53 protein-coding genes and 1 riboswitch (2 of these 54 running past the window's edge) are annotated in these 56490 nt (G+C 62.8%); of the genes, 14 read left to right on the top strand and 39 right to left on the bottom strand.

All coding sequences use genetic code 11. The annotated features are described in order from the left end of the window. The 6 genes from IGW03_RS12260 to IGW03_RS12285 form a co-directional block, all read right to left on the bottom strand. Positions 1–347 carry the beginning of an ABC transporter ATP-binding protein gene (locus IGW03_RS12260; protein ID WP_194722851.1) on the bottom strand. It extends 517 nt beyond the left edge of the window, so the window shows 347 of its 864 coding nt (coding positions 1–347); its start codon is at positions 345–347; its stop codon lies beyond the left edge, outside the window. A 103-nt stretch (positions 348–450) separates the two neighbouring features. Then, the gene (locus tag IGW03_RS12265) at positions 451–1770 is read right to left on the bottom strand and encodes an ABC transporter substrate-binding protein (protein WP_194722852.1); all 1320 of its coding nucleotides are present in this window, start codon (positions 1768–1770) and stop codon (positions 451–453) included. Between the two features lie 230 nt (positions 1771–2000). Next, positions 2001–3065, bottom strand: a complete 1065-nt coding sequence (locus tag IGW03_RS12270; RefSeq protein ID WP_194722853.1) for a branched-chain amino acid ABC transporter permease — start codon at positions 3063–3065, stop codon at positions 2001–2003. A gap of 533 nt (positions 3066–3598) precedes the next feature. Continuing rightward, positions 3599–4528, bottom strand: coding sequence for a branched-chain amino acid ABC transporter permease (locus IGW03_RS12275; RefSeq protein WP_194722854.1), 930 nt, complete (start codon positions 4526–4528; stop codon positions 3599–3601). A gap of 69 nt (positions 4529–4597) precedes the next feature. Beyond that, the gene (locus IGW03_RS12280) at positions 4598–5386 is read right to left on the bottom strand and encodes an ABC transporter ATP-binding protein (protein WP_194722855.1); all 789 of its coding nucleotides are present in this window, start codon (positions 5384–5386) and stop codon (positions 4598–4600) included. Between the two features lies 1 nt (position 5387). Beyond that, positions 5388–7346: an AMP-dependent synthetase/ligase gene (locus IGW03_RS12285; protein ID WP_438943641.1), complete on the bottom strand. Its 1959-nt coding sequence runs from the start codon at positions 7344–7346 to the stop codon at positions 5388–5390. 254 nt (positions 7347–7600) lie between these two features. Between IGW03_RS12285 and IGW03_RS12290 the strand changes: the two genes are divergently transcribed. Together IGW03_RS12290 and IGW03_RS12295 are read left to right on the top strand one after the other, a co-directional pair. Next, positions 7601–8299, top strand: a complete 699-nt coding sequence (locus IGW03_RS12290) for a Crp/Fnr family transcriptional regulator (protein ID WP_228535423.1) — start codon at positions 7601–7603, stop codon at positions 8297–8299. Between the two features lie 28 nt (positions 8300–8327). After that, complete coding sequence (locus IGW03_RS12295; RefSeq protein ID WP_438943639.1) at positions 8328–9092, top strand: MgtC/SapB family protein; 765 nt, start codon at positions 8328–8330, stop codon at positions 9090–9092. Positions 9093–9173: 81 nt separating this feature from the next. Here the strand turns inward: IGW03_RS12295 and IGW03_RS12300 are convergent, their stop codons facing one another. Further along, positions 9174–9773, bottom strand: a complete 600-nt coding sequence (locus IGW03_RS12300; protein WP_194722858.1) for a type 1 glutamine amidotransferase domain-containing protein — start codon at positions 9771–9773, stop codon at positions 9174–9176. Between the two features lie 190 nt (positions 9774–9963). On the opposite strand from IGW03_RS12300, the gene IGW03_RS12305 reads away from it, so the two are divergent. Together IGW03_RS12305 and IGW03_RS12310 are read left to right on the top strand one after the other, a co-directional pair. Continuing rightward, positions 9964–10815 carry a DMT family transporter gene (locus IGW03_RS12305; protein WP_194722859.1) on the top strand — a complete coding sequence of 284 codons (852 nt, stop codon included), beginning with the start codon at positions 9964–9966 and terminating at the stop codon, positions 10813–10815. Between the two features lie 191 nt (positions 10816–11006). After that, positions 11007–11360, top strand: coding sequence for a hypothetical protein (locus IGW03_RS12310; RefSeq protein ID WP_194722860.1), 354 nt, complete (start codon positions 11007–11009; stop codon positions 11358–11360). A gap of 360 nt (positions 11361–11720) precedes the next feature. Here IGW03_RS12310 and IGW03_RS12315 read toward each other — a convergent pair whose 3' ends face one another. The 15 genes from IGW03_RS12315 to apbC form a co-directional block, all read right to left on the bottom strand. After that, positions 11721–12398 (bottom strand): energy-coupling factor ABC transporter ATP-binding protein, encoded by a 678-nt coding sequence (locus tag IGW03_RS12315; RefSeq protein ID WP_194722861.1) that lies wholly within the window; start codon positions 12396–12398, stop codon positions 11721–11723. After that, a complete protein-coding gene (locus IGW03_RS12320; RefSeq protein ID WP_194722862.1) occupies positions 12395–13102 on the bottom strand; it encodes an ABC transporter permease in 708 nt (235 codons plus the stop codon). The genes IGW03_RS12315 and IGW03_RS12320 overlap by 4 nt, the downstream gene beginning before the upstream one ends. Positions 13103–13176: 74 nt before the next feature. Then, positions 13177–14019: a formate dehydrogenase accessory sulfurtransferase FdhD gene (locus IGW03_RS12325; protein ID WP_194722863.1), complete on the bottom strand. Its 843-nt coding sequence runs from the start codon at positions 14017–14019 to the stop codon at positions 13177–13179. A 52-nt stretch (positions 14020–14071) separates the two neighbouring features. Beyond that, complete coding sequence (locus IGW03_RS12330; protein ID WP_194722864.1) at positions 14072–14512, bottom strand: hypothetical protein; 441 nt, start codon at positions 14510–14512, stop codon at positions 14072–14074. Positions 14513–14524: 12 nt separating this feature from the next. Continuing rightward, entirely contained in the window at positions 14525–15700 is a 1176-nt protein-coding gene (locus IGW03_RS12335; RefSeq protein ID WP_194722865.1) for a formate dehydrogenase subunit gamma, read from the bottom strand. 55 nt (positions 15701–15755) lie between these two features. Beyond that, on the bottom strand, positions 15756–15992 hold the full coding sequence (locus tag IGW03_RS12340) for a hypothetical protein (RefSeq protein WP_228535425.1): 237 nt from the start codon (positions 15990–15992) through the stop codon (positions 15756–15758). Beyond that, on the bottom strand, positions 15989–16618 hold the full coding sequence (gene fdh3B / locus IGW03_RS12345; protein WP_194722866.1) for a formate dehydrogenase FDH3 subunit beta: 630 nt from the start codon (positions 16616–16618) through the stop codon (positions 15989–15991). Before fdh3B ends, IGW03_RS12340 begins: the two co-directional genes overlap by 4 nt. A 12-nt stretch (positions 16619–16630) precedes the next feature. Then, positions 16631–19594, bottom strand: coding sequence for a formate dehydrogenase subunit alpha (locus IGW03_RS12350; RefSeq protein ID WP_194722867.1), 2964 nt, complete (start codon positions 19592–19594; stop codon positions 16631–16633). Positions 19595–19624: 30 nt separating this feature from the next. Then, positions 19625–19819, bottom strand: a complete 195-nt coding sequence (locus IGW03_RS12355; protein ID WP_194722868.1) for a hypothetical protein — start codon at positions 19817–19819, stop codon at positions 19625–19627. A gap of 322 nt (positions 19820–20141) precedes the next feature. Next, the gene (locus tag IGW03_RS12360) at positions 20142–21605 is read right to left on the bottom strand and encodes a hypothetical protein (protein ID WP_194722869.1); all 1464 of its coding nucleotides are present in this window, start codon (positions 21603–21605) and stop codon (positions 20142–20144) included. 154 nt (positions 21606–21759) lie between these two features. Further along, complete coding sequence (locus IGW03_RS12365; protein WP_194722870.1) at positions 21760–22374, bottom strand: TorD/DmsD family molecular chaperone; 615 nt, start codon at positions 22372–22374, stop codon at positions 21760–21762. A 43-nt stretch (positions 22375–22417) separates the two neighbouring features. Beyond that, positions 22418–24520: a 4Fe-4S binding protein gene (locus tag IGW03_RS12370; RefSeq protein ID WP_194722871.1), complete on the bottom strand. Its 2103-nt coding sequence runs from the start codon at positions 24518–24520 to the stop codon at positions 22418–22420. Further along, a complete protein-coding gene (locus IGW03_RS12375; RefSeq protein WP_228535427.1) occupies positions 24504–25082 on the bottom strand; it encodes a DUF3306 domain-containing protein in 579 nt (192 codons plus the stop codon). Before IGW03_RS12375 ends, IGW03_RS12370 begins: the two co-directional genes overlap by 17 nt. Further along, positions 25072–25593 (bottom strand): DUF3305 domain-containing protein, encoded by a 522-nt coding sequence (locus IGW03_RS38010; protein WP_228535429.1) that lies wholly within the window; start codon positions 25591–25593, stop codon positions 25072–25074. Before IGW03_RS38010 ends, IGW03_RS12375 begins: the two co-directional genes overlap by 11 nt. Positions 25594–25822: 229 nt before the next feature. Continuing rightward, the gene (gene apbC, locus IGW03_RS12380) at positions 25823–26911 is read right to left on the bottom strand and encodes an iron-sulfur cluster carrier protein ApbC (protein WP_194722873.1); all 1089 of its coding nucleotides are present in this window, start codon (positions 26909–26911) and stop codon (positions 25823–25825) included. 176 nt (positions 26912–27087) lie between these two features. Here apbC and mobA point away from each other — a divergent pair, with 176 nt between their 5' ends. From mobA to lon, 3 genes are all read left to right on the top strand, one after another. Further along, positions 27088–27687 carry a molybdenum cofactor guanylyltransferase MobA gene (gene mobA / locus IGW03_RS12385; protein WP_194722874.1) on the top strand — a complete coding sequence of 200 codons (600 nt, stop codon included), beginning with the start codon at positions 27088–27090 and terminating at the stop codon, positions 27685–27687. 64 nt (positions 27688–27751) lie between these two features. Then, entirely contained in the window at positions 27752–29029 is a 1278-nt protein-coding gene (gene moeA, locus IGW03_RS12390) for a molybdopterin molybdotransferase MoeA (protein ID WP_194722875.1), read from the top strand. Positions 29030–29222: 193 nt separating this feature from the next. Then, complete coding sequence (lon, locus tag IGW03_RS12395) at positions 29223–31592, top strand: endopeptidase La (RefSeq protein ID WP_194722991.1); 2370 nt, start codon at positions 29223–29225, stop codon at positions 31590–31592. A 294-nt stretch (positions 31593–31886) separates the two neighbouring features. Here lon and IGW03_RS12400 read toward each other — a convergent pair whose 3' ends face one another. Both IGW03_RS12400 and IGW03_RS12405 read right to left on the bottom strand, forming a co-directional pair. Further along, a complete protein-coding gene (locus IGW03_RS12400) occupies positions 31887–33062 on the bottom strand; it encodes a cytochrome P450 (RefSeq protein ID WP_194722876.1) in 1176 nt (391 codons plus the stop codon). A gap of 11 nt (positions 33063–33073) precedes the next feature. Continuing rightward, positions 33074–33589: an antibiotic biosynthesis monooxygenase family protein gene (locus IGW03_RS12405; RefSeq protein ID WP_194722877.1), complete on the bottom strand. Its 516-nt coding sequence runs from the start codon at positions 33587–33589 to the stop codon at positions 33074–33076. Between the two features lie 71 nt (positions 33590–33660). Here IGW03_RS12405 and IGW03_RS12410 point away from each other — a divergent pair, with 71 nt between their 5' ends. After that, positions 33661–34350: an ArsR/SmtB family transcription factor gene (locus IGW03_RS12410; RefSeq protein ID WP_194722878.1), complete on the top strand. Its 690-nt coding sequence runs from the start codon at positions 33661–33663 to the stop codon at positions 34348–34350. Positions 34351–34359: 9 nt separating this feature from the next. Here IGW03_RS12410 and IGW03_RS12415 read toward each other — a convergent pair whose 3' ends face one another. The 12 genes from IGW03_RS12415 to IGW03_RS12470 form a co-directional block, all read right to left on the bottom strand. Continuing rightward, positions 34360–35121 (bottom strand): phytanoyl-CoA dioxygenase family protein, encoded by a 762-nt coding sequence (locus IGW03_RS12415; RefSeq protein WP_194722879.1) that lies wholly within the window; start codon positions 35119–35121, stop codon positions 34360–34362. A 145-nt stretch (positions 35122–35266) separates the two neighbouring features. After that, positions 35267–35986, bottom strand: coding sequence for an energy transducer TonB (locus IGW03_RS12420; protein WP_194722880.1), 720 nt, complete (start codon positions 35984–35986; stop codon positions 35267–35269). 7 nt (positions 35987–35993) lie between these two features. After that, positions 35994–39365 carry a pilus assembly protein gene (locus IGW03_RS12425; protein ID WP_194722881.1) on the bottom strand — a complete coding sequence of 1124 codons (3372 nt, stop codon included), beginning with the start codon at positions 39363–39365 and terminating at the stop codon, positions 35994–35996. 43 nt (positions 39366–39408) lie between these two features. Continuing rightward, the gene (locus IGW03_RS12430) at positions 39409–40071 is read right to left on the bottom strand and encodes a pilus assembly PilX family protein (RefSeq protein WP_194722882.1); all 663 of its coding nucleotides are present in this window, start codon (positions 40069–40071) and stop codon (positions 39409–39411) included. Beyond that, the gene (locus IGW03_RS12435; protein ID WP_194722992.1) at positions 40068–41195 is read right to left on the bottom strand and encodes a PilW family protein; all 1128 of its coding nucleotides are present in this window, start codon (positions 41193–41195) and stop codon (positions 40068–40070) included. The genes IGW03_RS12430 and IGW03_RS12435 overlap by 4 nt, the downstream gene beginning before the upstream one ends. Positions 41196–41207: 12 nt before the next feature. Then, positions 41208–41642: a PilV family protein gene (locus IGW03_RS12440; RefSeq protein ID WP_194722883.1), complete on the bottom strand. Its 435-nt coding sequence runs from the start codon at positions 41640–41642 to the stop codon at positions 41208–41210. Positions 41643–41653: 11 nt separating this feature from the next. Next, the gene (locus tag IGW03_RS12445) at positions 41654–42259 is read right to left on the bottom strand and encodes a GspH/FimT family pseudopilin (RefSeq protein ID WP_194722993.1); all 606 of its coding nucleotides are present in this window, start codon (positions 42257–42259) and stop codon (positions 41654–41656) included. Next, positions 42259–42687 carry a type IV pilin protein gene (locus IGW03_RS12450; RefSeq protein ID WP_194722884.1) on the bottom strand — a complete coding sequence of 143 codons (429 nt, stop codon included), beginning with the start codon at positions 42685–42687 and terminating at the stop codon, positions 42259–42261. Before IGW03_RS12450 ends, IGW03_RS12445 begins: the two co-directional genes overlap by 1 nt. 283 nt (positions 42688–42970) lie before the next feature. Then, on the bottom strand, positions 42971–43240 hold the full coding sequence (locus tag IGW03_RS12455) for a hypothetical protein (RefSeq protein WP_194722885.1): 270 nt from the start codon (positions 43238–43240) through the stop codon (positions 42971–42973). Positions 43241–43294: 54 nt separating this feature from the next. After that, positions 43295–43391, bottom strand: a riboswitch (cyclic di-GMP riboswitch). Positions 43392–43486: 95 nt separating this feature from the next. Continuing rightward, positions 43487–44131 (bottom strand): MBL fold metallo-hydrolase, encoded by a 645-nt coding sequence (locus tag IGW03_RS12460; RefSeq protein ID WP_194722886.1) that lies wholly within the window; start codon positions 44129–44131, stop codon positions 43487–43489. A gap of 455 nt (positions 44132–44586) precedes the next feature. Then, positions 44587–46878 carry a leucine-rich repeat domain-containing protein gene (locus IGW03_RS12465; RefSeq protein WP_194722887.1) on the bottom strand — a complete coding sequence of 764 codons (2292 nt, stop codon included), beginning with the start codon at positions 46876–46878 and terminating at the stop codon, positions 44587–44589. 264 nt (positions 46879–47142) lie between these two features. Next, positions 47143–48144: a GlxA family transcriptional regulator gene (locus IGW03_RS12470; RefSeq protein WP_194722888.1), complete on the bottom strand. Its 1002-nt coding sequence runs from the start codon at positions 48142–48144 to the stop codon at positions 47143–47145. Between the two features lie 98 nt (positions 48145–48242). Between IGW03_RS12470 and IGW03_RS12475 the strand changes: the two genes are divergently transcribed. Together IGW03_RS12475 and IGW03_RS12480 are read left to right on the top strand one after the other, a co-directional pair. After that, positions 48243–48506 (top strand): tautomerase family protein, encoded by a 264-nt coding sequence (locus IGW03_RS12475; protein WP_194722889.1) that lies wholly within the window; start codon positions 48243–48245, stop codon positions 48504–48506. Next, a complete protein-coding gene (locus IGW03_RS12480) occupies positions 48503–48934 on the top strand; it encodes an MAPEG family protein (protein WP_194722890.1) in 432 nt (143 codons plus the stop codon). The genes IGW03_RS12475 and IGW03_RS12480 overlap by 4 nt, the downstream gene beginning before the upstream one ends. A 187-nt stretch (positions 48935–49121) precedes the next feature. Here the strand turns inward: IGW03_RS12480 and IGW03_RS12485 are convergent, their stop codons facing one another. Then, positions 49122–50393 carry an amidohydrolase family protein gene (locus IGW03_RS12485; RefSeq protein WP_194722891.1) on the bottom strand — a complete coding sequence of 424 codons (1272 nt, stop codon included), beginning with the start codon at positions 50391–50393 and terminating at the stop codon, positions 49122–49124. 195 nt (positions 50394–50588) lie between these two features. Between IGW03_RS12485 and IGW03_RS12490 the strand changes: the two genes are divergently transcribed. Beyond that, on the top strand, positions 50589–51497 hold the full coding sequence (locus IGW03_RS12490) for an ion transporter (protein ID WP_194722892.1): 909 nt from the start codon (positions 50589–50591) through the stop codon (positions 51495–51497). Between the two features lie 21 nt (positions 51498–51518). Here the strand turns inward: IGW03_RS12490 and IGW03_RS12495 are convergent, their stop codons facing one another. After that, entirely contained in the window at positions 51519–51839 is a 321-nt protein-coding gene (locus tag IGW03_RS12495; RefSeq protein WP_194722893.1) for a cupin domain-containing protein, read from the bottom strand. A 247-nt stretch (positions 51840–52086) separates the two neighbouring features. On the opposite strand from IGW03_RS12495, the gene IGW03_RS12500 reads away from it, so the two are divergent. The 3 genes from IGW03_RS12500 to IGW03_RS12510 all read left to right on the top strand — a co-directional run bounded on the left by IGW03_RS12500 (position 52087) and on the right by IGW03_RS12510 (position 55858). Continuing rightward, positions 52087–53211, top strand: coding sequence for a branched-chain amino acid ABC transporter substrate-binding protein (locus IGW03_RS12500; protein WP_194722894.1), 1125 nt, complete (start codon positions 52087–52089; stop codon positions 53209–53211). A gap of 186 nt (positions 53212–53397) precedes the next feature. Beyond that, the gene (locus tag IGW03_RS12505) at positions 53398–55200 is read left to right on the top strand and encodes a thiamine pyrophosphate-requiring protein (protein ID WP_194722895.1); all 1803 of its coding nucleotides are present in this window, start codon (positions 53398–53400) and stop codon (positions 55198–55200) included. Between the two features lie 52 nt (positions 55201–55252). Beyond that, the gene (locus IGW03_RS12510; protein ID WP_194722896.1) at positions 55253–55858 is read left to right on the top strand and encodes an undecaprenyl diphosphate synthase family protein; all 606 of its coding nucleotides are present in this window, start codon (positions 55253–55255) and stop codon (positions 55856–55858) included. A gap of 19 nt (positions 55859–55877) precedes the next feature. Here the strand turns inward: IGW03_RS12510 and IGW03_RS12515 are convergent, their stop codons facing one another. Further along, on the bottom strand, positions 55878–56490 hold the 3' portion of the coding sequence (locus IGW03_RS12515) for an Nramp family divalent metal transporter (protein WP_194722897.1). Its footprint extends 725 nt past the window's final position; 613 of the gene's 1338 nt are visible here — the last part of the coding sequence; its start codon lies off the right edge, out of view — the gene reads right to left on this strand; its stop codon occupies positions 55878–55880.

Here is a 56490-nt window from a genome sequence, read left to right on the forward strand (position 1 = left end):
TGCCGGCCTTCCATCACCTGCACCACGCCGCGCTGCACCAGGTCGGCGGGCGACAGGTTCTCGATGCGTTCGCCGCGCAGCTGGATCATGCCCTTGGTGACTTCGCCGCGTTCGCCGCGCAGCAGGTTCGACACCGCGCGCAGGGTCGTGGTCTTGCCGGCGCCGTTGCCGCCGAGGAGAGCGACGATGCGGCCTTCGGGCACGCTCAGCGACACGCCCTTGAGCACCAGGATCACATGGTTGTAGATGACTTCGATGCCATTGACTTCGAGCAGGTTGGCAAGCGGCGCAGCCTGGGCAGAATGAGCCGAATGGGCAGGGGCGGCAGACAGCACGGCGGAAGGCATAGGATTTCCTTGTTGCTTGTTCGTTGAACCGGTAAGAATCCCGCGGCGGCGGATCGCTCCGAATCGCCGCCGCTGGGTACATCAGCTACGCATCAGCAATCGATCAGCAGCTGCGCGGCTTGACGTTCTTCTCCTTCGCATACTTCTCCGCATACTCCTTGACCAGCGGATCGATCAGCGACTTGTCGGCCTGGTACCAGTCGGAAGTGATGTTCCACTTCTTGCCGTCCCACTGCACGATGCGCGCCCAGTCGGCGCCCATGTGGTTGGCGCAGGAAGTCTGCACCGGCCGCATGATCTCGCCGAAGCCCAGCGCCTTCAGGCGATCGGCAGTGAGGTTCAGGTTCTCGAAGCCCCAGCGCACCTGTTCCGGCGTCAGCGCCTTGCCCTTGCCGAATTTTTCCTGCGCGGTGCGGATCGCCTCGACCTGCATCATCGAGATCATCATGCCGCGGGTATGCGCCAGCGTGCCGATCTCGTTGCCGTCGGATGCGGTGCCCTGGCCCTTGTCGTAGACCATCTTCTTCAGGTCGTCATGCACCTTGTCGCGCGCGGCGCTGTTGTGGATGGTGATGGCGTTGTAGCCCTTGGCGCCGTCGCCGATATCCTTCACGTCATGGTCGGAACCGGCCCACCAGATCGCATACATCTTGTCGCGGGGAAAACCGGTAGCCTGCGCCTCGCGGATCGCCGCCGGCGTCATCACGCCCGCGCTCCAGAACAATACATAGTCGGGGCGCTGCTGGCGGATCTGCAGCCAGGTCGACTTCTGCTCCACGCCCGGCGGCGTGACCGGCAGCAGGCTCAGCGTGAAGCCGTCCTTGGCGGCGCGCTTCTGCAGCAGTGGGATCGGTTCCTTGCCGTAAGGCGAATCGTGATAGACCAGCGCGATCTTCTTGCCCTTCAGGTTGCCCTTTTCCTTCTTCAGGATATCCTGGATCATCACGTCGGCCGCGGTCCAGTAGGTGCCCAAAAGCGGGAAGTTCCATTCGAACACGGTGCCGTCGACCGACTGCGACAGGCCGTAGCCCAGCGTCTCGATCGGCATCTTGTCGGCATAGGCCTTGTCGGTCACGGCGAAGGTGATGCCGGTCGACTGCGGGTCGAAGCCGGCCGCGCCGGTGCCGCGCCCCTTCAGGCGCTCGTAGCATTCGACGCCTTTGGCTGCGTCATAGGCGGTTTCGCACTCCTCGTACGTCAGCTTCACGCCGTTGACGCCGCCGTCGCGCGCATTGATCAGTTTCAGGTAGTCCTGCTTGCCGTTGGCCCAGGGAATGCCCAGCGGCGCGAATTGTCCGGTACGGTACACCAGCAGCGGCACGAACTGCTCGGCCGTCTGCGCGTACGACAGCGACGCGGTGGTCAGCGCCGAGAAGCCGGCAACTGCAATGGCAACGGTGGCAGCGATGTTTTTCAACTTCATGTTGGTCTCCTTGTTGTTGGCGTACTTTCTGGGTACGGATGAAGCTTGTTTTAACTCCCTCCCCTTCAAGGGGAGGGCTGGGGTGGGGATGGGTTTGAATGTCCCACTGAACCCATCCCCATCCCAACCTTCCCCTTGAAGGGGAAGGGGCATTCTTTATGCTCCTTCTACCTCGCGGCTTGGAATCTGCTTCATTGCCTTAAAGAGGAAGGAGCGCTCCTTAAACTTGCTCAATGCGGGAACGGCCAAACCCGCAGCTTTTGCCGCGCGGTCTGCCACAGCCTTGCCAAACCATGCGGCTCGACGATCAGGAAAAACACGATCAGCGCGCCGAAGATCATGTGTTCCAAATGCGACGCCGTGGCGGTCGACAGCGGCAGGCCGAACCAGTGCGGCACGTAATTGAGCAGCAGCGGCAGCAGCACCATGAAGGCTGCGCCGAAGAAGCTGCCGACGATCGAACCCAGGCCGCCGATGATCACCATGAACAGCAGCTGGAAGGACTTGTCGATGGAAAACGCCGCCGGCTCCCAGGCGCCGAGGTGGATGAAGCCCCACAGCGCGCCGGCCACGCCGATGATGAAGGAACTCACCGCGAAGGCCGACAGCTTGGCAAACACCGGGCGGATGCCGATCACCGCCGCCGCCACGTCCATGTCGCGGATCGCCATCCATTCGCGGCCGATCGCGCTGCGCACCAGGTTCTTGGCCAGCAGGGCGAACACCACCACCACGCTCAGGCAGAAGACATATTTTTCCATCGGCGTGTCGAGCGTGATGCCGAGGAAGTTCAGCGTGCCGACGCTGACGGAACCGGAGGACGAGTTGTTGGTGACCCAAGCGACGCGGTTGGTGAACCAGTCGGTGAAGAACTGCGCGGCCAGCGTCGCCACCGCGAGATAGAGGCCGCGGATGCGCAGGCTGGGAATGCCGAAGAAGACGCCGAACACCGTTGCGCACAGCCCGCCGCCGATCAGCGATACCAGCAGCGGCATGCCGGGGAAGCGCGCATGCAGGTTGAAGGCCGCGTAGGCGCCGATGGCCATGAAGGCGCCGGTGCCGAGCGAGATCTGCCCGCAGTAGCCGACCAGGATGTTCAGGCCGATCGCCGCCAGCGACAGCACCAGGAAGGGGATCAGCACCGCGCGGAAAAAATAGTCGCTGGCGAAGGCCGGCAGCACGACGAAGCCGACGATGAGCAGCAGCCACATCGCAATGCGGTCCTGCGAGACCGGGAAAATCTGCTGGTCGGTGAGATAGCTGGTTTTGAACTGACCGTTTTCGCGGTAAAACATGATGCTGTCTCCAATGTGCCGAGTGGATTCCGGCGATGATTTTTATTCCTGCTGCGTGTCTGCTCCCTTCTCCCGCAAGCGGGAGAAGGGTTGGGGATGAGGGGGCTGGCGAGACCTCCTGCGGTCTTGGCAACTCCCCTCACCCCTGCCCCTCTCCCGCTTGCGGAAGAGGGGTTCTATTCTCCGTACTCAAGCTTCCGCCGGTTGGCTCCCTTCTCCCGCAGGCGGGAGAAGGGTTGGGGATGAGGGGGCTGGCGAGACCTCCTGCGGTCTTGGCAACTCCCCTCACCCCTGCCCCTCTCCCGCTTGCGGGAGAGGGGTTCTACTTTCCGTACTCAAGCTTCCGTCGCTTGGCTCCCTTCTCCCGCAAGCGGGAGAAGGGTTGGGGATGAGGGGGCTGGCGAGACCTCCTGCGGTCTTGGCTATCCCCCTCACCCCTGCCCCTCTCCCGCTTGCGGAAGAGGGGTTCTATTCTCGATATCCACGATTGCGCTGCCTTGCTCCCTTTTCCCACCTGCGGCAGCGGGGAGCACTCAAACCCGATCAATAATCTTGTCCCCGAACAGCCCCTGCGGCCTCACCAGCAGGAACCCCAGCGCCAGCACATACGCAAACCAGTTCTCGATCCCGCCCCCGAAGAACGGCCCGAGATACACCTCCGACAATTTCTCGCCCGCCCCGATGATCAGCCCGCCGATGATCGCGCCCGGCACCGAGGTCAATCCTCCGAGAATCACCACCGGCAGCGCCTTCAGCGCCACCTGCGAAATCGAGAACTGCACGCCCAGCTTCGAGCCCCAGATGATCCCCGCCACCAGCGCGACGATGCCGCCCACCGACCAGACAATCACCCAGATGCGCGACAGCGGAATGCCGATCGACTGCGCCGCCTGGTGATCATCCGCCACCGCGCGCAGCGCGCGGCCGGTCGCGGTTTTCTGGAAGAAGATCGACAGCGCGGCCACCAGCGCTGCGGCAATCATCGCCGCATACAAGTCTTCCTTGCTGATCAGCAGGCCGCCTTCGAAGGTGTTCTCGAACATCATCATCGGATCCTTCGGCATGCCGACGTCGATCTTGTAGGTCGCGCTGCCGAACAGCAGCTGGCCGGCGCCGTCCATGAAGTAGCCGATGCCGAGCGTGGCCATCAGCAGGGCGATCGGCTCCTGGTTGACCAGCTTGCGCAGCGCGAAGCGCTCGATCAGCCACGCCACCACGACCATGATCGCGATCGAGACGATCAGCGCCAGCGCATTGGCGAGAAAGGCGTTACTGAAGCCCAGCCATTTCGGGATCCATTCGGAAAAGCGCGCCATCGCCAGCGCCGCAAACAGCACCATCGCGCCCTGCGCAAAGTTGAACACGCCGGAAGCCTTGAATATCAGCACGAAGCCCAGCGCCACCAGCGCGTAGAGCATGCCGGCCATCAGCCCGCCGAACAACGTTTCGATGAAAAAACCCATGATGCCCCTCGTCTTGTACTTGTATGTCTCTTGCCGGTGCGTGCCGGGCAATCAGTGCGATCGATGCAATCAGTGCGCCGCGCCCAGATAGGCATTGATCACGTCTTCATTCCTGCGCACTTCGTCCGGCGTGCCGTCGCCGATCTTCTTGCCGTAATCGAGCACCACCACGCGGTCGGAGATATCCATCACGACGCCCATGTCATGCTCGATGAGCACGATGGTGGTGCCGAACTGGTCGTTGACGTCGAGGATGAAGCGGCACATGTCCTGCTTTTCCTCCACGTTCATGCCGGCCATCGGCTCGTCGAGCAGCAGGATCGATGGTTCCGCCGCCAGCGCGCGGCCGAGTTCCACGCGCTTCTGCAGGCCGTAGGGCAGGCGGCTGACCGGCGTCTTGCGGATGTGCTGGATTTCCAGGAAGTCGATGATTTCCTCGACCTTTCTGCGGTGCTCGATCTCTTCCTTCTGCGCCGGCCCCCAGTACAGCGCCTGCAGCAGGAAGTTGGTCTGCATCTTCAGGTTGCGGCCGGTCATGATGTTGTCGAGCACCGACATGCCCTTGAACAGCGCGATGTTCTGGAAGGTGCGGGCAATGCCGCTCTTGGCCGCGGCATAGGTGTTCATATCCTTGCGCTGCTGGCCGCGGTAGGTGATCACGCCCTGCTGCGGACGATAGACGCCGTTGATCACGTTCAGCATCGAGCTCTTGCCGGCGCCGTTGGGGCCGATGATGGAGCGGATCTCGTGCTCGCGCACATCGAAGGAAATGTCGGTCAGCGCCTTCACGCCGCCGAAGGATAGCGAGATGTTCTTCAGGTCGAGAATGACGTCGCCGATCTTGCGTGTGCCGTTCATGTCAGGCCGCCTTCTTCAGGGTGGAAAACGTCTTCACGTCGACGATGCGCAGGTCGGCCGCCACCATGCCTTCGCGGCCATCCTCGAACTTCACCTGCGTCTCGATGTACTGCGAAGTCCTGCCGCCGTAGAGCGCATCGATCAGCACCTTGTACTTCTCGGCGACGAAGCGGCGGCGCACCTTGCGCGTGCGGGTCAGTTCGTCGTCGTCGGCATCGAGCTCCTTGTGCAGCACCAGGAAGCGGTGGATCTGGGTGTCGGCCATCATCGGTTCCGATGCGAGGTCGGCATTCACCTTTTCCACGCATTCGGCGATCAGGTCGTAGGTCTCGTGCTTGCCTGCAAGGTCGGTATAGCCCGAGTAGGCGATGCCGCGCCGCTCGGCCCAGTTGCCCACCGCATCGAGATCGATGTTGATGAAGGCGCACACCATGTCGCGCTGGTTGCCGAAGGCGACCGCTTCCTTGATGAAGGGGAAGAACTTCAGCTTGTTCTCGATATAGTTCGGCGCGAACATCGCACCGCTGTTCATGCGGCCGACATCGGCGGCGCGGTCGATGATCTTCAGGTGGCCTTCTTCGTCGAAGAGGCCGGCATCGCCGGTATGGAAATAGCCTTCGCTGTCGATCACTTCCGCGGTCGCATCCGGCCGCTTGTAGTATTCCTTGAGCAGCGCGGCGGATTTCACCAGCACTTCGCCGTTGGGCGCGAGCTTGACTTCGACGCCGGGCGCCGGCAGGCCGACGCTGTCGAACTTGATGTTGCCGTTCGGCTGCAGGCAGACATAGGCGCAAGTCTCGGTCGAGCCGTACAGCTGCTTGAGATTGATGCCGATGGAGCGGTAGAAGCGGAACAGGTCGGGGCCGATTGCAGCGCCCGCGGTATAGGCCACGCGCACCCGCGACAGCCCGAGCACGTTCTTCAGCGGACCATAAACCAGCAGTTCGCCCATCCTGTACTGGAAGCGGTCCATCGCACTCACCGGCTTGCCGTCGAGGATATCGGACCCCACGCGGCGGGCGACGTCCATGTAGTGATGAAAGATCTTGCGCTTGACGGCGCCGGCGTCTTCCATGCGGATCATCACGGTAGTCAGCATGTTTTCGAAGATGCGCGGCGGCGCGAAATAATAGGTCGGGCCGATCTCGCGCAGATCGTTCAATACCGTGTCGGCCGATTCGGGGCAGTTGACGGTGTAGCCCGCCACGATCGCCTGGGCGAAGGAAAACAGGTGATCGCCCACCCAGGCCATCGGCAGGTAGGAAAGAATGTCTTCATCCGGCGTCAGCGCATCGAATTCGATGCTGCCTTTCGCCGCGGTGATGAAGGAGCCGTGCGTCTGGCATACGCCTTTCGGCTTGCCGGTGGTGCCCGAGGTATAGAGCATCACCGCGACATCGTCTTCGCTGCCGGCATTGATTTCATTGAGGAAGAAATCCGGATGGCTGCGCTCGAACTCGCGGCCGAGCTGCTGCACTTTTTCGAAGAAGGAGAGTTCCGGCTGGTTGTAGTGGCGCATGCCGCGGTCATCGTCGTAGATGATGTGCTGCAGCAGCATGCTGCCGGCGGGCAGGTCTTCCTTGATCTCGAACAGCTTGTCGACCTGCTCCTGGTCCTCGGCCACGGCGAATGCGACTTCCGCATCCTGCAGCACGAAGGCCATGTCGACCGCGCGCGCATCCTGGTACAGCGGCACCGCGACGCCGCCCAGGCATTGCGCGGCAATCATCGACCAGTAGAGGCGGGGACGGTTGTCGCCGACGATGGCCAGATTCATTCCCCGCTTGAAACCCATCGCGGCCAGGCCGCAGGCGAAGGAGCGCACTTCATCGACCACCTGCGACCAGTTCCAGCTCTGCCAGATGCCGAGGTCCTTTTCCCGGAAGGCCGGCCGGTCGGCGCGGCGCTGGCCATGTTGCAGCAGCATGCGGGGGAAGGTGCTTCCGCCCGTCTTGATCATCTCTACCATGTCCCACTCGCTCTCTGATAACAGGTGTAACCGTCATGAAGCATTGGAATCCGGAGTGCCAAGGATTGCTCAGGGCGATGCAGGCCGGCTTGCCGCACTGTACATGCGCAGCGCAAGTCGGCTTACAATGTCTCCGTTGTTTGTATTCTTTTGTTGTCAGCATACTAGACAGATGAAAGTCTGTGCGCTGTCATCTGACCGACAATCTTCATTCGATCAAAAGACTATCGTTGATGCAACGCACCATGATTCCGCCCAAGCCCCAGTCGCAGCCCCAGCTTCGGGACGTGCTGCGCCAGTCGATCTGGGCCAGGGGATTGACGCCCGAGCAGATGGCGCGCGTCGAGGCGGAAACGGTGGAAACCTTCGTGCCCAAGGGCGGCTACGTCTGCCGCAAGGGCGAGCCGGTCGATGCCTGGCTGGGCATCGTCGAGGGACTGGCCAAGATGACCAATCTCTCACCCGAGGGCAAGTCGATCACCTTCACCGGCATGCAGGCCGGCGCATGGTTCGGCGAAGGATCGCTCCTGAAGAAGGAGCCTCGCAAGTATGACGTGACGACGCTGCGCGACAGCCGCATCGCCCGCATGCCGGCGTCGACTTTCCAGTGGCTGCTCGACACCAGCCTGCCGTTCACGCATTTCCTGTTGATGCAGCTCAACGAGCGCCTCGGCCAGTTCATCGGCATGGTGGAGTTCGACCGCCTGCTCGATGTCGACTCGCGCGTGGCCCGCTGTCTCGCCGCCATGTTCAACACCCATCTCTATCCCGGCGCCAATCCGCTGCTGCAGATTTCGCAGGAAGAAATCGGCTATCTGTCCGGCGCATCGCGCCAGCGCGTCAACCAGTCGCTGCAGGTGCTTGAGAAGGAAGGCTTGCTGCGCGTCGATTACGGCGGCATTCATATCCTCGATATCGACGGCCTGCGCCGCTTCCAGGCCTGAGCGTCCTGCAGCACCTTTTGCCTTCCACATGAACAATCTTTCTTCCGATCTGCCTTCCGCGGAGTCGCTGGCCGCTTTCTGGTCCGGCCCGATGGTCGCGACCAATCTGCTCGTCTTCTTCAGCCTGTTCGGCGCACTGCTGCTCGGCCTGCTGGTCGGATATGAACGCTCGTATCGCGGCCGCGCCGCCGGCATGCGCACCTATGGCCTGGTGTGCATGGGCTCGGCGGCGCTGACGGTGATCGCAGGCTACCCCAGCGCCTGGTACGGCGGGCAGGAAATGATGGGGCTGGGCGCCGACCCGACCCGTGTCATCCAGGGCATCGTGACCGGCATCGGCTTCCTCGGCGCCGGCGTGATCATGAAGGAAGGTTTCAACATCAGCGGCCTGACCACAGCCGCATCGATCTGGGCGACCTCGGTGATCGGCGTGCTGGTCGGCGTGGGGTTTTACCTGTCGGCGATTCTGCTGGCGCTCATGTCGGCCTTCTGCATGGCCGGCGTGCCCAAGCTGGCCAGCCGGCTGCCGTCACGGCATGCGATCGCCATCGTGATGCGGTTCAAGGAAGGCGCGGCGCCGAGCGAACTGAAGCTGCAGGAAGCCGCGCTCAGGCGCGGCTATGAAATCGCGCGAGGTTCGATCTCGATCGCGGTGCAGAACGGCAAGACCGAATGGCATTTCGTCGCGGTGGCGTTCAACCGCGACAGCGGCGCGCCGATCAGCGAACTGGCGCAGGACATGTCGGCCATCGAGGGCCTGGAGGGATTTCATCTGTCCTATGCGCGCAACTGAAGGCGCGCGCGGCATGCTGCAGGAATGGCCGCGGCAGTCAACTCCTTGAGCGGGACACCGCCGCGGCTGCAGCACCGGGTATCAGCTGCCGGCAATACCCACCGCATGATCGTCGCCGGTGCCGCGCAGATGCGACTGCAGGCGATGGGCGATCACGTCCACCATCTTCTCGTTGAATGCCGGAATGTCTTCCGGCGTGCGGCTGCTGACGAGGTTGCCGTCGACCACCACTTCCTGGTCCACCCAGTTGCCGCCGGCGCTGCGGATGTCCTGTTCCAGCGCGGGGAAGCTGGTCATCGTGCGGCCCTCGACCAGACCGGCCGACACCAGCAGCCAGCCGCCGTGGCAGATCACCGCGATCGGCTTGTTGTCTTCGTCCATGTTCTGCACGAAGCGCTGGGCTTCTCCCATCTCGCGCAATGCCGCCGCGTTGACCTTGCCGCCGGGCAGCAGCACCGCGTCGAAGGACTTGGCGTCGGCTTCGCGCAGCAGCAGGTCCACGGTGAACTTGTCGCCTGGCTGGTCATGGTTCATACCCTGTACCTTGTCGAACTTGTCGGACACGATTCGTGTCAGCGCGCCTGCGGCTTCCAGCGCTTTCTTCGGCTCCGTCAGCTCCGACTGTTCGAAACCGTCGGTGACGAGAATGGCGATATTCATGCCGTTCAATGCTGGATCCATGATTGACTCCTGAAGCTGAAAATCAGGTGGAGTGACTGAGCCGGCAAAAGTTCGGGCCGCTCAAGTAGGCTTTGCCGTTGCGCAGGGTTATCTTTTATAGGACTTGCGCTGCCTCGAAATCCGATACCGGCGGATGAGCGGCTTGAGATAAGCTACGCATCTTGTTTTCCGTCATCATTGCCCGCGCTTCATGAATTACGCCGTCCTCCAGCTTCACATTGCGACCTTTCTATTCGGCCTTTCGGGGGTCATCGGCCAGCTCAACACGCTTGACGTCTATCTTGTCGTGGCGAGCCGGGCGGGGCTTGCCGCACTCGGCCTGCTTGCCTGGGCGCGCTTCAAGGGCATCAGCCTGCGCACCAGCCGCGCGCAGCAATGGCGCTACCTGCTGATCGGGGTCCTGCTGGCCTTCCACTGGACCAGCTTTTTCCTGTCGATTCGTCTGTCGAGCGTGGCAGTCGGCTTGCTGACCTTTTCCTGCTTTCCGATCTTCGTCATCCTGCTCGGCCCGCTGTTCGGCAGCGGGCGCATACGCGTCGGCGACTTCGCGCTGGTGGCGGTGCTGATGGTCGGTCTCAGGCTGGTCGTGCCGGGCTCGCTCGATGATGCGGCCGATCTCGCCGGGCCGTTGTGGGGCATCGCGTCCGGCTTGTCGTTTGCGGTGATCCAGCTGCTCAATCATGCGCTGGTGCAGAACGAAGACCCGGTCAAGATCTCGATCTACCAGAACGGCGTTGCCTCGCTCGCGCTGCTGCCTTTGCTCGATGCGGCCATGCTGCCCGGCACGGCGTCCGCCGTCGCGCAGCTGGTCTTCCTCGGGCTGGCCTGCACGGCGCTGGCGCATACGCTGTTCATCGCCGGCATGCGCTGCGTCAGCGCGCAGACCGCCAGCCTGTTCACCTATCTCGAGCCGGTCTACGGCATTGCTCTGGCGGCGCTGCTGCTGGGAGAGATACCGACGCCAGCCATGGCGGCCGGGGGCGTGATCATTCTCGGCGCGGTGTTCTTCGCAACGAAACGGCAGGCGGCGCCGGCATCCTGACGCAAGCTGCGGCCGGCTGGATTGCAGGACGGCAAATGATGGCGGCAAAACTTGATGTTCCTCTGACTCCCTGCCGTTCAAAAGAACAGGTTGCGAGAAATGATGTCGAAACGAAAACGGCTTGGCGCATGGACAGGCATCCCGTCTGGCAAGCCGCAGATCCACTATCGATCGTTTCCAGCGAGGCCATCATGAACAAACCCAGCAGTGTCCTGCTCGCATGCGCGGCGTTTGCGCTGATCGCGGGCTGCCAGAAAACCCCCGAACCGAAAACCTCGGACGCCGGCGGCGCGCCGTCGATCACTCCATCCGCATCTTCGAGCGCCAGCCAGTCGGTCGCACTGCCGCCCAACCAGGTGCCGCCTTCGGATGCAGCCATTGCCCCGCAGGCCGCAGCAACGCCGGGCACCAGCGGCAGCGCCAACACTCCGACCCAGGCCAATCCGGCTCCGCTCACGAAGGAACAGGAAAAGACCACGCTGCCGCATTCGGGGCAGGTGAATAATCATTCGGTGCCGGAGACGACGGGGGAGAAGAAGCAGTAGGGGGGGCTGGGCTGCTTGGTTGGAAAGGCTGTTTATCTCTGATTGTGAGGTGGAGGGCGCAACGGAGGACGTTGCGAAACCCCTGCTCCCTCCCCTTCAAGGGGAGGGTTGGGGTGGGGATGGGTTGCAACATAGGTAGTTAAAACCCATCCCCCTCCTAGCCTCCCCCTTGAAAGGGGAGGAACGTCCTTTATGGTTTTGCCGTCCACCTCGCTGGCCGGACTTGAAAGGACGAAACGTCAAGCGGGGGTGAAAGCTTCAAACTCCTCCACCTTGCGCCTTGCAAGGCGCTCCGAGTCCGCGAGCGCACCGTAGTACGTTGCGAAACCCTCGCTTCCTCCACCAACCTAACCCCTACACTCAAGCCGCCTGCACCCGCTGCTGGCGCCGCATCTGCAGCCGCCCCTCGCGCAGCTTCAGCCGCTGCACGCCGGGCAATGCAATCAGATCGCGGTCATGGCAAGCCATGATCACGCTGCTGCCGCTGCGCACCAGCGAGGGAATCAGCGCGATCACCTGTTCCCGCGCCGCGCCGTCGAGGTTGGAGGTGGGTTCGTCGAGCAGCAGCAGCTTCGGCGACAGCACCTTGGCCCGTGCCAGCGCGATGCGCTGCTTTTCCCCGCCGGACAGATTCAGCGGCTTGCTGCCGCGCAGGTGTTCGACGCCGGCCCAGTCCATCGCATCTTCCACCAGGCGCGCAATCTCGGCCTTCGGCAGGCCGCGCGCCTCCAGTCCGTAACCGATGTTGTGCGCAACGCTGGTGGAAAACATCACCGGATGCTGATGCACGTAGACCACCGATTCACGCATCATGCGGGAATAGGGCGACAGCCGCACCTCCTGGCCGAGGAAGCACACGCGCTGCGCTTCGGCCTGCTCCAGCCCGGCCAGCACCCGCAGCAGCGTGCTCTTGCCGGCACCGTTGAGCCCGGTCAGCACATAGGCGGCGGCCTGCTGGATCTGCAGCCGGTCGATGTTGAACAGCTCGCGCTCGCCGAAGCGCTTGCGCAATCCCTCGAGGCTGAGCAGCGCCGTCATGCCGCACCCCGCGCGGCGCGGGCGTCGCCCTGCAGGGTCACCATGACCGCATTGATCACCAGCGCGATCGTCACCAGCACGATGCCGAGCGCGATGCCTTGCGCGAATTCGCCCTTGCTGGTCTGCAGCGCGATGGCGGTGGTGATGGTGCGGGTTTCTCCGGCAATGTTGCCGCCGACCATGATCGCGCAGCCGACTTCGGAAATGACGCGGCCGAAGCCGCTGATCACCGCCGCCATCACGCCGTAGCGCACCTCGTGCAGCACGGTCCGCATCACCCGCCACGGCGAGGCGCCGAGCGTGACGGCGGTTTCCGCCACCCGCAGGTCGGCCGCCTGCACGGCGGCCAGCGTGAAGGCGGTCAGCACCGGCAGCGAAATGAGCACCTGTCCGGCCACGATCGCGGACTGCGAAAACAGCCAGCGGAAATCGCCAAGCGGCCCCTGGCGCGACAGGGTCAGGTAGAGCAGCAGACCGATCAGCACGGTGGGCAGCGACATCGATGCCTGCACCAGCCAGATCACAATGCGGCGCCCGGCGAAGGAGCGCGCGGCGACCAGGTAGCCGAGCAGCACCGCCAGCGGCGCGGCGAGCAGCAGCGCGAGCAGGGTGGTCTTGATGGAAAGCCAGATGATGCCCCACAGCTCGGCATCGCCGGAGAGCAGCAGGAGAAAGGCGTCGCGGATGGCGTCGAGCAAATGCATGTGAGACAGCGGTGTTTGACCGGAAAGTAACAGGGCAAGTGTGCCAGAGCGGCGGCGCTTGCGCCATCAGGTCATTACGCGATGCGCAATACCTCGGCCAGGTGCGGCTCCATGATCAGCCGCTCGCGCCCGGTCAGCGCAAGAAAATGCTTGCCGGTGCAGCGCGCCAGCAGCGACATGCCCAGCTTGTCAGCCACCATGTGGCCCATCTGCGTGGTGCCCGAGCGCGACAGCAGGAAAGGGATGCCCATCTGCGCGCCCTTGATCACCATTTCCGAGGTGAGCCGGCCGGTGGTGTAGAACACCTTGTCGTTGCCGCCGACATCGTCGAGCCACATGCGGCCGGCAATGGAGTCGACCGCATTGTGGCGGCCCACGTCCTCGACGAAATACAGCAGCTCGCCTTCGGCGGAAAACAGCGCGCAGCCGTGTACCGAGCCGGCCTGCTTGTAGATCGACTGCTGGGTGCGGATGGTGTCGACGATCTTGTACAGCATCGACTGCTTAAGCCGCGCTTCCGGCGGCAGGCTGATCTGGTCGACCTCGTCCATCAGGCCGCCGAACACCGAGCCCTGGCCGCAGCCGGTGGTCACCACCTTCTTCGAGGTGCGTTCCTCGATGTCGGCGATGCCGGTATGGGTCTTGACGGCGACCGCACTGACTTCCCAGTCGACGGTAATCGATTCGATGTCTTCCACCGAGCGCACCAGCCGCTGGTTGCGCAGGTAGCCCAGCGTCAGCGCCTCCGGCGCGCCGCCCAGCGTCATCAGCGTGACCAGCTCGCGCTTGTCGACATAGACGGTCAGCGGCCGTTCGGCGGGAATGGAGATCGTGGAAATCCTGCCGCGCTCGTCCATCACCTCGACTTCCTGCGTCAGATTGGCGGCGGCATTGGTGAGGTAGGGACGGCGTGGCATGCGGGAGGCTTTTCTGCTTGGGACGGCAACCAGTGTATCAGTGAACTGCGAATTACTTCTTGGCAGGTGCCGCCGGTGTTGCCGATGCTGCCTGCGGTGCTGGCGCCGCCTGGGGTGCCTGCGCTGCGGGTGCAGCCGGGGCGGCCGGCGCAGCTGCCGGAGCCGTGCCCGCTGCCGGCGCGGCGCCGGGCGCAGGTGCCGGAGATGCCGCCGGTGCCGCCGCAGCCACCGGCGGCGTGTACGGGCCGGGATCGGCGCAGGCCGGCGTTTCCACGCTCGGCTTCTTCGCGCCTTCCTTGTTCTTCTGGTAATAGGCGGCGGTCTTGTCCTGTGCCAGGCACAGCTTGTAGGCGGCGACCTTGTCGCCCCAGGCCGCCTTGTCCTTGGCGGCATCGGCGGCGGCCTTGGCCTCGGGTGACGGGGCGGGCAGCTTGGCGTGTACCGCGCCTGCCGTCAGGGCAAGCATTGCCATCAACGATAGAGCTTTCTTCATTGCATTCTCCCTTTACACTGCCTTGACCGGAGCACTGCCGCTTGCCGGCGGATTCGACCGTACGCGCGGCACTTCGCCGCGCTGCACCTGGTCATACCAGAGTTCATGGTGTTCCTTAGCCCAGGTGTCGTCGACATAGCCGTTGCGCATCGCTTCATAGGCGCCTTCGGTGCCGACCGTGCCCATGTAGATGTGGCCGAGCGACATCGCAAACACCAGCACCGCCGCGACCAGGTGGATCACGTTGGCGATCTGCATCGTGCCGCGGGTGTAGAGCAGGCCCGGCACCAGCATGTCGAGCACGAAGCCCGAAGCGGTGACGATCAGGCCGAGCAGCGTGACGCCGCCCCAGAACCACAGCTTCTCGCCGGCATTGAAGCGGCCGGATTTCACATGGCCGTCGCCGATGGCGCCGCCGAGGCGCCTGATCCACACGCCGTCCGAACCGTTGGGCAGGTTGTCCTTGACGAAGATGACGAACATCACGATCAGCGACAGCGAGAACAGCGGGCCGACGAAGTTGTGGATGTTCTTGCAGGCATAAGCCAGCCAGCCGAACAGCGTATGGCCAAAGACCGGCATCAGCACGTATTTGCCGAACAGCATGATCACGCCGGAAATCGCCAGCGTCAGGAAGGTGATCGCCACCGTCCAGTGGGTGATGCGCTCGAGCGAAGTGAAGCGCTCGATCAGGCGGCCGGTGCGGGCACCCTTCAGCCTGATCGGTCCCTTGATGAAATACACCGCGGCCAGCGCAACCACCGCCAGGATCAGCAGCCAGCCGCCGATCTGCGTCAGCGGGCCGTTGCGGTACTGGCGCCATGCCTCGCCGGCGGTGGTGGCGCGGTCCTGTCCGGGGAACTGCGCCTTCGGCTGGATCAGCACACCCATTTCCGCGCCCGGCAGGCTGGTGTAGTTCTTCGTACCTTCCTTGACGATGCGCCAGGTCGGCGCATTGTTGCCGGGCTGGACGAGGGTACGCTCGGCCTGGTTCTGCTTGAGGATGTCGACCGATTCGACATTGGGTGCCTGGGCTTGCACCTGCACGACAGGTGCCGCCGGTGCTGCAGTCGTTGCAGTCGTGGCGGCCGGTGCAGCTGCAGCGGCCGGCGGCTTGGTCTCCTGCGCATGGGCCGCGCCGGCGCCGAGCGCCAGCGACAAGGCCAGACCGGTAATCCATGTTTTCATGAGTGTTCCCTTCTGCGGACCTGGGCGATGCCGTCGCACCGCCGGCAGCGGCACGCTAGTTGGACTTCAGGTATTCATTCTGTGACTGTCCGCGCGTCTGCAGCTGCTTTTCCCAGCTGGCCTTGTCGCCGGCCTTCCAGCCCTGGGCCACATAGCTGTTCTTCGCGCCCTGCCAGGGCGCGGCGTCGCCGCGGTTGGTGTTGTCGGCCGTCTTGCTCTGGTCGAGTTCGCCGCAGCCGGCGAGCCCGGCCAGCAGCGCCGCGCAGGCGGCGGAGGTCAGGATGCGCATCATGACTTGGTTCCTTTCGGCGCCGTTGCATCACCGTTGGGCGCCTTGCCGTAGGCGGTGCCCCAGCCCCAGACTTCGCTTCCCTTGCCGCGCCGCAGGACGCGGTTGCGGAAGATGTCGGCCACCATGTCGCCGTCGCCGCCGAGCAGCGCCTTGGTCGAGCACATTTCCGCGCAGGCCGGCAGCTTGCCTTCGGACAGGCGGTTGCGGCCGTACTTGTCGAACTCGGCCTTGGAGCCGTTTTCCTCGGGACCGCCGGCGCAGAAGGTGCACTTGTCCATCTTGCCGCGCAGGCCGAAGGTGCCGGAGGAAGGGAACTGCGGCGCGCCGAACGGGCAAGCGTACGAGCAGTAGCCGCAGCCGATGCAGGTATCCTTGTTGTGCAGCACCACGCCTTCGTCCGTGCGGTAGAAGCAGTCGACCGGGCAGACCGCCATGCAGGGCGCGTCCGAGCAGTGCATGCAGGCCACCGAGATCGATTTCTCCTGGCCGACCAGGCCGTCGTTGACGGTCACCACGCGGCGGCGGTTCACGCCCCACGGCACCTCATGCTCGTTCTTGCACGCGGTGACGCAGCTGTTGCACTCGATGCAGCGCTCCGAGTCGCAGATGAATTTCATTCTTGCCATGTCGTCTCTCCGTCAGGCAGTAAAGCGTTCGATGTTGCAGATCGTGGTCTTGGTTTCCTGCATCATGGTCACCGAGTCGTAGCCGTAGGTGGTCGCGGTATTGACCGCCTCGCCGCGCACCACCGGGGCCGCACCCTGCGGGTAGTACTCGAGCATGTCCTTGCCCTGCCACCAGCCGGAGAAGTGGAAGGGGATGAAGGCGGTATCCGGTCCGACGCGCTGCGTGACCAGGGCTTTCACCTTCAGGCGGGCGCCGGTCGGCGTCGACACGATTACGTATTCGCCGTCGCGGATGCCGCGGTCGGCCGCCGCCTTCGGATTGATCTCGACGAAGTTGTCCTGCTGCAGTTCGGCCAGCCACGGGTTGGAGCGGGTTTCCTCGCCGCCACCCTCGTACTCGACCAGACGTCCCGAGGTGAGGATGATCGGGAATTTCTCGTAGAGCTTGGCTTCCACATTCTTCTGCTGCACCGACTTGTACAGCGTCGGCAGGCGCCAGAAGGCCGTCTTGTCGTCATGCGTCGGATACTTGGCCACCAGATCCGGACGGGTGCCGTAGAGCGGTTCGCGATGCTTCGGCACCGGGTCGGGGAAGTTCCACACCACCGCGCGCGCCTTGGCATTGCCGAACGGGTGCACACCATGCACCTTCATGCAGACGCGCTGGATGCCGCCGGACAGGTCGGTCTTCCAGTTCTTGCCCTCGGCCGCTTTCTTCTCGGCGTCGGTCAGGTCGTCCCACCAGCCCAGCTTCTTCAGCAGCACATGGTCGAATTCCGGATAGCCGGTGGTGATGTCCGAGCCCGCCGAATGCGAGCCGTCCTCGGCCAGCAGGTTGACGCCGTCGCGCTCGACGCCGAAGTTGGCGCGGAAGCAGCCGCCGCCGTCCATCACATGCTGGTTGGTGTTGTACAGGATGTGCGTTCCCGGATGTTTCATTTCCGGCGTGCCGTAGCAGGGCCAGGGCAGGCCGAAGTAGTCGCCGGTCATGTCGTAGCCGGTGGCCGCATCCTTGCCGCCCTTGCAGCGCAGCGTCTTCACGTCGAACAGATGCATGTTCTTCATGTGCGCCTTCAGGCGCTCCGGCGACTGGCCGGTGTAGCCGATGGTCCAGGTGCCGCGATTGATCTCGCGCAGCATGTCTTCCGGTTCGGGCTCCATCATGCCGCCCTTGCCCGGCACCAGCTTGATCTTGGCCACCAGCTCCTTGCCGAAGCCGAGTTTCTCGGCCAGCTGATACATGATCATGTGGTCGGTGCGCGACTCGAACAGCGGCTCGATCACTTTTTCGCGCCACTGGAGCGAGCGGTTCGATGCGGTCACCGAACCCGAGGTCTCGAACTGCGTTGCCGCCGGCAGCAGGTACACCGCACGGTTGGGATTGAGTTCCTGGCCGTCGACCTTCATCGCCGCCATCGCCGCGGTGGCCGACGGATAGGGGTCGATCACCACCAGCATGTCGAGCTTGTCGAGCGCCTTCTTCATGTCCAGGCCGCGCGTCTGCGAGTTCGGCGCATGGCCCCAGAACACCATCGCCTTGACGTTGTTGTCCTGGTCGATCAGCTCGTTCTTTTCCAGCACCGCATCGACCCAGCGCGAGACGGTGGTGCCGGATTTTTCCATCATCGCCTGCGAGGCGAACTGCTTCTTGATCCATTCATAATCCACGCCCCACACCGCCGCCCAGTGCTTCCAGGAGCCGGTGGCCAGGCCGTAGTAGCCGGGCAGGGAATCGGGATTGGGGCCGACGTCGGTGGCGCCCTGCACGTTGTCGTGGCCGCGGAAAATGTTGGCGCCGCCGCCGGAGACGCCGATGTTGCCCAGCGCCAGCTGCACCAGGCAGGAGGCGCGCACCATCGCGTTGCCGATCGAATGCTGGGTCTGCCCCATGCACCAGACCAGCGAGGACGGACGGTTCTTGGCCATGGTTTCGGCTGCCTTGTAGACCTCGGCTTCCGGCACGCCGCAGGCTTCCTCGACGCGGTCCGGCGTCCAGGACATCACTTCCTCGCGGATCTTGTCCATGCCGTAGACGCGGTCGTTGATGTACTTCTTGTCTTCCCAGCCGTTCTTGAAGATGTGGTACAGCATGCCGTACAGGTAGGGAATGTCCGAACCGGAGCGGATGCGGATGTACTGGTCGGCCTTGGCCGCGGTGCGGGTGAAGCGCGGATCGACCACGATCATCTTGGTGCCGGTTTCCTTCGCATGCAGCATGTGCAGCATCGATACCGGATGCGCCTCGGCCGCGTTGGAGCCGATATACATCACCGCCTTGGCGTTCTGCATATCGTTGTAGCTGTTGGTCATCGCGCCGTAGCCCCAGGTATTGGCGACGCCGGCGACCGTGGTCGAGTGGCAGATGCGGGCTTGGTGGTCGGTATTGTTGGTGCCGAAGAAGGACACGAACTTGCGCAGCAGCGCCGACTGCTCGTTGTTGTGCTTGGAAGAGCCGACGAAGAACACCGCATCCGGGCCGCTGGTCTTCCTGACGTCGAGCAGCTTGGCCGAGATTTCATTGAGCGCCTGGTCCCAGCTGATGCGCTGGTACTTGCCGTTGACCAGCTTCATCGGATATTTCAGCCGGTATTCGCCGTGGCCGTGCTCGCGCAGCGCCGCGCCTTTCGCGCAGTGCGCGCCGAGGTTGATCGGCGAATCGAACACCGGTTCCTGCCGCACCCAGACCCCGTTTTCCACCACCGCATCCACCGCGCAGCCGACCGAGCAGTGGGTGCAGACGGTGCGCCGCACCTCGACCTTGCCGTTGCCCGCGGGCTTGGCGCCGTCGGCCGCCCGGGCTTTCTGGATCAGGTTGAGCTGGGAAGCGGCGATGCCGGCACCGATGCCGATGCCGGAGCGCTTGAGGAAGGTACGCCGGTCCATCGTCGGCAGCGCGCGCGACAGGCTTTCGGACAGGCTGGACGTGAATCGGTTGGGCGAGCGCTGGCCCGACTGGCCTTTGCGAGTCAACAGCATGGTCGTCTCCCGTAAGGGTTGAACGTAGGGTTAAATGGTGGTGGTCCGGTAGTACTTCTTGACGTGTTCCGTCAGCCGGTAGCCGTCGCCCTGAGGCTCGGCCGGTTTATCGGCCGCTTCGGGCATGGGCGGCTTGGAAGTAAGTTTTGCGGCAATGCCGGCCGCGGCGGCCAGGCCCAGTCCCGCAAAGAAGGTCCTGCGGGCAACCTTGTTTTGCTCTGCCATGATGTCTGTCTCCTGGAGCGTCATTCGCTCTGCTTGCTATATATATTGGAATCGTTTTAATGCACGCTTATTGTGCATTTCAAAGTAGCACAATTTTTCGGGAAATGCACTGATTAGAACATTTGTCCATGCAAATTAATTGCACATGAAAAACTTTCATCTATGCATCAATGCTGCAATGGTCTCCATGCCCTCCGCTACTGTACAAACTCTTGCAGCAAGGTGTGCTACGGGCACGGCAGCATGAACGACGCGAGGCAGAGCCGTTTGGTTTATCCCGGTCGACGGCCGCGCACCGCCGACCATGACTTGTATCCTGTATCTATTTTCCAGCCTGCGCTGAGGCAAGGTGCAAAAGCTTGTCTGCAGCGTTGTTTGCCGCTCCGGTTTCCATCTTTATCTGATATTGCGTATCGCCGAATTCGGGTGGTGCGAATTGCGTGTCCGAAGTGATTCGGGCAGTGCAAAGAGCTTTATGTAATTTAATGATGCAGTCGACAAAGGTCCGGAAGCGTTCCGATCGGGCGAATTCACATGGATCGGGATCGGGGACCTTGCACCGGGTCAAACCCAATAAATCGTGAGAGGCATGCATCCCAAGAAAGAGTGAAACGGATTGCTCCAGTCTGCTTTGGCACGATTCGATGCTGGGCTGTTCTCCTGTCCGCATGGCATGATCCAACCGGCTCAGATCGCGTCGAACCTGTTGTAGATGCTTTACCAGCTCCTCTTGTTGCTCCCGATCCAGGAGAATCAATACTCCTCTCGCTGCAAGGACCATATCTTCACGCGTCGATTCGGCGAACAAGGGATATTGAGCCCGTTCAGGCAGTTGGGAATCGGCCGGGACAATCGAAATTCCCGCGGCGCGTCTGGCAGACGTGCCGGCATCGGAAAGCGCCCCTCGTTTCATATACATGCGGTCATGTACGGCAGTCCAGTTCACAGATTCTCTCGGGAAGGGAGGAGCCGCTTCATACCAGGCGGATGACAATAGTTCGCGCTTCGTCCATCCTCTAACCGTCTGCGGCAAGCTCCAATCTGCATCGGACGATGCTGAGACTGTTATCACTCGGGGTTGCCTCGGGGAGTGGCCACTGGCTGTAGCCGGACGCAACATCAGGCGATTGCTTCCTTCCCTTGGAGCGGCGGCACGCGACTGGCGAGGTGGAGTGTCCTTTCCCTTCACAACGTGAAGTCGCTGGCCCTCCGGATCGACGTCCTTTCCGGCGATATTCAGGCTCAAAGGCGCATAGACCTGCGGCAGGCAGGCCGGAATACCTATCAGCATCATGAAAGGTGGATGCTTTCCTGCGGCAATGTCGCCTCTGTATTGAGCAATGGCGTCGATGACTCCCTGATCGAGTGTGAAAGCGCCGTTCAACTCAGCGTTTTTGACCGTTTCCATTGCGTTGCGGATGGTCAGCGTCTTGCCCTGGAATTCCAGATGAATCGTGTCGTGCTCACTTGCCTTGTCCGGAAAAAGTTTGAAGGAATCCTTTAGCCTCAGGTTATCGGGAACGATCACGAGCGGCGGCAGCCCTGTATATATTTGCAATCTGGCGTGATGCGACGGGGCGAATTCCGGCTGTGCGCAACCCATTGTGGCAAGCATGGGAAACCAGCCTTTGGACGGATTCGCGACTTGCGGATATTTGGTCGGAATGGCAGGGTGCCCTGCAACTGCTTCCATAGTGGCATGAGCATTCCGAGACTGAATGGAAGAAGGCACATTGGCGGGTTGAGCAGGCCCGCGCAGCCTGCCCAGGCCGGTTGTATTGAACATAGGAAAGCCTCTGGAAGATAGATGAAAACATGCAACTGCACTGCGCACCGGCGGAATTGCCTGTCACGCCGGCAATGCGCAGTTGAGTGGTTGCAAGTTTCAAATAGTTCCATCTGGGCACTTCATAAAACTTGAAACGTGCCCGAGCGCAGCATCAAGCCATGTCGAATGCCTGCATCTCCACCTCAAAAAAGCTCTTCGCCAGCTGTGCGACGGCAGCATAAAAGCCTGCCTGCGGGTAAGCGAGAATGGCATCGCACATCTGCACGACCCAGGGCTGCATGTGGTCTGCGAAGAACTGCTTCTGCGCCGCCAGGTTCGCGTGCAGCGCGTCATCGGAAGCGATCAGGTAGCGCATCACTTCACACAGCGCGGCGATATGGTCCTCGCTTTCCGGCACCTGCTCGTCGCGCTGCAGGCCGAGCCGGGCGAGGTCCTCGCGCAATGCGGCCAGTGGCTTCTCCATCAGGAAGCCAGACAGATAGAAGGAGCCGTAGAGCATCAGCTCGGGCTTGCCCACGCCGATGAACAGCGACTCGTACAGCTCGCGCAGCGACTCGGCATCGGACCGCCTGCTGGCGGCGGCAAGCTCGCGCCAGGCCTGCTGCAGGATGCCGTCGCCTTCGTTGGGCGAAGACGCGATCGCCGCCAGCAGTTCGGCCGGCGGCGGTGCATAGAACAGGGCGGCCAGCAAGCCGTAGAGGTCGGCGCGGGCGGTTTCCTCGCCCTGGTCGGGAGCTTCGAATTTGAGCGCTTGGGCAGTGGTCATGGGCTGGTCGGGTATCGGTACGGTTGGCCCGGAAGCGAAGCGCTCATCGCTTCACTTCCAGAATCGAGGCTTCCTTCTTGTTTTCCATCATGTCGATCACGCGGCAGTCGGAACACATCTTCAGCCGCTCGATGTTGCCGGCGAAGGCGCCGTGCAGCGACAGCTTGGACAGCATGTTCTCGATCATCTGCAGCGTGCCGAAGGGCTTGCTGCAGCGGATGCAGTGGTAGGGCTGCGCTTCATTGAGCACCGCCGGCTGCTTCGCCGCGTCGCCCAGCAGCAGGCGCGGGGTCAGGCTGATCGCGTTTTCCGGGCAGGTCGTCTCGCACAGGCCGCACTGCACGCAGTTCTTTTCGATGAAGCGCAGCTGCGGCAGGTTGGGATTGTCGAGCAGCGCCGATTCCGGGCAGGCGCCGACGCAGGACATGCACAGCGTGCAGGCCGACGCATTGACGCTGACGCTGCCGAAGGGCGCGCCGGCGGGCAGCGCGACCTCGGTGCGGGGAGCGGGCGCATATTTCAACAGATGCTCGAACACGAATTCCAGCGTGGTGCGCTTTTCCGAGGCGATGTTGAAGACGGCCCGCTGCGCGGGCACGGCAACAGGCGGGCGCAACTGGAACTCCTGCAATTTCCTGTCGAGTTCGCGAGCGTTCGATGCGCGCAGCAGCTCGATATGCCGGCCCTCGTAGCCGAGCCCGTTGAGGATGGCCTGCGCCACCTCGATCTGCTTTTCCAGCGCTTCCAGGTACTGCGGCGCTTCCTCGCCGCTGGCAAGCACCAGCACATTGGCGGCGCCGTGGGCGATCGCGCCCAGCCAGCCGTCGATGCCGACCGATGCCACATGATGCAGCTCCACCGGCATCAGCCGCGCGGGCAGGCCGCGCAGCGCGCCGGTGCCGGCCAGGCGGCCGAGTTCGAGCAGCATCTCGGCGCCGCGTTCCTGGCTGTGCAGCAGCAGCGCCGGCTGATGTCCGCCTGCTCCCGCATAGGCCGCGAGCATGGTCTTGATGCGGCGGCCGAGGTCGGTTGCGCGCGGATAGGCATAGCTGAGCGCGCCCGACGGGCACACCGTGGTGCAGGCGCCGCAGCCGACGCAGAGGTTGGGATTGACCTTGATATGGTTGCCGGCATGGCCGATCGCCTGTGCCGAGCAGACCTCGACGCAGGCATTGCAGCCGATCGCCTGGTTGCGGCTGTGCGCGCAGATCTTTTCCTTGTAGACGAAGAACTTCGGCTTGCTGAACTGGCCGACCAGCTGCGTCATCTGCACGGCCTGCTCGGCCTGGGCGAAGGGATCGGCGCCGGGTGCGAAATAGCCCTGCGGCGGCTGGTGCAGGGTGATCAGCGGCTGGTCGGACAGATCGAAGACCAGGTCGAAGTCGCCGCCGCGCTGCGTCTCTTCACGCTGGAAATCGATGGCACCGATGGCGCCGCAGGCTTTCATGCAGTCGCGGTGCGAGGTGCAGGCATCGAGATTGATCTGGTAGTTCAGGTCGATCGCGTTCTCGGGGCAGGCCGACACGCAGGCGTTGCAGCGGGTGCAGAGTTCGAGATCGATGGGATTGGCCTGCTGCCAGCTCACCTTGAAGGCGCCGAGCCAGCCGTCGACGCTGACCCTGGTGCCTGAGAACACCGGCATGCTGCGTTCGAGCAGCGGATGCCCGGCATCGCCGGAGGTCAGCAGCACGCTCACCTGCAATTGGGAAGACAGGCGCCTGGCCCAGGGCAGCACCCGCGCCGCCGGGCCGATCAGCAGCGCCTGGCCGCCGGAATCGTAGTCCACCGTAGGCACCGGCTCGGGATCGGGCAGCGCGGCGGCCGCCAGCAGCGCTGCCATCTTCGGCAGCGACTGCTTCGCCTCCTTGCCCCAGCCGCCGGACTCGCGCAGGTTGACGAAGCGGATCGGCGCGACCGCCTGCTTCTGTTCGGCGAGTTCGCTGAACAGGGCCTGCTCCTGGGTGCAGCCGACCACGACGCGGTCGACGCCGTCCAGCGCTTCGAGATAGCCGCCGACTTCGCGCCGGCAGAGCTGGCTTGCGGGTGCCAGCGGCGGGGTGCCGAGCACCTCGCCCAGTGCCGCACCGGCCGCCGCATTGAGCGGCATGGTGTGGTTGCAGCTGCAGACTTTATATTGGGTCGTCATGTGAAGCCTGGTTCCGAGTTCTGTTGATGTCCTGAGCCTGTTCCTCGCCGGCCTCGGGATTGGCGCCGGCAGCCGCCGATGCGGCAGGCGCTGCGGAGTCGGATGGCTCGGCGGGTTCGGCCGACTCTGCGGGGTGGGCGGTATCGGGTGCTTCCACTGCCTGCTGCAGCAGGCGCATCAGCGGGTTCTCGATCTGCGACAGCGGATCGAGCAGCGCCTGCGCATGATTCAGGGCCGACAGGATCTGCGGCGTCATCGGCTGGAACTTGCTGTAGTCGTCGATGTAGACGTCCAGCCCGTCCATCACATTGAAGTGCGGATCGGCGAACAGCTTCTTCATCGCCGAGCGGCGCACGTTCTCGTCCACGCCGCGCGCAACAAACGGCTTGAAGTCGGAGTCGGGCGTCAGCGCGGCGACCTCTTCGAGCGTGGGCGGCGGACGGGGCGTGTCTTCAGCGGGAGCGGGCTGCACGGTCGGTGCTTCGGCGGCGGCCTGCTGTCTTTCCTCGGCCGCTTCCGCATTGCGCTTGGACCAACGCGCGAAAAAGCTTTCAGCTTCCATGAACCTTTCCTTCCTCGCTTGCCATCTGCGCCACGCCCGCGCCGCCTTCGAAGGAAGGCTTGCGCCGCTTCTTCTTCGGCTCCGGACGGTAATGCCGTTCCACGAACAGGCGCAGGTGATCGACGATTTCGGCCGGCGCGGGCAGGGTATCGACGCGTTCGCCGCCATCCATCAGCCGCGCGGCTTCGTTGTACGACAGCGTCACCTGCCGAGGCACCGCGACTTCGGCACCGTCGATCTCTTCCATGCGCCACATGATGAACCAGCAGGGAACGGGCGAGTCGATGTTGAGAAAATAGCCTTCCGCCTCGTCGGTGTACAGGCGGACTTCGAAACCGCCGAACAGCCAGCGGGTATCGGCTTCGTCGCTGCGCAGGCAGCGCATGGACTGCTGGTCCGGCAGGGGCATGCCGATGGAAAGCTCGATGGGCTTCCATTGATAGGGTTGCCAGCGGTTGGCGAGCGCGGTGCGCTGCATGACCACGGCGACCGTCAGGGCTTCTGTCTCCATCTTGTCCTCAGGGCTCGTGGCGGCCCTTAATGCGTTAAAGCGTGTGGCGAATTATGCTGACGTAATAGTGCGCCAAAAAAAAGAAAATTGCAGGTGGTTTTTGCAATCCCGCACCGGCCAGATGAAAATTTTTCCTGTTGCCGGTTTGTAAGGATGTTGAAAGGGAAAGCTGCAGGAAAGGGAGCCGGCATGAGCGCCTCGCGGTGCTCATGCCGGGGAAGGGAGGGTTTCAGTCGTTCTTGATCACGATGCTCGGGAACTTGCTGCTCATGTCCTTTGCCTTTTCCGCAACCTTGACCGCCACCTTGCGCGCGATGGCCTTGTAGATGTCGGCGACCTGGCCATCCGGGTCGGCCACCACGGTCGGACGGCCGGAATCGGCCTGCTCGCGGATCGACATGGTCAGCGGCAGCGCGCCGAGGAAATCCACGCCGTAGTCGGCGCACATCTTTTCGCCGCCGCCCTGGCCGAAGATCGGTTCCGCATGGCCGCAGTTGGTGCAGATGTGCACGCTCATGTTTTCCACGATGCCGAGGATGGGAATGCCGACCTTCTCGAACATCTTCAGGCCCTTGCGCGCATCTAGCAGGGCGATGTCCTGCGGCGTTGTAACGATCACCGCGCCGGTCACCGGCACCTTCTGCGACAGCGTCAGCTGCACGTCGCCGGTACCCGGCGGCATGTCGACGATCAGGTAGTCGAGGTCGCGCCAGTTGGTCTGCTCCAGCAGCTGCTGCAGCGCCTGCGTGACGATGGGGCCGCGCCAGACCATGGGTTCGTCGGGATCGATCATGAAGCCGATCGACGACACCTGCAGGCCGTGGTTCTCCAGCGGCTCCATGGTCTTGCCGTCGACCGATTCGGGACGGGCGTTGATGCCCATCATCATCGGCTGCGACGGGCCGTAGATGTCGGCATCAAGGATGCCCACCTGCGCGCCCTCGGCCGCCAGCGCCAGCGCCAGGTTGACCGCGGTGGTGGACTTGCCGACGCCGCCCTTGCCCGAGGCGACGGCGATGATGTTCTTGACGTTGGGCATCAGCTTGACGCCGCGCTGCACGGTGTGGGCGATGATCTTCGAATAGACGTTGACGCTGACGTTGCCCGCGCCCTCCAACGCGCGCACCGCGGTGATGACCGACTTGCGGATGGCGTCCAGCTGGCTCTTGGCCGGGTAGCCGAGTTCGACGTCGAGCATGACGTCGGCGCCGTCGAGGCGGATGTTCTTTGCCGACTTGCCCGACACGAGGTCCTTGCCGGTATTGGGGTCGATGACCTGGGACAAGGCGGCCTTGACTGCTTCAATCGAAATGCTCATTGCTTCTCCTGAATAGATGGCTGAAGTCTAAACCAGATTGCCGCCGGCGCGCTCGCATTTGCGTGCCGGCTTCATCGGTTCGCCCGCCTGGGGCCGCATCAATCGACAGAGCAAGGATGCAGGAATTACAATGTCCGCCACCCTGCTGACTTATCCCGGACTTCCAGAGACTGATAATGACGATCGCACCTGAACAGATTACCGGACTCATCCTTGCCGGCGGACGCGGCTCCCGCATGGGCCATGTCGACAAGGGCCTGCAGACCTTCCGCGGCGCGCCGATGGTGTTGCATGCCATCATGCGCCTGTCGCCGCAGGTCGGCCCGCTGATGATCAATGCCAACCAGAACATCGGCCCCTATGAAGGCTTCGGCCTGCCGGTCTGGCCCGACCAGCTCGGCGGCTTCGAAGGTCCGCTCGCCGGCCTGCAGACCGGCCTCTTGCATTGCGAGACCGATTACCTGGTGACCTCGCCCTGCGACTCGCCTTTCCTGCCGCAGGACCTGGTGGCGCGGCTTGCCGCCGAACTCGAGGCGCAGGATGCGGAACTGGCGGTGGCGGTCACCGAAGAGGACGGCCGCCGGCAGGCCCATCCGGTGTTCTGCCTGATGAAGACCTCGGTGCTGCCCAGCCTGACGGCTTTCCTGCAGGCCGGCGAACGCAAGATCGACAAGTGGTATCGCGGCTTGAGATTCGTGGAAGTGCATTTCCCCGACGACGCGGCCTTCCGCAACATCAATACGCTCGAAGAACTGCGCCGCTTCGAACCCGTCTAGGCTCTTCAGCTATCCAGGCCTTCCCGGTTTTTCCTTTCCAACGTCTTCCGAATCCTACGCCGCCATGCCAAGCCTGTCCGAAGTCATCAGCTGCCTGTCCGATTACGATCCCAATGCCTTGCCGGTCGCCCAGGCCCAGCGCATCATCCGCGATGTCGTCTCGCCGGTGGAAGCCGTGGAAAAGGTGGCGCTGCGCAGCGCGCTCGACCGCGTGCTGGCGCACGACATCATTTCGCCGATCAATGTTCCGCAGCATGACAATTCCGCGATGGACGGCTATGCGGTGCGCGGCGCGGACCTCGGCGCGGATGCCGCCACGCTGCAGATCATTGCCACCATCCATGCCGGCGGCAGCTTCGACGGCGAGGTGGGAGCCGGCGAGTGCGTACGCATCATGACCGGCGCGCCGATGCCCAAGGGCTGCGATACCGTGGTGCCGCAGGAATTCACGCAGGCCGGGGGCGAAGGCCGGGTCGTGATTCCCGCCGGCGTGGTCAAGACCGGCGACAACCGGCGCCTGCGGGGCGAAGACCTGGAAGCCGGCAAGCCGGCGCTGTCGGCGGGAAAAATATTGCGCCCGGCCGACCTCGGCCTGCTGGCTTCGCTCGGCATCGCCGAGGTGCCGGTGCGGCGCCGGCTGCGCGTGGCTTTCTTTTCGACCGGCGACGAATTGCGCTCCATCGGTGAACCGCTCGACGCCGGCTGCGTCTATGACAGTAACCGCTACACCCTGTACGGCATGCTGAGCCGGCTCGGCTGCGAAATCGTCGACATGGGCGTGGTCAAGGACGATCCTGCTTCACTGGAAGAGGCGTTCCGCATCGCCTGTGAAAGCGCCGACGCGGTCATCACTTCTGGCGGCGTCTCGGTGGGCGAGGCCGATTACACCAAGCAGATGATGGCCAAGCTGGGCGACGTGACCTTCTGGACCATCGGCATGCGGCCCGGCCGACCCATGGCTTTCGGAAAGATTTCCTCCAATGGAAGAAGCGCCTGCCTGTTCGGCCTGCCGGGCAACCCGGTCGCGGTGATGGTGACCTTCTATTTCTTCGCGCGCGATGCGCTGCTGCGCATGATGGGCGCGCAGGAAGCCAGGCTTCCGCTCATGCGCGTGGCCTCGCAGTCGGCCATCCGCAAGAAGCCCGGACGCACCGAATACCAGCGCGGCATCGTGGCCGTCGGCGAGGACGGCGTGCAGCGGGTGCGCATCACCGGCGCGCAAGGCTCGGGCATCCTGCGCTCGATGTCCGAAGCCAACTGCATCGTGGTGCTGCATCATGACCAGGACAGGGTCGAAGCCGGCGACATGGTCGACGTGCTTCTGTTCGAAGGACTGGTCTAGCAGAAATCCCTTCATCACGGCCCCGAGGCTTATCCCGCATCAGGCTTTTCACCGGAACAGCCCCGGCATGCCCTTGTCAAACCGATGACATATTTTTGGACATCAAGACAAGAGCAAGAGGGGCGACATGATCAAACTGGAGCAGGTGCATCTCCTTGAGGCAAGCCTCGGCGGGCAGGAAGGCAGCTCGGCGATGGCGCAGATCAAGGCGGAGCCCAGCAAGCTGCCCCCGCTGCCGCCGGATGCGATGATCATCATTCCGGTGCGCTATCTCGTGCTGTTTCCGGGCATGATCGTGCCTATCAGCGTCGGCCGCGAAAGCTCGATCGCCGCCGCGCAGGAAGCCGTACGCGGCGGACATGACATCGGCCTGCTGCTGCAGCATGATTCGGAACTCGAGTCGCCGCGCGCCGACCAGCTCTATCAGGTAGGCACCGCCGCCAGCATCCTGCGCTATCTCACCTCGGAAGAGGGCGGCCATTACATCGTGTGCCAGGGGCAACAGCGCTTTCGCATCATCGAGTTCCTCGACGGCTATCCTTTCTATGTCGCCCGCGTCGAACACCTGACCGGTGCCACGGAGCAGGGGCCCGATATCGCGGCGCGCCTGCACCAGCTCAAGCAGTTGTCCACCGAAATCATCGACCTGCTGCCGCAGGCGCCGCCGGAACTGGCCGCCGCCGCGCAGAACATGAGTTCGGCTGCGGAACTGGCCGATTTCGTCTGCGGCCTGGTGGATCTGCCGCTGGTCCAGAAGCAGCAGATACTCGAGACGCGGGAGTTGCTGCCGCGCCTCGATCACGTGATCGGCCATCTCGCCGAGCGCATCGAAGTGCTGCGCCTGTCCGAGGAAATCAACGCGCAGACCAAGGAGCGCATGGAAGACCGGCAGCGCGAATTCCTGCTGCGCGAACAGCTCAAGACCATACAGCATGAACTGGGCGAGGCCGAAGCGGGGGATGCCGAAGTCGAGAAACTGGCCGAAGCCATCGACAAGGCCGGCATGCCGCACGAGGTGGAAACGCATGTGCGCAAGGAACTGCAGCGGCTGCGCCGCATGCCGGAAGCGGCCGCCGAGTATTCGATGCTGTGCACCTACCTGGAGTGGATGACCGAGCTGCCGTGGGCGATACGCAGCGAAGACCGCATCGACATCGCCGAGGCGCGCCGCATTCTCGACGAAGACCATTTCGGGCTCGACAAGGTCAAGCGGCGCATCCTCGAACATCTCGCCGTGCGCAAGCTCAATCCCGAGGGCAGGAGCCCCATCCTGTGCTTCGTCGGTCCGCCGGGCGTCGGCAAGACCTCGCTCGGACAAAGCATCGCCCGCGCCACCGGCCGCAAGTTCGTGCGGGTGAGCCTGGGCGGCGTGCATGACGAGGCCGAAGTGCGCGGACACCGGCGCACCTATGTCGGCGCGCTGCCGGGCAACATCATCCAGGCGCTGCGCAAGGCCGGCACCCACAACTGCGTGATGATGCTCGACGAGATGGACAAGCTGGGCAGCGGCGGCATGCACGGCGATCCTTCCGCCGCCCTGCTGGAAGTGCTCGATCCCGAGCAGAACACGTCGTTCCGCGACAACTACCTGGCCCAGCCTTTCGATCTGTCGAAGGTGATGTTCATCGGCACCGCCAACATGCTCGACACCATTCCCGGACCGCTGCTCGACCGCATGGAAGTGCTGCACCTGCCCGGCTATACCGCCGAGGAAAAGGCGCAGATTGCGCGCCGCTACGTGATTCCGCGCCAGCTCGAAGCCGACAGCATCACCGCGCAGCAATGTGAACTTGGCGACGGCGCGCTCGATGCGCTGATCCGCGACTACACCCGCGAGGCCGGCGTGCGCAACCTGGAACGCGAGATCGGCAACGTGTTCCGCCATGTGGCGATGCGCATCGCAGAGGGGAATACACAGACCGTACGCATCAAGGAAAGCGACCTGGCTGAAATCCTCGGCCCGAGAAAATACGAAAGCGAACTTGCCATGCGCACCAGCCTGCCGGGCGTGGCCACCGGCCTGGCCTGGACCGCGGCCGGCGGCGAGATCCTGTTCATCGAAGCCAGCCGCACGCCGGGCACCGGCAAGCTCATCCTCACTGGGCAGCTCGGCGACGTGATGAAGGAAAGCGCCCAGGCGGCGCTCACTTTGGTCAAGGCGCATTGCGCGGAACTGCAGATCGATGCCGAGCTGTTCGAGAAGCAGGATATCCACGTGCACGTGCCGGCCGGCGCAATGCCCAAGGACGGCCCGAGCGCCGGCGTGGCGATCTATGTTGCGCTGACCTCGCTGGTGCGCGACCGCCCGGTCTGCAGCGATTGCGCGATGACCGGCGAGATCAGCCTGCGCGGCATGGTGCTGCCGGTGGGCGGCATCAAGGAAAAGGTGCTGGCTGCCTTGCAGGCGGGCATCCGGGTGGTGATGCTGCCGGCGCGCAATCGGAAGGATATCGATGATATTCCGGAAGCTGCCCGGCAGCAGCTGCGCTTCGTGTGGCTGGAGACGGTTGACGAGGCGCTGCATGAGGCGATCGGGAATTTGATTATCGGGGATTTGGCGTGAGTGGACGTAGCAGGGGTTTCGCAACGCAAGCGTTGCGCCTGCGGAGTCGGAGCCGCCTGCAAGCGGCGAGGTGGACCGTAGCAGGGGTTTCGCAACGCAAGCGTTGCGCCTGCGGAGTCGGAGCCGCCTGCAAGCGGCGAGGTGGAAGGTGGCGCAGTAAAGAATGTTCCTCCCCCTTCAAGGGGGAGGCTAGGAGGGGGATGGGGTTAAATGGCGCAGCTGCACCCCATCCCCACCCTAACCCTCCCCTTGAAGGGGAGGGAATACTTATGTCTTGACGGACTGGACAAGCCCTTAACTTTTCAAGGGGACCGTAACGGTGCAATACTCTCTCGCATCATCCTGAATCCGTTCTACTTCCACCATTATCTTTTGCACCAACCTCGCATTAACCAGCGGCGCATACGCAATCTCCCGCTCCTCCAACCGCACCCGATAACCCGCAAACAAGGCGGCCATCGCTTCCGCAGCCAGCGCCTCCGCAAAATGCCGCGCCGCGCACCGATGCATGCCGTCGCCGAAGGCAAGATGCGTCTCATTGCCCGCACGCCGCGGATCAAACTCATCCGGCCGTTCAAACATGGCCGGATCGCGATTGGCCGCCGCGAGCACCAGCAGCACCGTATCGCCTCTGCGCAGCAGGCTGCCGCCAATCTGCATATCTTCCGTCAGCACCCGCCGCGTATTGTGGATGGGCGGATCGAAGCGCAGGGTCTCCGTCACCCATGCCCGCCACTGCGCAGCATCCAGCCGTGCCGGAGCCTCGGCTTGCCGCATTGCCTGCAGTAGCACATTCGCAAGCAGCCCGCGTCCGGCATCCACGCTCTGGATCAGCATGCCGATCAGATTGGCGTTCAGGACCGCGCGGGTTTCTTCATCATCTTCCGGCACAAGCAGGCCGGAGCAGCTGCGCAAGTGTCTATCGACAACCGGATACACGGCATCGATCACCTCATCGACATCGGCAAGCTGCTGCGGCGACTTGTTCGGCAGCATGACCTGCGTCAGGCGGGCGCCGAGAGGCAGCAGCCGTTCGATGTCGCCGCCGGCAAAGCCGAAGCCCTTCAGCACCGCCAGCAGCGGAAGCCGAGTGCAGACTGCATCCACCCAATCGACTCGGGCTGCATCGCCGAGCAGCTCATTGAGCAAGCCGGCCACGGCGGGAGGCCGCAGCTGCTCGAACAGGCGCATCAACACCTGGCGGAACCCCGCATGCGAAGGCGGATTGGCCAGGCGTGCCAGCCTGCCGGCAACCAGCCGGGCAGTGGCGCCCAGTTGCCGTTCGCTGTCGGGATTGAGCGCCGGAATATGCGCGGCTTCGCTTTGCAGCAGCCGCTTGCAGTCGGCATGCCGGTACACGGCCCAGATGCGGTTCGCCTCGTCCCATGCGACCGGCTGGTCGAGCAGATGGCGCCGGTACATCGTGAAAGGATCGGCAACATCCGATTGCGAAAACAGCAGGTTCTCCATGTGCCTCCTCCCTAACCGCGCGCAACCGCGGGAAAATGCTGCGGCGCCTGCACCCGGTCGAACAGCCCGTAGTCGCGCAGCACTTCGCCGTAGCGCAGGCCGTCCCGACGCTCGTCGGCGGCATCGGCAAGTCCGATATGCCTGCTCTCGTTCACCAGGCTCTGGAAACGCCTGCCGGCGGCAGGCACCGGCGGATTGTTCTGGAGCACGATCAGCGGCAACGCCGATGCGGCCGGGATGCCGTCATGCATGCGCACCACCCGCAGCCGGTAATCGTCGAACACGCCGCCGCGCCCGGCTTGCTGGGCCGCATGATGGTCGCCGTGGCCGCGCCACCGGACCAGCGCGGCTTCGTGCTCCCAGAATGACAGCGACAGTATCCAGCCGGGATCGGTGAGGCAGCGGAAACGCTCGATGGAAACAAAGCCCTCGATCTCGTCGAGATGCGGACGCAGTGCCGCGGCGGTATCGAGATAGCGTTGATAGCCGGAAGGCGAGGGCAGGACTTCGAAGACGACGGCGAACATGAAACACCTCCATGAAAGAGGTTCCGATGTTAGGATCTTTTTTCCGCCGATATTTCATCACGAGGTGAAGCATGGAATCCGCACTCCAGATTGCAAGAATGGCCGCTCTCCTGGGCGATCCGGCGCGCGCGGCCATGCTCTGGCTGCTGATCGACGGCCGGGCGCGGCCTGCGGGCGAGCTGGCGTTTGCCGCCAACGTGTCGGCGCAGTCGGCCAGCGGCCACCTGGCCAAGCTGGTGGAGGCCGAGCTGCTGCGCGTCGAGACGCAGGGACGGCACCGCTACTATTGCCTGGCCAGCCATACCGTCGGCATCGCGCTGGAATCGCTGGCAGCAATTGCGCCGCAGCCGGTGCCGCGCGCGCTGCCCGAGTCAAGGGTGACGCCACCGGCCATGCGCTTTGCCCGCAGCTGCTACGACCATCTGGCCGGCGAACTGGCGGTACAGATGCTGGCGCACTTCGAGGAAACCGGCTTGCTGTCGAGCAGCGAAAAGCAGATGGCATTGTCCGTCGAGGGCGAGAAGGTATTTCGCCGTTTCGGCATCGACATGGATGCCCTGCGCGGCGCGCGGCGCCAGCTCGCCTGCGGCTGCCTCGACTGGAGCGAGCGCCGCTTCCATCTCGGCGGCGCGCTGGGTGCGGCGCTGCTGCAGTCGCTGGTGGAGAGGAAATGGCTGCTGCGGGGGCGAGAGGCGCGGGTCTTGCAGCTCACGCCGCGCGGCAGGCAGGGATTGAAGGAAGCCTTCGGCGTGGAAGCTTGAATCAATGGATCAGCCGCCGAGTGCCACATCCCCCGCTGCAGCCGAACGGCTGCCCGGCAGCGGCAGGTTGCTGCGGCCGCGATAGGCGAACACCACTGACGTCTTCACCGACTCGCCGTTGTTGCGGCCGGCCGCGTGGAACAGGCCGCTGTGGAAGAACAGCACGTCGCCCGGCTGCAGCTCGACCGTGATGCCGCGCGCGAAGATCGCCTGGTTCTCTTCCACGTCCGGCCGCAGGAAATCGAGGTCGTCGAGCTGTTCGCGGCGGATGTCGAGCCGGTGCGAGCCGGGAATCACCCTGAGCGCGCCGTTGGATTCGACTTCGCTGCCCAGCGCCAGCCAGACCGAGATCAGTTCGTTGCGCATGAACGACCAGTAGCGGATGTCGCGGTGCCAGCCGGTCGCCGTGCCGAAGTTGGGATGCTTGGTCATCACGCAGTTGTGGTGAGCCAAGGTCAGATTGACCGGTTCGCCGATCAGCTGCCGCAGCCATTCGGCAATGCGCGCATCCTCGGCCCAGCCGCGGAATACCGGATCGCGCTGGTAAGCCGCGCGCAGCCGCCGCACCGTCCTGCCGCCCGGCGCATCGAGGGAAGCGGGCGCGCCGGCATAGCCGACCTCGGCTTCATACTCCACCGGCGCTACCTGATCCCGCAGATGCGCCAGCGTGACGGCCTGCATCGCCGCGCGGGCTTCCGGCGAAGCCAGTCCCTTGAATACGAGATAACCATCCCGGTTGAATTGTTCGACTTGCGCTGCGGAGAGCGGCATCTCGTTGTCCTCCTTGGGTGCTGAGCGATGCAGATATCGTCAAAGACTCAACGTTAGCGCAAATCGCCGGGAAGTGTGCAAAGCGGAGCCATTCAGGCATGCGCCGGCGAAATGCCGAATCCGGCCGAGCCGGATCAACCGCGGATCATTGCAGCGAGACGTCGCGCTGCAGCGCGCTTTCCAGCCTGACTTCGATGCGCATCTGGCTTTTCACCGGCTTGCCGTCGAGCTGGCCGGGCAGGAAGCGGGCGCGGGCGAATGCTTCGATCAGCCGCTGCGCATGCGCCTCGGGCAGCACCGACTGTTCGGCGGCGACGCGATCGATGCCGCCGTCCTCGTTGATGAACAGCCGCAGGATCACGGTCTGGGCGGGAACGCCTTCGAAGGCGAGGCCCGGGGTGGCGTCTTCAAGCACCGCGGGGCGGACGCTCAGTTCGCGCAGCAGGTAATAGCGCGGCTCCGGCAAGCTGCCGGCGGCCGTCTCGGCAAGCCGGGACGGCTGCGGCGCATCGGGCATGCTTTCGGGAACGGCGGCCGGCGCGGCAACCGGAACCGGCGGCCGGTGCGAGATCGTCCTCAGCGTCCTCACCGCACGCGCAGCCGGCACCGGCGCAACCGTTGGAACCTGCCGCTGCTGCAGCCGGGGCGGCGGCATCGGTGAAGCAGCCGCAGGCGGCGGGAGAGGCTGTGCCAGGCTGACCTGCAGCACGCGCGGCGCTTGCTTCTGCGTGCTGGCAGAGGCGCCGTGCGAGCCCATGTGCTGGGCCAGCAGCAGAAGCGCCGCCAGGTGTGCCGCAACGGAAAGGCAAAGCGGGAGCGGCCGGTACAGCCGCTCCCGCTTGCCCGCCGTTGCTGCTGCGGCCATCCTTGCCTTAGTCCAGCAGTTCGCGCCAGGAGACGCGCTTGGCGTCGCCGTCGCCGTTCGGATTCGAGCTGGGATCGTCGACGCTGCCGATGGTGCCGCCGGTATCGGTGACCACGGTGACCGTCTTTCCGGTGGTGAGCTTGATGGTCTTGATGCCGGCGACCAGCGCATTGGCGCTCAGGCGGCGGCCTACCATGCCGGATGCCGCGCTCTTCACGTATTGGCCGGTCTTGTAGTCGAAGGAGTACAGCCAGGCATAGCCGCCCACGTTGCAGGCATTGACATCGGGAACGTTGGCCGCCACCGTCAGCAGGCCGAGCTGCTGCTGCATGTCGACGTTGACGCGCTCGCCGGGCGACTCGCTGTTCGGATTCAGGTCGACATACCAGCCCGACTTGGTCGACCAGTCCACATCGTTGGTCGACGAGGTGCGGATCTTCTCGCCGCTGGCGCCGGTGAGCGTGGTCAGGGTCTGCTTGACCAGCACGCCGGCGCCGCGCACCTGCCCGAGACCGGTTCCCGTCAGGTTGTCCTTGAAGGAATAGACCGATTGCTGGCTGGTGTCGCCGAGGTCGGTCAGGCCGAGATAGCGGCCGGTTGCCACATGCACGACCGCATGGGTGCTGCCGCCGGCGGTGATCTCGGTCAGTTCCGGCTTGGTGGTGATCGGCTGCGTGCCGGCGCCGTTGACCTTGCCGAGTTCGGCGATCAGGGTCGCTTCCTTGCCGCTCGGCGGCACCACGTTGTCGATGTCGAAGCGCCAGACATTGCCCAGCAGGTCACCGCCGTAGAAGCGCTCGGCCGTATTGCTGGTGGTGCTGTTGACCCAGGCACTGATCTTGCCGAGCCCGCTCGGCGTACCGGCGCTACCTTCGTTGGTGGCGATTTTTTCCAGCACGGCGCCGGTGTTGGCGTTGAGCACGTACAGGAAGCCCTTGCCGGTGCCGGGGGAGACATTGTTGTAGCCCGAGCTGAACACCACGACCCAGGTGCCGTCCTTGCGCTTGGTGACCACCGGGTTGCCGAAGGTGTAGCCAAGGTCGCTGTCGTCGGTGGAAGTGAAATTCCACAGGGCCTTGGGATTGGAAGGATCGGTGACGTCGAGCGCATAGTAGCCGCGCCCGCCGGCGTTGAGCCCGCCGACCAGCACCGTCTTCCACTGGTCCCTGGTGCAGGTGGAGGAAGGCGCATTCGGGCAGATGTCGCCGATGGTCGGCGAGCCGTCGACATAGTACTGGTGGTTGGCCGCATAGTTCTTGTCGGCCAGCTTGTACATGTTGGGCATGACCATGGGCGGCACGTAGGCCCACATTTCCACGCCGGTATCGCCGTTGAATGCATGCAGCATGCCGTCGTTGACCGCGACATAGACCATTGCCTGGCGGTCCGGCCACTTTCTGTCGCGGAAGTCGCTGTAGTTCTCGTCGACATAGGCGAACGGCGGCTTTTTCACATACACCGGCTGGGAGCTGATCATGTCGCCCAGCACGTGTTCGCGGTCGCGGTAGAGGCGGTCGGTGTTGCCGGCTTCATCCTCGAAGCCGTTCTGGCCGCGCAGGAAGTTCACCAGGTTCTCGCCCGATGCCGCCGTCTTCTGGTCCGTGGTCAGCGCGGAGCATTGCGACAGCTTGTCGGTGCCCGAGCACATGTTGTTGAAATAGGCCTTCTCGCCGGTGCTCAGGCTGTTCCAGGTGAACGGCTTGAGGCGGTTGCCTGCGGTGCCGTCAAAGGTGTAGATGGTGCGGGTATCGCTGGTCGCGGAAATCTTGTTGTCGAGCAGCGGCTGCGCCGACCACACCGGCGTTGCGGAAATCACGCCGGAGTTGGGGTCGATGGTCTTGGCCTGGAGATCGCCATCCCATTTCACGGTGCGGTACAGCGCGATGTACACATAGTTGTCGCCGGCCACCGGCTCCAGGTTGGAGGTGGCGGCGGCGGCAGCCGAACCGGTGCGGGCGGTCACGCCGCTCAGGGCCTTGCTGATGCCGCTGACGAGGGAATCCGGATTCTGTGCGCTGAAATAGGTGCCGCGGCCATTGACCGCCGCATGCCAGAGATCATCGATGGCGGTTGGTGAATCGGCAGCCGGGGCCGGCCAGTTCTTGGTGCTCTGCGAGATCGCGGTGAAGTCGGCCGAGCCGCCGGTCAGATAGTCTTCCGCATAGGCCAGCGTGCCGTTGACGCCGAGGCCCAGCGTGAAGGTGGTCATGTGCTGCTGGGTATTGATGTCGGCGCCGGCGCCGGGAACGTTGTTTTCGCAGACATTGGTGCCGAGTGCGCCGGTGCAGTTATTGAGCGACTCATCGCGCAAGTCGGTCTTGTAGTAGTACATCGCGACGTCGGACAGCGTATTGCTGCTGCTGTTGCCGTCGTACATGGGGCGCGGCGTCGTGCCGCCGTCCTGGTTGCCGATGGCGGTGCTGCCGTTGAGCTGATAGCCGGCATCGCCGTTCCAGTAGCCGTCGGTGGACAGGATCGCGAAGTTCTGCTGGCAGGAATACTGCACCGGGTCCGTGCCGGCCTTGCCGGCATAGATGCGGCCCACCTTCGACAGCGCCGCACGCAGCGGCGTGCCGTCCACCGGATCGACGTCGTAGAACTTGCTGTACCAGCTGGCTTTCTGCGTTGCATCGAAATCCGAGATGTTGAGGAACTCGCTGTTCGAATTGCTGGTGCCGGTGTAATTGATGGTGGTCAGCCCGACCCGATAGTTGCTGCCGATGTTCTTGAATGCCCGTCCCGCGGCGCTCTTCATGGTCTGCATGCGGGTGCGGTAATAGGTGAACCAGTTGGCGAAATTGGTCCTTTCATCGGTGCCGCCGGGGCCCGACGTGGAGTTGACCGTCACCTTGGTGAAAACGTTTTTGCCCGGTGACTTGGTTTCTTCGCTGTTGCACTCGTTGTAGAACGTGGTGTTGTTCTTGACGGTACCGTTGGTATTGTAGGTGAACCCCAGGTCGGCCTGTGTCCCGGAATAGGTGTAGTAATAGCGGCCGGTCAGGTTGGTGCTGTTTGACGAGCTGGAGAAGCCGTTGTTCTTCGCGGAGGTGAAGCTGGCGTTCGGAAAGCTGTTGCCCGACGCATCCACCGGCGGCGCGTAAGTCGTGGCCGGGTTGTAGTAGAGCCCGTTGCAATGATTGCTGAAGTTGCCGTACCTGTCGCTGCCGAAGTTGCCGGCGTCCGGCAGGTAGTCCCACGCCATGCTGCCCGAATCATCCAGGATGAACATGATGTTGGGCTTGACCGAACTGACCGACGACGAGGCCATCGGCGCATTGGCGATATCGGTGACCGCGGCCTGCGCGGCGATGGCGGGGCAAAGCAGCACACCCAGTCCTGCCAGGGTGCTGCGCTTCATGCGGCGATGCCGGTTTTTCATACTGGTTCTCCCTGTGCTGCGGGCGCGGCTGGTATCTCGTCCGCTAGAAGTGGACGATGGTTTCCACGAAGCTGACGGTGTTCTTCGGACCCTTGACCCGCGACGTGATGCGGTAATACACGGCCGGCAGCGGTTCGAAGCGCTTGTCGTCGCCGTACTTGATTTCGCCGCGCTTGGGGCTGGTCGAGGAGGCTGACTTGAAGTTGGCGCAGGAATTGCCGGAGGAATTCGGGTCGCCGCTGGACACGCACAGCCGGTGGATGATGTAGGTGATCGAATTGCCGTTGCCCGCGTCGATGGCGGCAGAGGGCTTGATGCAGGCTGCCGCGCTGATGCCGTTGCAGTTGTTGTTGTCCCAGTCCACCGCCGCGTAATCGTCGTTGCCGCTGGTGCCGGTAATGTCCAGCGTATCCTGGCTGGTTGCGTAATAACCCTGTGCCGGGACGTCGGCATGCAGCGCCGGCGTGCCCACCTTGGTCACGAGCCAGTCGATGGCGGCCTCGACGCCGCCGTCGGCAGCGGCGGTCGCGCCCTGCTTGAAGGCCAGGTTGCCGGCCACCTGGTTGCCGGTATCGATCGAACGCACCAGCGACAGCGCGGCCAGCGTCATTGCCACCAGCACGATGAGCGCCACCAGCAGCACCACGCCTTGCTGGGACCGAGGAAAGACCGCAAGTGCATTGCGCGGGATTCTTGTGACCATCATTCCCTCCACAGCAGGTTGCGCAGCGGGACCACGGTTTCCGTTACCTTGTAGCGGTAGCAGGTCCAGCTCGCGTTGGCGGAGCCGTCGGGATTCTTGCTGACATCGATATCGCCGCCGGCCCAGGTCGGCTTGTTGGCGGAGGTGGCCGTGGTGATGGCGCAGGTGCCGTCCGGCTTCGGCTTTTCCATCTGGACGCTGCGCGCGACGATGGCAAAGCGCAGCGCATAGATGCGGCGGATGTCGCCGGCATCGCCGACGGTGCCGCTGCCGTCGGCATCGATCATGGTGTCGCTCCATTCGCTCACGCGACCGTCGGTCGGTGCGCCCGGGCGGGTATCGAAGCCGTATTGCGCCTGCAGGTTGACGATGCCGGACACCAGCGGCTGTATCGTGGAAGTGTTGGTCGAGGAGCGGAAATCCGACAGCTGCAGATTGCCGCGGGCATCGACCGAGTAGGTGTGGTCGGTGAAGCCGCCGAAATTGAACAGCATCGCACCGGCGGTATAGCCGTCGGGCTTGGGGAAGATGTTCTGTCCGCCCGGCGGATTCCAGGGACTCGTGCTGTGATGATGGATCTGCACGTTGCCGTTCGGGATATTGGTCACCTGCATCAGCGTGCAATCCTTGCCGGCCTGGGCCGCCACGATCAGGTCGCCCGGCTCGATGCCCTGGGTGGTATTGAGGAACATGTTGGTGGCCTGGGGCGGATGGTCGGTGGTGATGCGGGCAGGAACGCTCCACTTCTTCTTGGAGCTCGCCACCACCCGGATCGCATCCGGCCGCCCGCTGGCGCCGTTGGTGATCATGACCGGCGCCAGCGTGAAGCTGCTGGCGGTGCCGTTGAAGCTGCTGTTGACCCTGCAGCCGAGCAGCTCCGGCATGTTGAGTCCGTAGCCCGCCATGCGCGTGTCGCGTTCGATGGTATAGCTGGCGAAGGCGCCTTCCGTCTGCGCGTCCGAGCCGCTGTTGGTGGTGCGCTTCCTCTCTTCGAAGGTGGCGAATACCTGCAGCATCACCAGCGATGCAAGCATCGCGATGACGATGCCCACCATGACTTCGACGAGGCTGAAGCCGCGGATGCGGCAGCGGTCAGGGGTGCGGGAATGATGACGGCAGGATGGCATGATGGCTATTTCTCAACCGTTGATCCGCGCAGTGAGCACGTAGTTGTGGGCGGCCTTTTCGCCGGGCGCCTGCCAGCGCACCGTCACCGTCGCCACGTTGTTGGCATCGATGGTCACTGTGGGCAGGTTGACGGTGTCGGTGATGCCGGGGAGAGTGGTGCCGACCCTGGTTTTCCAGGCGGCGAACGAAGCGCCGCCCGGGCTTTCGAAGCCGGCCTTGAGTGCGGTATTGCTCTTGTCGGCGACCCACATCTCGCCGACGATCTGATTGGCCAGCATGCTGGCGTCGTTGCGGTACTTGGCGGACGCGGAGCTCTTCATTGATGACGCCAGCAGCCCGACGATGCCGAGAATGCCGAAGGAAAAAATCAGGATGGCCACCAGGTTTTCGACCACCGCGATGCCATTCTGCCTGGTCTGCCCAATATGCCGTGTGCGTATGTTCATCGCATCTCCTCCTAGCTGCAGCCGACCGGGTTGGCCGACAGCGCGACGGCCGGATCGCACATGCGGATCAGGCCGAAGGCATTGATCGTCACCACCAGCCGACGTGCCGCGGTATTGGCCGCATTGATCACGTCGACTCGGGTGATGTCGGTGCCGACATTGGCGGCCGGCACGCGGCCCATGCCGTCGAAGCTCACGCCTGCCGGCAGCGCGGCGCCGGCGGTCAGCGCGGCACTGTAGGCGTTGGCCGGCGCCGGCGAAGCCACCGCGGCAACGCTGGCGCCGACGCGGGCGTTCGGCGTGCCTTCGGCAGCAAGCCGAGTTTGTATCTCGGCCGGGCAGTCAGCAGTAGCGGTGACGCAGCCGACCGTCCATGCCACCCGTCCGGTGTTGTCGGTCAAGCTGAAGCGCACAACCGCATTGCGCTTGACCGCTTCCGTGCGCGCCAGGTGCATGCCGTTCTGTATGGATTCGGCCGCTGTGCGCACCTGTGCGCTTTGCAGCCACAGGCTGAACGATGGCAGCCCCCAGGCGAGCGCGAGCATCAGGATGGTCATGCTGACCATCAGCTCGATCAGTGTCACGCCGGCCTGGGCGCTGCGCATCGTTGATGGCATCAGCAGCCGCCCTTCTTCGTAATCCAGCAATCCGCAGGCGTCGTCCCCCAGCCTGACGGGGCGGCAGTGGTGCTGCGCGCATTGGATTCGTTGATGCGATAGGTGAAGTCGCTCATCGTGCCGCGTCCGGCTGCCTGTGCGATAAAGGTGGTGGCTGTCAGAGTCGGGCAGGTATAGACGAAATCATCGCTGGCCGGCAGCGGCGCGACGGTATTGTTGGCGCAGGCGCCGACATACGTGCGGTTGTCCTGAAAATACTGCTCGAGCTGCACTCGCAGGGTGGACAGGTTGTTGGTGGCCTGCGGAATCCGTCCGCGCGTGACGTAATCGCGATAGGCCGGAAGCGCAATCGCGCCGAGGATGCCCACGATGGCGACCGCCACCATCAGTTCGATCAGGGTGATGCCGGATTGTCTGTTGAAGCGCATGTCTTTCCCGTTCCTTCCAAAACCGCTCGTCATGAGGCGAAACTTTTACATAAGCAATAGTTCCTTGATTATCGGCAATTACGCGCCGGTTCTAAATACCGGTGAAGCGGGTTAAGCAGCTTCTTTTCCGTTTCCTTTGGCTTTGTTGTCAATTCAACGCCACTTCGTGGCGAATTTCTTTTCAAGATGTCATGCCGCTTTGCAAACAGCTTCCGGGCCGCACTCAGCGCTGGCCGAAATAGCTGCTCATCCTGTTCATCTGGTGTTGACGCTCGGCGAGGCCCTAGAGCTTGCGTCCGCTGCCGTTACGATCATCGAAAGCCCTTTTCTGCCTCGTCGTGCCCGACGCGGTACCGCCGCCTTCCAGCGCGGCGGTAACCTGAGCCTTGAAGGCGGTACGGAATTCGTCGGAGGAAAAGCAGGACTGCGATCCTTTGCCGACCACGATGGTCAGCGTGTCGCTGTCATGGGAAAAGCCGCATTCGGCCCGCGCGGCGGGCGCAAGGGCAAGCATGGCGGCGGTCAGCAGGAATATCGTCAGGAACTTCGGCATGTCGGCTCACAAAAATGCAAGGCATGCCAAGGCGAGAAGCGTGGCTTCGCTTCGGAAGGCGGCCCCGCTGCCGTGAGCGTGTCAAAAAGACACCGCTTTTAGGCCGGAAGCTTTGCGTCCCAATCTTTCAATTGGTTTGCCCTGCGGAAATATTTACTGAAGTATAGCAGCTTGCCGGAAAAAGCAAGCCTGTATTGTTAAAAGCTTCAAGGGCGCTCGGCGCTCTCCGGCAACCCTTGTCGATCCTCAGCGGAAGCGCACATCGCCGACAAAGGAATTGTGCTGCCGTTCATGGCCGAAGGTCGAGGCCGGTCCATGGCCGGGAATGAAGGTCACGTCGTCGCCGAGCGGCCACAGCTTGCTGCGGATGGAGTCGATCAGCGTGTCGTAATCGCCGCGAGGGAAGTCGGTGCGTCCGATCGAGCCCTGGAACAGCACGTCGCCGACAAAGGCCAGCCGCAGGCCTTCATGAAAGAACACCACATGGCCCGGCGTATGGCCGGGGCAGTGCAGCACCTGCAGCGTCTGTTCGCCGAAGCTCACCGTGTCGCCGTCTTCCAGCCAGCGGTCCGGTTCGAAGGCGTCGGCCGGCGTAAAACCGGGGCGCCGGGTCGATTCCGGCAGCCGGTCGATCCAGAACTTGTCTTCCCGCTGTGGCCCTTCGATGGGGACGCCGAATTCCTCGCGCACGATGCCGGCCGCGCCGCAATGATCGGTGTGGCCATGGGTCAGGAACACTTTTTCCAGCGTTACGCCCAGCTTTTCCAGCGCGGCGCGCAGGCGCGGCACCTCGCCACCGGGATCGACCAGCGCGGCGCGTTTGGTGTTTTCACAGATGAGGATGCTGCAGTTCTGCTGGTAGGGGGTGACGGGGACGATGGCGCATTTCATGGCGGGCAGGGTGGAAAGACGGGAAACGGAATCATACCAAGCAAGGTGGCGGACTAGGGCGTGTCATCAATTGGTTTGTGAGTGCGAACGGGCCATAGGCGTTGCAGGCCTAGGCGCGGCGACGCGTCGTAGCCGGGGCTAGGGCAAGGAGCTGCAACACCGGCATGCGGCGCCTATGGCCCGTTCCCGAAGGGTTCTTGCCAAAACGCGTGCTACGGGCGTTGCATGGCTAGCCAAGGCGGCCAGCCTTGGCGTCGCCACGCGCCACCCGTACGCGTTTTGGCAAGAACGCATCTCCCAAACCAATTGATGACACGCCCTAGTTTTTCAATTGATGAAAACTGATGAAACCAGATTGCCGCAAGGAGGATAGCCATCAATGCGAAAGCGCTCTTGCACTGCGTTTGAGCGCTTCCCCTCAAGCGTCATGAAAGCCTGTGAAACAGCATCGCGCGTCAGTACTGAACAACCTGAATAGTTTCGGGCAAGTTCTTCAATGCGGCATCAGTCAACTTGGCGCATCCCTTCACGGACAGATATTCAAGCCAAGGGGGCAGCCTGCCCGGAGTGAGTGCCGCGTCGGTGATGTCATCATTGTCGGACAAATCAAGATACCGCAGTTTGTCAAAGCTGCTCAGATCCGTCAGGTGATCGTCGCCAAGCCCTGCAAAGGACGACAGGCTCAGATGGGTAAGGTTATCCTTCACGGAGGCCAGTGCATGCTGGAGCGTTGCCATATCGAAAGTAGGATCTGAGCTGCTTAGACTGAGATTTTCCAGGGCGGGAAGCTGGCCCAGGTCTACGGATTTAAGAACATCCATACTGGATGCATTCAGGCTCTTGAGCGATGCAAGAGGTGGTAATACTAAATTCGTGATGATAAAAGATGAAGACACATCGAGGCGTTCAAGATTGGGCGTCTTTTTCAATGCATCATTTAGACCATCTTCGCTTACCATTGAGAATGAAATAGCAGAGGATGACATTTCAAGGCTTGTAAGCCTGCTCCCGCATTTTTCCAATATTTGATTAAGCGTTTCATCACGAAGGCGATGTCCTACGTTGGAGATGTTAAGCCCTGTGAGTTCATTTGCCCTTTCTAATGCATTTAGGAAACTATTGAAATTTCTGTTTATCAGGTCGCTGCATCCGGCCACATTGAGCTGTTCGAGATTTGGTACATGCGCAGATGCATCATCAAAATTCTGGCCTGTCAGTCCTTCCATGTTGGAAAGATCCAGATGCGTGAGTCCTCTTGCCCTCAGCAGCACATCGGAAAGCATGTGGGCGGTGCCACTATCGATGTTCAAGTCCGCTAGGACCAGATGCGTGAGATTCGGCGCTCCAGTCAATGCATTTGCTATCCCTTGAAGCGTTAAAGTGCCGCATCCGCTTAGATTGAGATAGGTAAGGTTTAGCTTTTTTTCCAGTGCACCTGCAAGCGTGCCATCGTTGAGGCAGTTGGGATTATTTGCCAGATTGTGATCCCCATATTCGGACACATTCAAATGTGTGAGATTTGAAAGATGATAAAGCGCTCCGCGAACGTCGAGGTATCCAATTGAATGATTAGGATTGGACAGGCGCATATTCAAATGCGTAAGTCCGCTTAATTTTTTTGGTATTTCAAGAAGATTTCTTTCGTTTAATGTATGCAAGACCTTGTTTCCGGATACAGTGAGTTGCTTGAGTTGCTCTGGCTTGGGTATGCGGTTGTTCAGCAAGTTTTCTACTCCATCCATGGATAAATTGTCGCAGTTCAAAACATTGAGCGACTCAAGGCGTCCCAATTGCCGACGCATCAGATCGCGTAATTCGCCATTCTTGAAATGTAGGCTATCAAAGTTTCCTTTAGTGAAAACAAGGGACCGAATCTGATCTTCTCCGTGGGTACACAAAGCTGCTTTGAGATCTTCTGTTGAAGACACATTAATATTAGGAAACGTCAGTTTTCCAATTGCGTCTGCAAACTTTGCTATCAGGCGATACCGCTTTCTATCTGCAAGCGGCAACATGGAAAGGATCTGAAGTTGAATCTCCGGCGGCAGGTCGGATAGATTCCTTGTCTTGTTAATGTCATGCTTTTCGGGAAATTGGGTTCCGACATCCGTGAATTGGCGTTCGGCTGCAGCCGGACTGGGCGGGGTACCAGTTTGAGCTGGGGCATCAGCTGGCCTGGTAGAGAAAAGCGCTGTTTGTGAAGAACCTGCGCTTGCGGTCTCGTCGTTCGGAGATGGCGGTAGCGGAATATCAGCAGGGTTTGCCGCTGACAACGCTACTTGTGAAGAATTCGAGCTTGCGGTGTCGCCGGCCAGAGATGGCGATGGCGGAGTACCGACGGAATCAGCCATACTCGGAACTGGAGGAATATCAGCAGGGTTTGCCACTGACAACGCTACTTGTGGAGAATTCAAGCTTGCGGTTTCGCCGGCCAGAGGTGGCGATGGCGGAGTACCGACGGAATCAGCCATACTCGGAACTGGAGATGGTGTTGGTTCAGATGGGCGGGCGGGCAGTGCGGTAGCGCCATCGCCCGGGTGACGAGCAGGCCTCAACTTTTTTATCAAACTTTGCGCCAAACTTCGTCCTATAAACGTCGGAGTCGGCTGCCGTGATTGCTGCACCGAGGGTGGATCAGCCGTCCCGGCAGAAGGGTTTGCCGCGGCTGTGGTTGCCGCTGCCTGATCAAATGCCGGGTTTGAAGGTGAATTGCAACTGGATGAAAAGTGCAGATTCTTTAAATGCATTTCAGTGATTTTCCTGGTGAAAGTGTTATGAGAAGTGTGCCGGGTTTGCAGTGCGCCGCGACCGTAGACGGCGGTATGAGACACAGCACCGGCTTTCTCGCCGTAAAAGCCTTCTTCCGGAGGATCGCTTGATCGCTTAATGGCTTAGTTATGCCGCGTCCGGAGAAGAGCGATTAAGTGGCACTTTCCCGCCAGCCGGTTCCATTCGACAGGATGTTAATTCCTGCCGCTCTTCATGACTTCATGGCATGCCTTGGAGAGCCGTTATTGGCGCAAGCCGAAGCGCGCCCGGTATTCACGCGGCGTCAGCCGCGTGCTGCGCTTGAACACCTTGCTGAAGGTCGAGACATCCTCGTAGCCGCAGCGGCCGGTGATGTCTTCCAGCGACAGCCGTGTCGATTCCAGCAGCGCCTTGGCGCGCTCCACCGCGAGCTGCTGCGCATACTGGATCGGGCTCATGCCGAGCGCCTGGCGGAAGCGGCGCAGAAGGGTGCGCGGCGTGGTGTTGCAGTGCTCGGCCAACGCTGTCATGGTCCAGGACTGGTCCATGTGCTTGTTCAGCCAGCGCCGCGCCCGGTCGATCACCGCATGTCCTTGGTCCTGCATCAGCGCCGTGGCGATATAGGGCGCCTGGCTGCTGCGGTTGCCGTCCATGACCAGCACCTTGGCGACGCTCTGGCGCAGGGCGTCGCCGCCGAAGCGGCCGACCAGCCACAGCGACAGATCCAGATAAGAAGTGATGCCGCCGGAAGAAATGAACTGGCCGTCCTCGACCACCAGCTGTTCCGCATCCAGCGCCACATCCGGATAGCGCTTGCGGAAGAAATTGCCGAGCCACCAGCTAGTGGTGGCGCGCCGCCCGTCGAGCAGGCCGGCCTGCGCCACCAGGCAGGTGCTGGAGCAGCTGGAGATGATGGGTCTGTCCAGCTGCGCATAGCGCCGCAGCAGATCCGCTTCCGGGCCGAGCTGTTCCAGCTGCGGCGTCAGCTCGTGCGGATCGGTATGGTCGATGCCGGGCAGCATGAGCGCATCGAATGCATCCAGATCGGCAGGGCCGATGGTGAAGCCGAGGCCACCGACCTGCACATTCCCTTCGCCGCGCGCGCCGAACCATTGCGCTTCGAAATGCACGCGCTGTGCCGCCGGCCGGTAGCCGGACAGCGCGGTGGCGATGCGGAACACGTCGAGTGGCAGCACCGCGCCGCTGCGCAGGCAGCCGGGATAGATCAGCACGCCGATGCGAATGGTTTTGGGAGATTCGGACATGTGTCGGATTTAACCATAAATATGTCGTTTCCGACAATGGCCGCCATGACGGCTCGCTTCGATAATGGCGGCACGATCAACAGCACATGGAGCCGCACATGCCTTTTCTCGAACTGCATACCGTCAAGGGTTTGCTGTCCCCGGAACAGAAACGCTATCTGATGGAAAAGTTTTCCGACCTGCTGGTGGAGGTTGAGGGCGGAGGCGATCCCGAATTCCGCAAGATGGTATGGATCAATATCGACGAACGCGAGGCGTCCTGCTGGCGGATCGGCGAATTGTGGCCGACCGAGGAAGCCGTCGCGCGCCATGTCGAGGCGAGAGAAGCGATGCGCAAGGCAGTACCGGGAGCGCAGCAATGAACGCCTATCCGGCCTTGCCCGTCTTCGCTATGGCGCTGGCGGCGCTGTTCCTCAAGACTACGCTGACCAGCTTTCTGCAGATCGCCACCCGCTTCCGCAGCCGCAGCTTCACCGTGCCGGAAGACGCGGCGATGGTCGGTGTGCGTCCGAAGGAAGCGGAAGCGCCGCTGGTGCAGCGCTGTGCCAGCATCTGGCGAAATGATGTCGAGAACCTGCCGCTGTTTCTTGCGCTGGCGCTGACCTATGTGCTGCTGGGCGCATCGAAGGAATCGGCGCAGCTGCTGTTCGCGCTCTACGTCGCCGCGCGCTATGCGCACACCGTCATCTACCTGCGCGGCTTGCAGCCGTGGAGGGCGCTGAGTTTTCTGGCCGGGCTGCTCATCTGCTGGATCATTGCGGTGCGCATTGTGATGCTGTTGCTGCAGTAAAGACAGTAGGTAGTTGATCAGCGGCTCACCGGTCAGCAGACTTGGGGAATCTGCAGGGGCACCGAGCGAACCAGCTACTGATTGCGTGACTCACAGATGATGACGAGTCAGCGATTCAATCACCGCTATGGCACTCAATAGCAAAAACCCGCTTACCATTGGCATACTGAAATACCCTTCGGTCTAGTTACTGCCCCAACCTGAAATCCACCTGCTCCGGCCGCCCCGGCAAATTAAGCTCCGCACGCGCCGCCGGCGACCGGCTGATCACCCGCCCTCGCCGCAGCACATAGCGGCGCGGCGCACGCAGGCGAATCGCCTCGATCGCACTGCCCGCATCGAGAATCACCAGATCCGCATAGCAGCCCGCCTGCAAGCCATAGCCTTCCAGGCCGAGAATGCGCGCTGGCGTTTCGGTCACCGCGTCGAAGCAGGCGCGCATCGCTTCCTGGCTGGTCATCTGCGCCACGTGCAGGCCCATGTGGGCGACTTCGAGCATGTCGCCCGAGCCCATGCCGTACCACGGGTCCATCACGCAGTCGTGGCCGAAGGCGACGTCGACGCCGGCGGCCATCAGTTCCGGCACGCGGGTCATGCCGCGGCGTTTCGGATAGGTGTCGTGGCGGCCCTGCAGCGTGATGTTGATCAGCGGGTTGGCAATCGCCGCGACGCCGGATTCGGCGATCAGCGGCAGCAGCTTGCTGACGTAATAGTTGTCCATCGAATGCATCGAGGTCAGGTGCGAGCCGGCGACGCGGCCGTGCAGGCCGAGCCGGTTCGCATGATAGGCGAGCGTTTCGATGTGGCGCGACATCGGGTCGTCGGATTCGTCGCAATGCATGTCCACGCGCAAACCCTTGTCGGCAGCGAATTCGCACAGCAGCCGCACCGATTCCGCGCCTTCGGCCATGGTGCGCTCGAAATGCGGGATGCCGCCCACCACGTCCACGCCCATCGCGATGGCCCGCTTGAGATTGTCGAATGCGGTCGGGCTGCGCAGCAGGCCGTCCTGCGGGAAGGCCACCAGCTGCAGGTCGAGATAGGGCGCCACGCGGCGCTTGACTTCGAGCAGCGCCTCCACCGCCAGCAGGCGGTCGTCGCAGACGTCGACATGGCTGCGAATGGCCAGCAGTCCGCGCGCCGCCGCCCAGTCGCAATACTGCATCGCCCGCTCGATCAGCGCTTCCTGCGCCAGCAGCGGCTTGAGCTCGCCCCACAGCGCAATGCCTTCGAGCAGCGTGCCCGACTGATTCACGCGCGGCTGGCCGTGGCTGAGCGTCGAATCCATGTGGAAGTGGGCATCGACGAAAGGCGGCGCCACGAGGTCGCCGTTGGCATCGATCTCCTGCCTGCCTTTCATGGCAAGGTCGGTGCCGATGGCGGCGATCTTGTCTCCGCTGATCGCGATGTCGGCGCGGGTATGGTCGGGCAGGGTGGCGTTGCGTATGACGAGATCCATGCGGCTATCTTCCTCTATGGTGATGAATACAGTCTGATTGTTGCAGCATCCTGCAAGGAAATGGTGCGTTTGCCCAAGGAAAGGGAAAGCTTTTGCCGCTGGTGCAAGAAGGGTGCCGGTGCGCAAGCTGCCAAAGCGGCAATACCGGTCCTGTAGAATCGCGCCTGTCCGGATTTCGCACGACTGCCAGCCATCATGACCCAGCGTACCCATTCTTCTGCCAGTGCATCGCCGCGCGCACACAAGCCTGCCGACCCCGCAGTTTATTTCGGCCGCCCGGCGCCGGGCTGGCGCGCCCGCCTGTTCACCATCATCTTCGAGGCCGACACGCTGCCGGGCCGGATATTCGACTTCAGCCTGATCGCGGCCATCCTGCTGAGCGTGGTGGTTGTCATGCTCGACAGCATCGAGGGCATCAACTTCCGCCACGGCCGCCTGTTCGGCGGGCTGGAGTGGTTCTTCACGATCCTGTTCACGCTGGAATACATCGGCCGCCTGTGCTGCGTGCGGCATCCGATGCGCTATGCGACCAGCTTCTTCGGCATCATCGACCTGCTGGCCATCGTTCCATCCTTTGCGGCGCTGCTGATGCCGGAACTGCATGCGCTGATCGACTTCCGCCTGCTGCGCTTGCTGCGCATGTTCCGGCTGCTCAAGCTGACCTCCTACATCGAGGAATATTCGATGCTGGGCAATGCGCTGATTGCCAGCCGCCGCAAGATATTCATCTTCCTGTCGGTGGTGGCGATCCTGGTGGTGCTCAACGGCACACTGATGTACGTGATCGAGGGCGGACCGGGCACCGCCTTCAGCAGCATCCCGACCGCCGTCTATTTCGCGATCACCGCGGTCACCACGGTCGGCTTCGGCGACATCACGCCCAGGACCGATCTCGGCCGCGCGATCACTTCGCTGTCGATGCTGATCGGCTGGTCGATCCTCGCGGTGCCGACCGGCATCATCACTTCCGAAATGACGCTGCAGAAGGTGCAGCCCAAGCCGACCACCCGCACCTGCCCGGAATGCCTGGCCAGCGGGCTGGACGCCGATGCCAACTTCTGCCAGAGCTGCGGCTCGCGCCTGCCGCATTACGAGCATGACTGAGTGGGCTGACTGCAGATTCGTTCAATAGAACACGGCCAGCCAGACCGTCTCCATATCGGCGGCAGTCCATTCCACCCGGTGCCGTTCATGCGCCGGAATATTGACGAAGTCGCCCTCGGCCAACTCCAGCAGGCGGTCGCCGTTCTCGAAGCGCAGCGCGGCGCTTCCCCTGAGCAGCGCCACCCATTCATGCTCGTCCTGGTCGTACCAGAAGCCTGGCGGCGAGGCATGGCCGCGCGAGACGATGCGCTCGATGCGCACGCGGCCGGCGCCGGCCAGGGTTTCCATCAATTCCTGCGGCAGATCGGCCGGAATGCCGGTGAACAGATTGCTTGATTCCATGTCGTCGGGTTTGTTGTCTAAGTTCCATTTCCTGCAAAAAGCCGAATTTAATTCACCTTTGGCCCGCGAAGGAAAACAAATTGATACAAAACCTCGGTTTACGTAAAAAGAACGCAAGATAATTTTGCACGACCTTGTCCATAATCCTCAGCCGTGACTCAACCAGTTCACAGCGCTGGCGCTGGCCGAAAGCCGAAGGTGCTCTAATCGCCGTGCCATGGAGAAGATACTTAAACGAGGAAACCACATGTACCAGAACAAGATTATCGCTGCCCTGGCTCTGGCCGGTCTGGCAGGCATGGCCACCGCACAGGAAACCGTTGTCAAGATCGGCCACAGCGGCCCTCTGTCCGGTGCACAATCCTTCGCCGGCAAGGACAATGAAAACGGCGCGCGCCTGGCCATCGACGAACTGAATGCCAAGCCGATCACCGTCGGCGGCAAGAAGGTCAAGTTCGAACTGGTCAGCGAAGACGACCAGGGCGATCCGAAAGCCGGCGTCAACGTCGCGCAGAAGCTGATGGACAGCGGCGTCAAGTACGTCGTCGGCCCGTACAATTCCGGCGTTGCGATTCCCGCATCCCGCGTCTACAACGACGCAGGCGCACTGGTTGCCACCGTCGGCTCCAATCCGAAGATCACCGAACAGGGCTACAAGAGCCTGTACCGCATCAACGCCAGCGACACCCAGCTCGGCTCCAAGATGGCGCTGTACGCCGCCAAGGAACTCAAGCTGAAGAACGTTGCCGTCATTGATGACCGCACCGCATTCGGACAGGGCGTTGCCGAAGAGTTCAAGAAGCAGGCACGCGCTTCCGGCCTGAACGTCGTGGGCCATGAGTTCACCAACGACAAGGCATCGGACTTCACCGCCATCCTGACCAGCCTGAAGTCGAAGAAGGCCGAAGCCATCTTCTTCGGCGGCTATGCACCCCAGGGCGGCCCGATGGCGCGCCAGATGAAGCAGCTCGGCCTGAATGCCAAGCTGCTCGGCGGCGACACCATCTGCGCAGCGGAAATGGGCAAGCTCGGCGGCGAGGCCGTCGGTGAAAACGTGCTCTGCGCGCAGGGCGGCGCCATCCTCGACAAGGCAGCTTCCGGCCCCGAGTTCAAGAGCAAGTACAAGAAGCAGTTCAACCAGGACCCGTCGGTCTATGCCGCTTCCTTCTATGACGGCGTGATGCTGTACGCCGATGCAATGAAGAAAGCCGACTCGGTCGATCCGGCCAAGGTCAATGCGGCCGTCCGCCAGAACTCGTACAAGGGCGTTGCAGGCACCTACGCCTTCGACGAGAAGGGCAACATGAAGGAATCGCCGGTAACGATCTTCACCTTCAAGAACCAGCAGCCGGTTCCCCTGACCAGCTACTGATGCTGCAGCGATCCCGTTGCGGGATTGCATCATGCACCATCAAGGAAAAAAGCGACGCTTCGGCGTCGCTTTTTTTCGTCTTGATTCCTGTTTGCGGACGCAGCGCTTCATGCTGCTGGTTGGCAAGCGGAATGCAACTTGCTTGGCCATGCGCTTTCGATCACTTCAATCATGGAGGAAAGCATCATGGCCAATGTCGGTACTGTCGGCACAGTCGGCACTGCGGGCACTGTAGGCGACTTCATCCTGCAGCGGCTGCAGCAGTGGAACATCCGGCGCATCTACGGGTATCCCGGCGACGGCATCAACGGCATCATGGGCGCCTTCGACCGCCAGGATGCGATCGAATTCGTGCAGACCCGGCATGAGGAAATGGCTGCCTTCATGGCCTGCGCCCATGCAAAATTTACCGGTGAAACCGGTGTCTGCCTGGCGACCTCCGGCCCCGGCGCGATTCATCTGCTCAATGGCCTGTACGACGCCAAGCTGGACCACCAGCCGGTGGTTGCCATCGTCGGCCAGCAGAAACGGGCCGCGCTCGGCGGCGATTACCAGCAGGAAGTGGATCTGCAGGCCCTGTTCAAGGATGTCGCGCATGAATACGTGCAGACCGCGATGACGCCGGAGCAGGTGCGCCACCTGATCGACCGCGCCTTCCGCATCGCGCAGGAGCAGCGCACGGTGACCTGCATCATCATCCCCAACGACCTGCAGGAACTCGATGCGGTGGAAACGCCGCCGCGCGAGCATGGCACCGTGCATTCCGGCATCGGCACGGTGGGTCGCAATCTGGTGCCGTCGGCCCATAGCCTGCAGCAGGCGGCCGACATACTCAACCGCGGCAAGAAGGTGGCGATTCTTGCCGGCGCCGGTGCATTAGGCGCCACCGATGAGCTGATCGAAGCAGCGGAGGTGCTCGGCGCCGGCATCGCCAAGGCGCTGCTGGGCAAGGCCGCGGTGCCCGACGACCTGCCTTTCGTTACCGGCAGCATCGGCATCATCGGCACGCGGCCGAGTTTCGAAATGATGAACGGCTGCGACACGCTGCTGATGGTCGGATCGAGCTTCCCCTATGCGGAATTTCTGCCGCCCGAAGGACAGGCGCGCGGCGTGCAGATCGACATCGACGCCAGGATGAGCAGCCTGCGCTATCCGATGGAATGCAACCTGATCGGCGATGCGCGCGAAACCCTGAAAGCTTTGCTGCCGCTGCTGGACCGCAAGAGCGACCGCGGCTGGCGCAACGAGATCGAAGGCAATGTGACGCGCTGGTGGCAGACCATGGCGCGCCGCGCGATGGATGCGGCCAAGCCGATCAATCCCCAGCTGCCCTTTCATGAACTGTCCAAACGCTTGCCCGACGACTGCATCCTGACCTGCGATTCGGGTTCGACCACGAGCTGGTATGCATTGCACCTGCAGATGCGGCAGGGTATGCAGGCCTCGCTGTCGGGTGGACTGGCCACGATGGGCTGCGCAGTGCCCTATGCGATTGCGGCCAAGTATGCGCATCCGGAGCGGCCGGTGATCGCCCTGGCCGGCGACGGCGCGATGCAGATGAACGGCATCAACGGCCTGATCACGATTGCGAAGAACTGGCGCGCCTGGAGCAGGCCGAACCTGGTGGTGATGGTACTCAACAACCGCGACCTGAACTTCGTCAGCTGGGAGCAGCGCGGGCAGGAGAGCAATCCGAAATATGCACCTTCGCAGGATCTCCCGGATTTTGCCTATGCCGACTTTGCCCGCATGCTCGGCCTGCACGGCATCCGGGTCGAGAGCGCGGACCAGGTCGGCGCGGCCTGGGACCAGGCGCTGGCAGCTGACCGGCCCTGCCTGCTGGAATTCGTGGCCGATGCCAACGTGCCGCCCCTGCCGCCGCACATGACCCGCGCCCAGGCCAAGTCCTACTACGAAGCAATAGACAAGGGCGACCCGGATGCACAGGCAATCCGCACGGCATTGGAGAAGCAGCAATCCGAGTCCTGAGCAAAACTTTTATAGTCAGGCGGTTCCCACCCAACTTGCACAGCGATAACCCATGGCGCTTCCAAAACACATCGGCTTCATTCCCGACGGCAACCGCCGCTGGGCGGTCAACCGCGGCATGGGCAAGCAGGATGGCTATGCGTTCGGGATCGAACCCGGGCTGCAGCTGTACGAGCAATGCAAGGCGCTCGGTATCGAGGAAGTGTCGGTGTACGGCTTCACGCAGGACAACGTGAAGCGGCCGTCGGAACAGAAGCATGCGTTCAGCCAGGCCTGCGTGCACTTCGCCGAGGAAGTGACGCGGCGCGGCTGCGCGCTGCTGGTGGTGGGCGATGAAGACTCGGAGCAGTTTCCCGCCGAACTGCGGCATTTCCGCAAGCGGCACAGCAGCGGCATCAAGGTGAATTTCCTCGTCAACTACGGCTGGAAATGGGATCTGGCCGGCATGAAGCAGGGGGACATCCGCTCAAGCGACGTCTCCCGCCTCGACATGGTGGTGCGCTGGGGAGGGGGGCGGCGGCTGAGCGGCTTTCTGCCGGTGCAGTCGGTGTATGCCGATATCTATGTGGTTGACGATTACTGGCCCGACTTCATGCCCGAGCATCTCGACCAGGCCCTGGAATGGTACTCGCGCCAGGACCGAACGCTGGGCGGCTGATCGATGCCGCTCTATCGAATCAGTTCATCAGCAGCCCGTAAAGCATCGCGCCGTTCAGCGAGACGATGATGCCTGCGACCAGCCATGCAAGCAGACTCAACCAGCGCGGATTGACGAAACTGCCCATGCGCTTGCTGTCGCTGGTGAAGCGCACCAGCGGAATCACCGCGAACGGCAATTGCAGGCTCAGCACCACCTGGCTGAAGACCAGCAGCTTCGCGGTGCCGCTTTCGCCGTAGTAGATGGTCGCGATCAGCGCCGGCACGATGGCGATCGAACGCGTCAGCAGGCGGCGCAGCCAGGGCCGCATCTTCAGCTGCACATAACCTTCCATCACGATCTGTCCCGCCAGTGTTGCGGTCAGCGTCGAGCTCTGTCCGGACGCCAGCAGCGCCAGGCCGAACAGGATGCTCGCCAGGCCGGTGCCGAGCAGCGGCGTCAGCAGATGGTAGGCATCCTGGATCTCCGCTACCTCGCGGTGTCCGCTGGCATGGAACACGGCGGCGGCGGTGATGAGGATGGAGGCATTGACGACCAGCGCCAGCAGCAGTGCGATCACCACATCGATCGATGCCCACTTCATCGCGCTGCGGCGCCCCTCTTCATCGAGCGCATAGCGCCGCGTCTGCACC

Source organism: Noviherbaspirillum malthae, assembly GCF_015352985.1.
GTDB classification, from domain to species: domain Bacteria; phylum Pseudomonadota; class Gammaproteobacteria; order Burkholderiales; family Burkholderiaceae_D; genus Noviherbaspirillum; species Noviherbaspirillum malthae.

Coding starts and splice junctions, on each gene's coding strand:
- IGW03_RS12265 (WP_194722852.1), bottom strand. CDS start 1,770: ATGAAGTTGAAAAACATCGCTGCCACCGTTGCCATTGCAGTTGCCGGC.
- IGW03_RS12270 (WP_194722853.1), bottom strand. CDS start 3,065: ATGTTTTACCGCGAAAACGGTCAGTTCAAAACCAGCTATCTCACCGAC.
- IGW03_RS12275 (WP_194722854.1), bottom strand. CDS start 4,528: ATGGGTTTTTTCATCGAAACGTTGTTCGGCGGGCTGATGGCCGGCATG.
- IGW03_RS12280 (WP_194722855.1), bottom strand. CDS start 5,386: ATGAACGGCACACGCAAGATCGGCGACGTCATTCTCGACCTGAAGAAC.
- IGW03_RS12285 (WP_438943641.1), bottom strand. CDS start 7,346: ATGATCAAGACGGGCGGAAGCACCTTCCCCCGCATGCTGCTGCAACAT.
- IGW03_RS12290 (WP_228535423.1), top strand. CDS start 7,601: ATGATTCCGCCCAAGCCCCAGTCGCAGCCCCAGCTTCGGGACGTGCTG.
- IGW03_RS12295 (WP_438943639.1), top strand. CDS start 8,328: ATGAACAATCTTTCTTCCGATCTGCCTTCCGCGGAGTCGCTGGCCGCT.
- IGW03_RS12300 (WP_194722858.1), bottom strand. CDS start 9,773: ATGGATCCAGCATTGAACGGCATGAATATCGCCATTCTCGTCACCGAC.
- IGW03_RS12305 (WP_194722859.1), top strand. CDS start 9,964: ATGAATTACGCCGTCCTCCAGCTTCACATTGCGACCTTTCTATTCGGC.
- IGW03_RS12310 (WP_194722860.1), top strand. CDS start 11,007: ATGAACAAACCCAGCAGTGTCCTGCTCGCATGCGCGGCGTTTGCGCTG.
- IGW03_RS12315 (WP_194722861.1), bottom strand. CDS start 12,398: ATGACGGCGCTGCTCAGCCTCGAGGGATTGCGCAAGCGCTTCGGCGAG.
- IGW03_RS12320 (WP_194722862.1), bottom strand. CDS start 13,102: ATGCATTTGCTCGACGCCATCCGCGACGCCTTTCTCCTGCTGCTCTCC.
- IGW03_RS12325 (WP_194722863.1), bottom strand. CDS start 14,019: ATGCCACGCCGTCCCTACCTCACCAATGCCGCCGCCAATCTGACGCAG.
- IGW03_RS12330 (WP_194722864.1), bottom strand. CDS start 14,512: ATGAAGAAAGCTCTATCGTTGATGGCAATGCTTGCCCTGACGGCAGGC.
- IGW03_RS12335 (WP_194722865.1), bottom strand. CDS start 15,700: ATGAAAACATGGATTACCGGTCTGGCCTTGTCGCTGGCGCTCGGCGCC.
- IGW03_RS12340 (WP_228535425.1), bottom strand. CDS start 15,992: ATGATGCGCATCCTGACCTCCGCCGCCTGCGCGGCGCTGCTGGCCGGG.
- fdh3B (WP_194722866.1), bottom strand. CDS start 16,618: ATGGCAAGAATGAAATTCATCTGCGACTCGGAGCGCTGCATCGAGTGC.
- IGW03_RS12350 (WP_194722867.1), bottom strand. CDS start 19,594: ATGCTGTTGACTCGCAAAGGCCAGTCGGGCCAGCGCTCGCCCAACCGA.
- IGW03_RS12355 (WP_194722868.1), bottom strand. CDS start 19,819: ATGGCAGAGCAAAACAAGGTTGCCCGCAGGACCTTCTTTGCGGGACTG.
- IGW03_RS12360 (WP_194722869.1), bottom strand. CDS start 21,605: ATGTTCAATACAACCGGCCTGGGCAGGCTGCGCGGGCCTGCTCAACCC.
- IGW03_RS12365 (WP_194722870.1), bottom strand. CDS start 22,374: ATGACCACTGCCCAAGCGCTCAAATTCGAAGCTCCCGACCAGGGCGAG.
- IGW03_RS12370 (WP_194722871.1), bottom strand. CDS start 24,520: ATGACGACCCAATATAAAGTCTGCAGCTGCAACCACACCATGCCGCTC.
- IGW03_RS12375 (WP_228535427.1), bottom strand. CDS start 25,082: ATGGAAGCTGAAAGCTTTTTCGCGCGTTGGTCCAAGCGCAATGCGGAA.
- IGW03_RS38010 (WP_228535429.1), bottom strand. CDS start 25,593: ATGGAGACAGAAGCCCTGACGGTCGCCGTGGTCATGCAGCGCACCGCG.
- apbC (WP_194722873.1), bottom strand. CDS start 26,911: ATGAGCATTTCGATTGAAGCAGTCAAGGCCGCCTTGTCCCAGGTCATC.
- mobA (WP_194722874.1), top strand. CDS start 27,088: ATGACGATCGCACCTGAACAGATTACCGGACTCATCCTTGCCGGCGGA.
- moeA (WP_194722875.1), top strand. CDS start 27,752: ATGCCAAGCCTGTCCGAAGTCATCAGCTGCCTGTCCGATTACGATCCC.
- lon (WP_194722991.1), top strand. CDS start 29,223: ATGGCGCAGATCAAGGCGGAGCCCAGCAAGCTGCCCCCGCTGCCGCCG.
- IGW03_RS12400 (WP_194722876.1), bottom strand. CDS start 33,062: ATGGAGAACCTGCTGTTTTCGCAATCGGATGTTGCCGATCCTTTCACG.
- IGW03_RS12405 (WP_194722877.1), bottom strand. CDS start 33,589: ATGTTCGCCGTCGTCTTCGAAGTCCTGCCCTCGCCTTCCGGCTATCAA.
- IGW03_RS12410 (WP_194722878.1), top strand. CDS start 33,661: ATGGAATCCGCACTCCAGATTGCAAGAATGGCCGCTCTCCTGGGCGAT.
- IGW03_RS12415 (WP_194722879.1), bottom strand. CDS start 35,121: ATGCCGCTCTCCGCAGCGCAAGTCGAACAATTCAACCGGGATGGTTAT.
- IGW03_RS12420 (WP_194722880.1), bottom strand. CDS start 35,986: ATGGCCGCAGCAGCAACGGCGGGCAAGCGGGAGCGGCTGTACCGGCCG.
- IGW03_RS12425 (WP_194722881.1), bottom strand. CDS start 39,365: ATGAAAAACCGGCATCGCCGCATGAAGCGCAGCACCCTGGCAGGACTG.
- IGW03_RS12430 (WP_194722882.1), bottom strand. CDS start 40,071: ATGATGGTCACAAGAATCCCGCGCAATGCACTTGCGGTCTTTCCTCGG.
- IGW03_RS12435 (WP_194722992.1), bottom strand. CDS start 41,195: ATGCCATCCTGCCGTCATCATTCCCGCACCCCTGACCGCTGCCGCATC.
- IGW03_RS12440 (WP_194722883.1), bottom strand. CDS start 41,642: ATGAACATACGCACACGGCATATTGGGCAGACCAGGCAGAATGGCATC.
- IGW03_RS12445 (WP_194722993.1), bottom strand. CDS start 42,259: ATGCCATCAACGATGCGCAGCGCCCAGGCCGGCGTGACACTGATCGAG.
- IGW03_RS12450 (WP_194722884.1), bottom strand. CDS start 42,687: ATGCGCTTCAACAGACAATCCGGCATCACCCTGATCGAACTGATGGTG.
- IGW03_RS12455 (WP_194722885.1), bottom strand. CDS start 43,240: ATGCCGAAGTTCCTGACGATATTCCTGCTGACCGCCGCCATGCTTGCC.
- IGW03_RS12460 (WP_194722886.1), bottom strand. CDS start 44,131: ATGAAATGCGCCATCGTCCCCGTCACCCCCTACCAGCAGAACTGCAGC.
- IGW03_RS12465 (WP_194722887.1), bottom strand. CDS start 46,878: ATGCATTTAAAGAATCTGCACTTTTCATCCAGTTGCAATTCACCTTCA.
- IGW03_RS12470 (WP_194722888.1), bottom strand. CDS start 48,144: ATGTCCGAATCTCCCAAAACCATTCGCATCGGCGTGCTGATCTATCCC.
- IGW03_RS12475 (WP_194722889.1), top strand. CDS start 48,243: ATGCCTTTTCTCGAACTGCATACCGTCAAGGGTTTGCTGTCCCCGGAA.
- IGW03_RS12480 (WP_194722890.1), top strand. CDS start 48,503: ATGAACGCCTATCCGGCCTTGCCCGTCTTCGCTATGGCGCTGGCGGCG.
- IGW03_RS12485 (WP_194722891.1), bottom strand. CDS start 50,393: ATGGATCTCGTCATACGCAACGCCACCCTGCCCGACCATACCCGCGCC.
- IGW03_RS12490 (WP_194722892.1), top strand. CDS start 50,589: ATGACCCAGCGTACCCATTCTTCTGCCAGTGCATCGCCGCGCGCACAC.
- IGW03_RS12495 (WP_194722893.1), bottom strand. CDS start 51,839: ATGGAATCAAGCAATCTGTTCACCGGCATTCCGGCCGATCTGCCGCAG.
- IGW03_RS12500 (WP_194722894.1), top strand. CDS start 52,087: ATGTACCAGAACAAGATTATCGCTGCCCTGGCTCTGGCCGGTCTGGCA.
- IGW03_RS12505 (WP_194722895.1), top strand. CDS start 53,398: ATGGCCAATGTCGGTACTGTCGGCACAGTCGGCACTGCGGGCACTGTA.
- IGW03_RS12510 (WP_194722896.1), top strand. CDS start 55,253: ATGGCGCTTCCAAAACACATCGGCTTCATTCCCGACGGCAACCGCCGC.